The organism is Xanthobacter sp. DMC47, from assembly GCF_056313845.1.
In genome coordinates this window covers 479,645-536,645 of record NZ_JBQUZM010000001.1, presented here as the reverse complement: position 1 = coordinate 536,645, position 57,001 = coordinate 479,645, and the positions used below count along the sequence as shown (strand labels likewise).

Genomic DNA, 57,001 nt, shown 5'->3' with positions numbered 1-57,001 from the left:
GGACGATGACGACGAAGGTGAAGCCGAGCAGCATCACCCAGCGGTCGATCCAGATGGAGGCGAGGTTCTTGAGCAGCACCACCAGCGCCGCGCCGATGAGCGGGCCGGCGAGGGTGCCGGCGCCGCCCGCCACCACCATCAGCAGCACTTCGGCGGAGGCGGTCACCGCCATCATGTGGGGGCTGACGAACTGGTGGTACCAGGCATAGAGCAGGCCGGCGGCGGCGCCCCAGGCGGCGGCGAGCATCCAGGCGACGAAGCGGATGCGCCACACGTCATAGCCCACCGCCCCCATGCGGCGCGGCTGGTCCCGCGTGCCACGCAGGGCGACGCCGAGCGGGCTGTCGAAGAAGCGGCCGAGCTGGATCAGCGCCAGCGCCAGCACGGCGAGGCAGAGCCACAGGAAATATTCCGGCTTCTCCAGCGGCAGCCACGCGCCGCCGGGGCGCGGCACGCCGGAGAGGCCGTTGTCGCCGCCGGTCACCGAGGTCCAGCGATAGGCCGCGCCCCAGACGATCTGGCAGAGCGCCATGGTGATCATCACGAAGCCGAGGCCGGTGGTGCGCAGCGCGACGAGAGCGAACAGCGCGGACACCGCAAGCGTCCCGCCCAGCGCCAGCAGCGCCGCCGCCACCGGATCGATGCCGCCCACGCTGGAGAGCCACGCCACCAGATAAGCGGTAAGGCCGGGGAAGACCGCGAAGCCGAGCGAGTTCAGCCCGGCATGGCCCACCAGCACGTTGAGCCCCAGCGCGCCGATGGCGGCGATGGCCACCTGGCTGGTGAGGTTCACGTAGAAGGGCGAGGAGGAGAACAGCGGCACCATGGCCATGGCGGCCAGCGCCACCGCGAAGGGGAGGGCGCGCGCGCTCATCCGAGCCTCCGGCCGAACAGGCCCTGCGGCGCCACGGAGAGCACCAGGATCATGGGCAGGAAGAGGATCACATAGGCGAGGTCGGGCACGAGCACCTGTCCGAACGTGTAGATGAAGCCGATGGCGTAGGCGCCGACGAACGCCCCGACGAGGCTCCCGGCGCCGCCGAGGATCACGACGAGGAGCGCCAGCGGCAGCATGTCCTGGTCGAGGCTGGGATAGACCGAGAGGATGGGGCCGCCGATGACGCCCCCGAGCCCCGCCAAAGCGGTGCCGAGGCAGAAGACTGCGGTGAACAGGGTGGAGGCGGAGACGCCGATGGCGCGGGCCATGCCCACGTCATCCACCGCCGCGCGGATCATGGCGCCGGCGCGGGTGCGCTCCACCAGCAGCCAAAGCCCCAGCGCCACGGCTGCCGAGGCGCCGATGACGAACAGCCGGTAGCGCGGGAACACCGCATCGCCGACCCGCACCGCGCCGGAGAGTTCCGGCGGCGGCGGCAGGCGCATGGGGTCGCCGCCCCACATCATCAGGCAGGCGTCGGCGATGATGAAGGCGAGGCCCAGCGTCAGCAGCACCTGCGGCAGCGTGCGCCCGGCAAGCCGCCGCAGCAGCGTGCGCTCGAGGATGCCGCCGAGCAGCCCCACGGCCACCGCAGCCGATGCCGCCGCCGCCCAGAAGCCGAAGCCGGCCTTCACGGCGGCAAGGCCCAGATAGGCGCCCAGCATGAACAGCGCGCCGTGGGCGAGGTTCGCCACCCGCATCAGCCCGAAGATGAGGCTGAAGCCCGACGCCAGCATGAACAGCAGCCCGCCGAGCGCGAGGGCATTGAGGCTTTGGCTGACCCAGAAGGTCATGATTGGTCCTCGGATAAGGTGCGGAAAATCGGCTAGGCGGACGCCTCTCCGCCCGTCATCCCCCGGCTCGTCCGGGGGATCCACGGTTTGGCCGGGCTGGCTATCGGCTTCATGCACCCTACGAGCGGCAGGGTGGATGCCCCGGACAAGCCGGGGCATGACGCCTTATTTGGTCGTCACTTCCCGAGGTTTTTGGCCGGCGGGTAGTCGCGGCTGTAGACCGGCTCGGCGAGGAAGGCCTTGGGATCGTAGATCCAGAACTGCGTCACCTTCGGATAGGTCTTGATGACCACGTTCTGCAGCCGCCCGTCCTTCTCCTCGGTCTTGCGGATGGTGACGTTCATGATGGGGTTGCCGTATTCGTCGAGGGTGACCTCGCCATACGGGCCCTTCTCCAGCTTCACGGAGCGGAGCGCCTTCATGAGCGCCTGCTTGTCCTCCACCTTGCCGTCCACGGCCTTTACGGCCGCATCGAGGAAGGCGCAGGCCGCGTAGGCGCCGGCAGTGTAGTAGCCGGGGTCGGCGCCGTATTTGGCGCGGATGCCGGCGGCGAATTCCTTGTTGCCCGGCACGTCCTGGGTCGCCGTGTACCAGCCGGAGGAGATGACGCCGACGGCTTCCTTGCCCATGGACTTGAGGATGCCCTCGTCCACCGTGGTCATCTGCGCGATCACCTTCACCGGCGCGCCGTACTCGGCGTACTGCTGGAGGAAGCGCAGGCCGTTGCCGCCGGCGAAGGCGGCGTAGACGGCATCCACGTCGGTGCGGATCTGGCTGATGTAGCTGCCGTAATCGGCGACGTTCAGCGGCGGCCACAGCTTCTGCACCACCTGACCGCCATTGTCCTCGAAGGCGCGCTGGAAGCCGGCGGTGGCCTCGTGGCCGAAGGCGAAGTCGTCGCCGATGGTGACGACGCGCTTCAGCTTCAGGTCCTTGGCGGCATATTCACCCAGCGCGTGGTTGGCCTGGGCAGAGGTGCCCACGGCGCGCACGAACCATGGGTTCTGCTTGCGCTGGGTGAGGTCTTCTGCCGCCGCCGAGGGCGAGATCACGGGCACGCCCACCTGCCGGATATAGTCGTCGATGGCCAGCGCCTCGAAGGCGGCGAGCGGGCCGATGATGGCGTTGACGCGCTCGCGCTCCACCAGCTCCTGCGCGCGGGTCTTGGTGGTGGCCGGCTGGCCGGCGGTGTCCACGGTGATGAGCTCCACCTTGCGGCCGCCCATCATGCCGTTCCGCTCGGCAAGGCAATATTCCATGCCCTGCTCCATCTGCTTGCCACCGGCCGCCAGCGCGCCGGAGCGCACCGTCATGAAGCCGACCTTGATGGGCGGCTGCTGCGCCGCTGCGGGCACGGCCATCAGCGCAGACAGCGCCGTCGCGGCGAGCCACGAACAGGCCGCGGTGCGCTTGGTGAGTGTGGGCATTTTTGCTCTCCCTGAGATGCTCTTGACGGCAAAATTTTTTGTCGTGATATTTCAGACAGAACCAAATTCCGCCGTCAAGGGCCATTTTTCCGTTGTTCTGTCGTTATCACTCCTCCAAGATGCGGCCAGAATTTCAGGGCATGAAATATGTTGATGGATCAGGACATCGCCTCTGATAAGGCCATCGGCGGCTCCGGCCTGCTGCGGGACGCGGTCTATGCGCGGCTCAAGGAGGAGATTCTCGGCTGCCGCCTCCAGCCCGGCGAGGAGCTGCGCGAGCAGGAGCTGGCCGGCCGCTTCGAGGTGAGCAAGCAGCCCGTGCGCGAGGCCCTGCTGCGGCTGGAGCAGGAGCGCCTCATCACCGTGCTGCCGCGCCAGGGCTACCGGGTGAATCCGGTGTCGCTTGCCGACGCGCGGGACATCTTCCGCTTTCGCGAGGTGATGGAGCCGGCCTGCGCGGCCGATGCCGCCCGCCACGCGACGGACGAGGTGCTGGCCGCTCTCGACGTGTTCCGCACCTTCGATGCGTCGAAGTCGGATTTCATCCGCTACAACCGTGCCTTCCATGTCGCGGTGGCCATGTGCTCGCCCCATCGCCGCATGCGGGAAGAGGTGGTGGATCTCGTCGCGCAGGCGGACCGGCTGGTGCTGGTCAGCATCGGCACCATGCAGGGGCGCGACCCCGACCGGCTCATTGCCGAACACGTCGCCATCATCGAGGCGCTGCAATCCCGCGACGGCCGCAAGGCCGCCCGCCTGCTGCGGGACCATATCGCCGATGCCGAAAAGCGGGTGGTCGCGGCTTTGTCGCGCCACGCTGTCGTCCTTTGAGAAAACTCGGAGAAACGCCATGAACGCCAAAGCCGAGATCGCCATCGCGGCGCGCGGCAATTTCATCGATGGCCGCGAGGTGGAGAGCATCGGCGGCGGCACGGTGGAGGTGAAGAACCCCGCCACCGGCGCCGTCATCGCCACCATTCCCGACAGCACCCGCGAGGACGTGGATGCGGCAGTGAAGAGCGCCCGCGCCGCCTTCAACGGCGATGCCTGGGGCGGCATGGCCATCCGCGAGCGGGTGAAGCTCATCAACCGCATCGCCGATGCGTTCGAGGCGGCGCTGCCGGAGCTGTACCAGCTCGAAACCCAGAACAACGGCCGGCCGGTGAACGAGACCCGCGCCCAGCTCGGCCGCCTGCCGGACTTCCTGCGCTATTTCGGCGGCCTCGCCCTCGCCCGCCGCGACGACGTGATCCCGGTGGAAGGCAATTATCTCAACTACACCCGCCGCACGCCCATCGGCGTGGTGGCCAATTGCACGCCCTTCAACCACCCGCTGATGATCCTGTGCAAGTCCCTGGCGGCGGTGCTCGCCTCCGGCTGCACCACGGTGGTGAAGCCCTCGGAATACACGCCCCTCACCACGCTGCGCCTCGCCAAGCTGATGAGCGACAACGGCCTGCCGCCCGGCGTGTTCAATGTAGTGAACGGCATCGGCGCCAATTCCGGCCGCTTCCTCGCCGAGCATCACGACATCAACAAGCTGGTGCTCACCGGTGGCACCGAGGCCGGGCGCATCGCGGGCTCCGCGGCGGCGAAGGTCTTCGCCCACCAGACGCTCGAACTCGGCGGCAAGACGCCGGTGATGGTGTTCGACGATTACGATGTGGAACAGGCGGTGAACTATGCCGCCTTCGGCGCCTTCGTGGGCGCTGGCCAGACCTGCGTCTGCGCCGCCCGGCACATCGTGCAGAAGACCATCTATGACGAGTTCGTGGAGCGCCTGGCCGCCAAGACCAAGGCCATCCGCATCGGCGATCCGTGCGATCCCGAGACCCAGCTTGGACCGGTGGTCTCCCAGCGCCAGCTCGACCGCGTGCTCTCCTTCGTGCAGGCGGGCCATGACGATGGCGCGCGCCTCGTGGCTGGCGGCCAGCGGCGCATCGTGCCGGGGCACGAGAACGGCTTCTTCGTGGAGCCCACCGTGTTTGCGGACGTGGCGCCCCATATGCGCATCGCCCGCGAGGAGGTGTTCGGCCCCTTCACGGTGGTGATCCCCTTCGAGACGGAGGAAGAGGCCCTCGCCATCGCCAACGACAGCCCCTTCGGGCTCGCCGCCGCCATCCGCACCCGCGACGTGCACCGCGCCCATCGCGTGGCGGCGAAGGTGAAGGCCGGCATCGTCTGGATCAACGATCACCACCGCCTCGACCCGGCGTCGCCGTGGGGCGGCGTGGACGACAGCGGCATCGGTCGCGAGTTCGGCATCGAGAGCTTCAACGACCATTTCGATGTGAAGTCGGTGATGCTCTCCACCGAGGGCAAGGCGTTCGACTGGTACAAGGGCACCTCGCAGCAGCCGCGCCTGAACTGATCTCGCATTTTCAAGGGTTTACGGCGGCCGGGTCGCGTCTTGCGCTCCGGCCGTCGCCGTTTCAGCCCTGCGGCGCCACCGTGGGGCAGGGCTCCGCCTGCATGCGCGCCAGCAGCCGCTCCACCGGGGCGGGGGAGACCTTGATCGGCCCGGTGAAGGGCTGCCCCATTTCCATGACCAGGAAGATGGCTGCAGCGATGCCGACCATGCCCAGCCCGTGGCCGACGAGGACCAGCGCGTTCCGTGGCGCGAAGACGCCGGAATAGAGAAAGATCAGCGCGAACCAGCAGATCACCACGAAGATGAAGGTGACGGGGGTTGCGGTGCGGGCGACGCCCGTGACCTTCCAGCGATACTCCACCAACTGCCGCGACAGGCCGAGGAGCGTGCCCCGTACGTCCTGCTGGTCGGCAGTCCCGGCCTTGAGGTTACGCACCCCGGCATCGAAGCCGAGGAGCGCGGTGAGCGCCGACACCTGCGCGGCGCCGGACGAGGCTTCCTCTTCGCCGGCCGTCCACGTCTCCGCCACGAGCTGGCGGGCATAGGCCTGAAGGTTGCCCCGGAGCGGGCAGGCGGGCGCGCCGAAGCTGAGCAGGTTGAGATCGGTGATCTGAAGAACGGCCGCGTATTTCTGCACGTCGGAATAGGCATCGCTGAAGTTGTAGCGAGCCGAATTCACCATGAGGCCAAGCAACAGCGAAGACATGGTCGCGATGATGGCGACGCTGGTGCGCAAGTTCTTGACCGACCCGTCCTCGTAGCGGGAGTCAGAAAGCCGGCTGCCGATGGCCATGCCGATCCCCATGGCCAGGGCCATCGTCACCACTGCAACTGCGGCTGCAACCCAGGCGTTCATTTTTGCGGCTCTTCATCCGTTCCGTGGCGGGTTCGGTCGGAAGATGCCGAACCTTCGACTGACTCGCCGCCGAAACCCCGCCGAACCATACCGATTCCCCTGGTGAAAGGCACCCGACCCGCACTGTTCAGGGGCGAGTCAGTCGGACGCCGGATGCGGCAAAAGCGCGGTTGCACCTACGTCATGTCCCCGGTATCGATCCGTTGCGCGTTCTGGTCGTCTCAAGGCTGGGGAGCAACCTTTTGGGGGACAAAGTCGCACGCGATCGCCTGTCGGCGCCGGCCCTCGCGGCTGTCCTCCTCGGGGAACCGCAGGGCGGCATCGTCTGCGTGGATGGCGTCGCGCTTTTGGAATTATGCCATCTTTTCAATGAGATGTAGCTTCCGTCCGGCGCGCCGCGGCTGCTCTTTCTCCCCCTCCCTTCGGCCGACACCGCCGAGGCGGTGGCCGAACATCTCCTCACCCGATTGGCCGACATTGCCCTCCGCATGTGGCCCGTCTGGTATGATGACGTGCGCTTCCCCGCCCAGGGGGCGGACACGCTCGCCCGCATGGCCGTCACGGCGGCCGCGCGCCGCACCGCAGCCGGCCACCCCGGCGTCCTGTCCGCCTGGATCGAGGCCGGAGCCTTGCTGGCGCTGGAAAACCGGCCGCCAAAGGTGCCCCGGACACCCGCCGGGACGCAGCTCGACCAATTGTCCCGGGTGATCGGACCGGGTGGTCTGGTGCTGGTCGTGGAGGTGCCGCAACCCCTTCCCGCCGCAAGGGAGGAGGCCTTCGTCGCAGGGCTCGAATGGATCGCACACCATCTCCAGGGGGCGGTGGTGGCGCTGTTTCCCGAGCCGCCCGCCGAGCTCTCGCCTTTCGACCGTATCCGCCACGGGGCCTGGCGCCTTGCCGACGAAGCGGACATCGCCCCGCCGGAAAATCACGTGAACGGACATAAGGTTAGGGCGGAGCCGGAGGGGACGTGGCTGATCCCGTGGCGCGGGCGTCCCCACCCCTTGAGCGCGCTGGAACAGCGTCTCGCCCAGCTCATCGAGGCGGATGCGGAGCTGGCCCCGCTGTTCGGCTTCAACCTTCCCGTTGAAACCGTGCGGGGGTCCCGCCCGAGGGTCGACCTCCTGTGGGCCGAGGGGCGGCTGGTGGTGGAACTGGACGGCTATGCCGACCACGGCACCCGCACGGCCTTCCAGCGCGACCGCCATCGCGATTTCGAGCTGACCCTTTCCGGCTACGCCGTGCTGCGTCTCGCCAACGACGAGATCGCCCAGGACTGCTGGCTGGCGCTGGAAAAGATTCGCGACCTGGTCCGGCACCGCCGGCAGGTCTTGCTTGGGGAGAGATAGGTGGCAACCAAGGCGATGACCAAACCAACGCGATACCCCGAAAGCCGGCTGAAAGAGCGCCAGGGGCTGCTCCTGCTGGCCCTGCTCGCCCACCCGGACGGTGCTGCTGCGCAGAAGGATCTGCGCCCGGTGCCAGACCCCGCGGTGCGCCGTCCGCTGGAGCGCGAGGGCTGGATCCGCACGACGAAACGGGGACGGGCCAATGTGATAGAGGTCACGGACAAGGGCTGGGATGCCGGCGGCGCCGCCCTCCACGCCCTGCTGCCGGAGGACGCGGAAGGCGCCTCGGCGGTGCTGCGCGCGGTGCTGGAGCGCCTTTCCGCCTACATGGCCGCGCGGGAGATTGCGCTCGCGGACCTGCTCGGCCCTCAAGGCGGCCCGCTGCCCACGTCCGGTCCGGCCATCGGGAGCGGACTTGGCGAAGTGGGAGGGGACGAGCCGTCGAACCTTCCTGCGCGCATCCGCACTGCCTATCTCGCGGTGACGGGCGGCCGCCTCAACACGCGGGCGCTCCTGAAGAATCTGCGGCCCCACCTCGCCGACGTGCCCGAAACGGTCCTCGACGCCGCGTTGAAGGCGATGCAGACGGAGGGCGTCGCCCGCCTCTACCGCATCGACAATCGCGCCGAGATCACCGAGGCGGATCGCGCTGCGGCGATCGAGATCGCCGGCGAGCCCCGCCACATCCTGTGGATCGAGCGATGACGCAAGCGAGCGAGAAGCCCGGCGCCCCGGGATTGGCGGCTTTCCGCGCCGCAAGCTTCGACTGGACCCGGCAGTTGCGCAGCGTCTGGCGCGATCCGCCTCACCAGGTCACGGCGCTGCATGAAGGCTGCATCGACGACATCCTGTCCTATTTCGAGGCGCGGACGGCGGAGGAAAAGCCCGAGCCGGAGCCGCTCGGCCGAGTCATCGTGGGGCCGGCTGGCTATGGCAAGACCCATCTGGTCGGCCGGCTGCGGGCCGGGGTCTGGGAGCGCGATGGCTGGTTCGTTCTGCTCGACCTCGTGGGAGTGAAGGATTTCTGGTCCTCCATAGCGCTCGGATTCCTGAACTCGCTTCTGGCCCTGCGCGCGGAAGGCATGACCCAGCACGATCTGCTGATCCTGAAGCTGGCGGACAAATTGGGCATCGCCGGGCAGGTCGGCACCATCGCGCGCCGTCACGATGACGACCCGCGCAAGGCCATGAACGACATATCGGCTCTGTTCCTCAACTCCCTCGCCCGGTATGACCGGCAGGGCACGCTCGAACATCGCTACGTGCTGACCGCCCTCATTCTCCTGACATCCAGCGACCTCGATCAGCAGAGCATCGCGCATGCGTGGCTGCAGGGCATGCCCTCGACGGCGCAGGACGCGGGCCAGTTCGGCTTCGTCGGCCAGAACTCACCCCTTTCCGTCGTAAAAGGCCTGTGCTGGCTCATGAGCCTTGTCGGGCCGACACTGATTGCGGTGGACCAGATCGACGCCATCGTCAGTGCCGCGAACGCCAGTTCAAAGGCGGCGGAAAACCTGTCGGATGGGGAGAAGGCAGAGGCGCGATCGATCCTGGAGGCGCTGGCGCAGGGCCTGATGGACCTCCACGAGGTGAAATATCGGGCGGTGGTCGTCCTGTCGTGTCTTGAGGCCACATGGCAGGTGATCGAGCAAACCTCGAGCGTGCCTGTGGATGCCCGCTTCCGTCCGCCGACGTCTTTGCAGGCCTTGCCCGATTCCGAACGTGCTTCTGCGCTGGTCGGTGCGCGTCTCGCCGCTGCCTATGGCCCGCGCAATTTCACCCCACCTTATCCCACCTGGCCATTCCGGCCCGAGGCTTTCGCCGAGGCGGTCGGTCTCTCGCCGCGCGAACTGCTCCGGCGCTGCGAGGCCCATCGCCTGGCATGCGTCGCCGATGGCGACGTCGAGGAATTGTCCACGTTCACGCGTGGGGGGCAGCCGCCGGCCATCGTCCCCCCGATCTCCGGTCTCGAGGCCGCCTATGTCCAGGCCCGCGCAGAGGCGGACGTGTCCGGCCTTCTCGATCCCGATCGGGAGGACGAGATGCGCGACCTCTTCGCGTACGCGCTGGGCCTTTTCGAGCAACAGCTCGATCTGCCGGAGAACGTGGATGCGGGGGTCCAATTCTACCCGAACCAGAAGACGCCGCCGCTCCACGGCCGGCTGTCCTTCACCTTCCGCGCCCAGGGCGATCTTGAGCAGCATTATTGTTTCCGTTTGCTGCCCCATCCCAACCACCTCGCCTATCAATCCCGCATCAAGGCGGCCATGACGGCTTCGGGAATCGGCTCGAAGCTGAAGGGGCGGCACCTTGTGCTGCTGCGGTCGACTGAACCCCCGCAAGGGCCGAAGTCGCGGCAGCTGACCGAGGAGTTCCAAAAGGCGGGCGGCCGCTTCATCGCACCCGGCGAGGACGACCTGCGGGCCTTCCTTGCCCTGCGCTCGCTCTCTGGCCGTCCAGACTTCGCTGCCTGGCTGAAGCAGAGCAAGCCGCTGTACGACGCGCCTCTGTTCAAGGCCGCTGGCCTCGCGCCACCCGCCTTTCTCGGCGCTGCGCCCGAACCGCCCCCGGCCGGAACGCCTGTCGGCATCCCGTCCGGCAAGGACGCCGCGCCCGACGTCGATCCCCGTCCGGCGCGTCCTGCTGCGGAACCACCTGCGTCGCCCTATGTCGCGGCGAGGCATATCGTGGTCGGCCGCCGGGCTGCTCCGCAAGGCGGGGGAGAAACGGTGGAACTCGCAGCTTCTCTCTTGCCCCGGCATGTGGCGATTTTCGCGGGCTCCGGCTCCGGAAAGACGGTCCTGCTGCGGCGTCTGGTGGAGGAGGCGGCGCTCCTCGGCATTCCCGCCATCGTGCTCGACATCAACAACGACCTCGCCCGCCTCGGCGAGGCGTGGCCCCAGGTGCCGGAATCCTTCTCTTCCGAGGACGTGGTGAAGGCCGAGGCGTACCGCGCTGGCGTGGAGGTGGTGGTCTGGACCCCCGGGGTCTCCAGCGGCAATCCGCTCTCCCTCGCCCTCCTGCCGGACTTCGCCGCCATCGGCAGCGGCCGCGACGCCGAGAGCGAGGACGAGCGTAGCCAGGCGGTGGAAATGGCGCGCGCCACGCTCACCCCCTACCTCGGCGGCGGCGGCCAGAAGGCAAACCTGAAGCAGGGGGTTCTCGCCGACGCTCTGCGCCACTTTGCCTTGGGCGGCGGACGAGAGTTGAAGGACTTCGTTGCCCTACTGTCCGAACTTCCAGAGGGGTTGAGCGAGATCGGCAATGCCGAAAAGCTCGCCCGCGACATGGCCGACCAGTTGCGCGCGGCCATCGCCACCAATCCGTTGCTCCAGTCGAGTGGGCCGAAGCTGGATCCCCGGCGCCTATTTCACGGGCGCGATCCGGGGCGGCCGCGTATCTCCGTCATCAACCTCGCCGGCCTTGCCACCGACGAAGCGAAGCAGGCGTTCGTCAACCAGCTGCAGATGACGCTCTTCACATGGGTAAGGCAGAATCCGAGCCCCTCCGGGCGGCTCTACGTGCTGGACGAGGCACAGAACTTTGCGCCATCCCTGGCCAATACGGCCTGCAAGGCCAGCACCCGCTCGCTGGCGGCGCAGGCGCGCAAGTATGGGCTCGGCATGGTGTTCGCGACCCAGCTGCCGCGGGGCATCGACAGCGGCATCGTTTCCAACTGCACCACCCATATGTACGGCCGCATGAGTTCGCCTGCGACCATCGAGGCGACGCGCGATCTCATGGCCGCCAAGGGTGGTGCGGCCGATGATCTGGCCCGGCTGGGGCGTGGCGTCTTCTACTTCTCCACGGAAGGCGTGCGCCGGCCGGTCAAGATCGAGACCGCCCTCTGTCTGAGCTGGCACCCGGCCAATCCCCCGACAGCCGCCGAGGTGGTGAAGGCGGCGCGCGCCTCCTCACAGCATCCGGAATGAAAGGGAAGGTCAGGATCACCGGCAGGCCGGAAACCACTGGCCGCTCCGCCGGGAGCGCGCGCCCACGGGCGGTGCTTCGGGCGATGGCCGCGGCTCCTCCCTCAGAAGGCAACCGTTGTGCGCAGGCCCACCACCCAGGCGTTCTCGTTGACGGGCGAGGTGTAGCCGCCGGGATCGATGACATATTGCAGTGAGGCCTTCAGGTTCAGCCAGCCCGTGGCCTGGAACCCGTAGTAGGCTTCCAGCACATATTCGTTGTGCTGCACATAGCCCGGGCCGAGCCCCAGCCAATTGGCCTCGGCCTGCGCCGTTGTGAGCCGCGGATTGATCCCGGTCGTTCCGATGGCGAAACCGATGTCGTCATCGGGCCGGCTTGCGAACGTGCCGTGCTGCTGAATGCCCCATGCCACCTGATAGAGCTGCGTGGAGGTCCGCGGGTCGGCATAGGTGAAGTTGAAGAAGCTCCACAATCCCTGTTTCGGGTTCGGGCCCGTGGCATTGCCGGTCAGTTGCTGGATGAAGGAAACGTAGAAGCCGTAGCGCCCATAATCCTGGGCATAGGGAAGCCCCGAGATGAGCTGGGGCTGCCCGTTGATGCTCGTGACGGCGTTATCCACGGTCGCGGTATCGAACCATCCGCCGATCTTGTAGGTGCCCGACAGATTCCAGAGCGTCGGAGTCCATTTCAGCTCCAGGGGCACCAGCGCGCCGTCGGAACCGGACGGCCAGCTGGGCAGCAGCGCCCACTTCGCCTGAACCGACAGGTAGGTCTGGTTTTCGTCATAAACGGCGGCTGAAAAGGTCAGGTCATCGGCGAGGTGGAGCTTCACGACGCCGCCCCACTGGCTCACCGGCCAGTTGAAGATGTAGTTCCCGGCTATATTTCCTGGAACCGAGCCGCAGAAGGTCAGATTAATGAAATCGCAGCGATCGAAGCCGAAATCGGCGCCGACGGCGAGCCGGCCGACCTTGATGTCCACGGCGCCGTCGAACAAGGCCTGATTGTAGTGAAAGTCCACGAGGCGAACGATATTGCCGCGGCCGTAGACTTCGTTCATCAGCATCAGTGCCGGGATGTTGGCGACTTCCGCGAGGTTGTCGCCCCAACGGCCCACGAGCGTGATGCCGAACGTGCCGCCGGTGATGTTGGCCAGCTTCTCCATGTCGAAGATGGCCTGAATGGACGCCTGGCCCGCATTCGCCCCAGTCTGGTGCGTGCCGCCCGAGAGGTTCCCGACCGTTTCGTTGACGAGCCCGCCAGAGATGTCGATGCCCTGTTCCTTCAGCCGGGTCCGTCCCAGATCCCCAAAGAGGTAGGGCCGGGTCCAGAAATCATCCTGAAAGAACGAGGGCGGCGCTCCCATGTCGGCACCCGCCATATCGACCGCAAATACCGGGGCCGTGCCGGCGATCAACATTGCGGCGATGAGGTCGAATCGCACTTTCACCGTTCGGCCGCAGGCGTTGTGACGTCGATCTCCAGATCGCTTCGGCCGACTCATCCGCCCGTTTCCATCCCGAGAGCCCCAAAACCTGATGCGAATCCCGACATTTGATCGCGCGAGAGCTGGCTCTCCGCGGGGCCCATAATTGGGAATCGCACGCGTAGAATGCACGTTTTCGAGGCGTGCAAGTGCAGCAAATCAAAAGAAGAATTGGATACCAGCCAGGTCGTCGTCCCAATACCGCTCGCGCCGCTCGATCATGATCGGCTGCGGGGCCGGGCGGACGCTCGCCCGTGGAGGAGACGGATCATCATCTGCGTCCCCAAAAGCCTCGATCGCGCCGATTGGGGACGGCGGGCTGAGAAGAACCAAAATGGCCTGGGGTTTCCGATGAAACCGGAAGCTGGTGGGCCCGGCAGGACTCGAACCTGCAACCTAACCGTTATGAGCGGTCAGCTCTAACCATTGAGCTACAGGCCCCCGCACGCCTTATGCTTGTTGCTCTAGCAATCCTGCCGCGCGGGAACAACAGATTCCAGCCCTCGCCCGAGGAGGGTGCCGCTAGGGTGGGGATGGCGGCGGCTTCGCCGCAATGGCGCCGCGTTCGCGCGGTCGTCTGCCGTTCCCCCGGGGCATAGCCTGGGCCGAACGAGGATACCTCCATGCGTCATTCGCCGGCCGGCTTCGTTTCCTTCCCGCGTGCCGCGGTCAGCACTGCGGCCGTGATTGCAGCGGCCTTCGCCGCAACGCTGGCTGTGTCGGGCCCTGTGGCCGCGGCGGCGACCATCACGGTGGTGGGAGAGGCAACGCGCGCTGCTCCGCCGGACATGGCGGTGCTTACGACCGGCGTCGTGAGCAATGCGAAGACTGCCGACGATGCGCTCGCCGCCAATTCCAAGGCGGTCGCGGACGTAATCGCGGCGCTGAAGGCGGCGGGCATTGCGCCGAACGATATCTCCACCTCCTCCTTCTCCCTCCAGCCGCAGCAGTCCTTCCCGCAGCCGCCGTCCCGCGAGGCGCCGAAGCTGATCGGCTTCGAGGTGCGCAATTCGGTCCGGATCACGGTGCGTGATCTCGGCAAGCTCGGTGGACTGCTGGACAAGGTGGTGCAGTCGGGTGCCAACCAGGCATCGGGCCTGTCCTTTGCCCTCGCTGATACGGATCGGCTGGAAGGCGAGGCGCGGGCGGCCTCGGTGAAGGACGCCATTGAGCAGGCCAAGGGCGTCGCCGCGGCTGCGGGGCTTCGGCTCACGCGCATCATGTCGATCCAGCCCGAGGGGCAGCACAGCGGTCCGATCATGCCGGCGCCGATGATGATGAAGGCCGATGCAGCTCGCATGGCGGTGCCGGTAGAGGCGGGTGAGATAGAGGTACGGGCGCGCACCGTCGTGGTCTACGAGGCCGAGCCCCAGTGAGGCAGCGGCAGCTGGGGCGATTTCTTCGGGGGAATGCTTTGTGATAGATCAGTCTTGATGACCGATTCTGCCGTCGGCGGGCGGAAGAACGGGTTCTCGGTCACCGGGTTCGTCTTTCACGCTCCGCCGCTCCTGGATCGTCAATGGCGCCTTGGTCGGATTGGCCCCATATTCCGGTTGCTGCGGGCGTCTCGAGCGGGCGCCGAGTGCAATATGCTGCCTTGCCCTACCGCGTGCGGCGCGACGGCGAGGTGCAGATTCGTCTCATCACCTCCCGGGAAACGCGCCGCTGGGTGATTCCAAAGGGATGGCCGATCAAGGGCCTCACCCCGCCCAAGACGGCGGCGCGCGAGTCCTACGAGGAAGCCGGCCTCGTCGGCGTTGTCTCCCGCGAACCGCTCGGCGCCTACACCTATGAAAAGCGCCTCGGCACCCGCTCCGTGCTGTGCGACGTGCTGGTCTTCCCGCTCAAGGTGAAGCGCCTGCTGCAGAAGTGGCCGGAACGGTTCCAGCGCTACGGCTTCTGGTTCTCCATCGAGACCGCCGCTGCGGCGGTTCAGGAGGAAGACCTTTCCCAACTGATCCTGTCCTTCGGGGACATCATGGCCCGGCGCTGGCAGGAGAAGCTCGCTGACGCCGCCGCTGTGGCCGAACCGGTCGTGCTCAAGGCGAAGGCGCCCAAGTCGAAGGCGATCGAGGCCGAGCAGGTTAAAGGCAGCGAAGCCGGTGCCAAGGCGGGCAAGGCGCGGGCTGGCAAGGCCAAGGTCGCGAAGGCCGATGAAAAGCCGGCCAAGGCCAAGGCGGGTAAGGCCAAGACGGAGAAGGGAAAGTCCGCAAAGGTTGGGGCGCGATCTGTCACGGATCAGGAAAGTCTCGCCGCCTCGCTGAATTCGTCCTCATCACGCGGGCATCTCGAGCATGGGGCCGAGGCCGACGATGCGGGCACGGTCGTCGCCCGAGCGAAGATGGCCAAGAATAAAGAAGCCAAGGCACGGGCCGCCAAGGTGAAGGTTCTGGCGTCGCGGGCGCTGATGCCCGACGACGGTGACGCCATTCCGACCACGGGCGAAGCCAAGCCGCCGAAGGTCTTGAAGGCAGCCAAGATCATCAAGCCCGCCAAAGTTTTGAAGCCCAAGGCGGCCAAGGCCAAGTCGGCGCAGAAGTCCGTCGGCAGCGCGGATGGCCCAGGAGTCGCGACCAAAGCCCCAGCCACCAAATCTGCCGGATTCGTGGCTACGGCCAAGACGGCGCGGGTTTCCGATGCGGCAGCGCCCAAGCCGAAACGCAAGGGTAAAGACGCCGACGTCTCCTGACGTCGGCGTCGTCTCTCAGGAGAGCGGTGTCACGGCCCGGCGATAGAGGTGCCACGTGGCATGCCCCAGCACCGGCAGCACGAAGATCAGCCCAAGGAAGGCGGGGGCGGTGCCGATGGCAATCAGCGCCACCACGCAGATACCCCACAGGATCATCGGCCCGGGGCTGGTGAGCACCGCCTGTACGCTCGTTATCATCGCCGTCACCACATCGAGATCCCGGTCCATTAGCAGCGGGAACGAAACGACGGTGATGGAGAACAGGCCCAGCGCCAGCGCTGCCCCGATCACATGGCCTACGGCCAGGAACGCGATGCCATCCGAGGTGGTGAACAGCACCTTGATGAAGTCGTTGAGCGTGGCGAAGGAGGCGAAGCCGAGGAACAGGGCCAGCAGCAGGCGCACCTGGTACATCCAGATGATGAAGGCGAAGATGGTGACGAACGCCATCCACCCGAGTTCCCGCTGGCGCTGGGCAAAGATGGTGGCCATCACGCCGTTCCAGGTGGGTTGACGTCCCGCCTCCAGTTCCCGGCTGACATCGTAGAGGCCGGCCGCCACGAATGGTCCGATCAGCACGGAGCCGGCGAACAGCGGATAGGCGAGATATCCCACATCGAAGAACATGACACAGGCGACAATGGTGAGCCCACCCGCCGCATAAAGTCCGCCGAACACGAGGCCGAAGGCCGGGGCCCGCGCGAAATCGGACAACCCCTCGATGAGCGAGGCCTTCGCGTCCGCGAACGTCACCGCCCGAACCGCCGGCATCGCAGGCACAGCCTGTGGCCGGTTCTCCACCGTATCCACCATCTTCACCTCCCGAATTCTTCTGTTTGGAAGAAGACTGGGAGGGGAACGGAGGGTTGTAAAGGGCTTCGCTCAAGGCTGGCCGAAAGTGCTAGGTCGGCAAATGGAGAGCCGCCTATGAGGCGATCATCCAACCCGATGATGCGAAAGGCCTATCCGGTCAGCATCTCGATGCGGGCGGTGGCCATGCGGATTCGCCCGGCGAGCAGGATGGCGAGATTGCGCATGATCCGGTCGGCGGCGCGGGCATGGGTTTCCTGGAAGGCGCGGAACTGGTCGGCCGTGACCTCCACGCACACCGCCTCCGTATCGGCCCAAACGTCCGTGCTGCGGGGCTGCTCGATGAGCGCCATCTCGCCAAAGACCATGCCGGGGATCATGGTGGAGAGGCGGACGTCGCCCCCGGAGCGGGCGCTCACCATGCCCCGCAGCAGAAAATAGACCCTCGCCGGCGGTTCGTTGGCGGAAATGATCCGCGTGCCGGCAGGGAACACCACGCGAGTGCCGAGACGTGAGAGATCTGCCAGTTCCTGGGGGGAAAGGCCGGCGAGCAGCGCCTGCCGGCTGAGGTCCGCTTCCACCTCGATACGGGAGAAGCCGCCATGGCGGTACACCACCTGGTCCTCGGCCCATTCAACCGCCGCATCGTAGGTGGGGAAGATGCGCACGCGCACGCCCTGTTCCCGCAGCGCCTTCAGCTGCGGTGCAACGGGTGAAGTGGCTTCGACGCCCGCGATCACCGCGGTGGTGGCGGCGGGCAACTGGTTCTTGATGAGGCCGGTGAGGAGTCTGAGGCCCGCATCGGTGATGGTGGCGACGCGGTGCAGGTTGAGGATGAGGAATTCCGGCACGCCCGCGGGGTCCGTCAGCCGCCGGGTCACGTAATCCATGGAGGCGAAGGAGAGCTTGCCGGCCAACTCGATTGCCCGGATGGCGCCGGAGCGGGCGGAGAGGATGTCCTGCTCGTGCGGCTGCCGGCCGGGTTTGGACGGTACGGTCCGGAAATCGTAATCGGCGACGATGCAGGTCCGCACATCGTCCCGTCGCGACAGCATATGCAGGTCGAACGCTTCCGAAATGGCCTCGCAGGTGCGGATGCCGCGCACGCTGTTGCCGTGCATGTCGAGGCGGGGGGAGAAGGTGCCGAGGCCGAGCTGGGACGGCAACGCCGCCAGAATGCCGCCGCCGACGCCGCTCTTCGCCGGTACGCCGACGCGGTAGATCCACTCGCCGGCGAAGTCGTACATGCCGGACGAACTCATCACCGCCAGCGTGCGCGCCACTGCGTAGTTCGAGGCGACCGTGACGCCGGTGAGCGGGTTGACGCCGTGATTGGCAAAGGTCGCCCCCATCACCGCTAGGTCGCGCGCGGTGACGAGCACGGAGCACTGGCGGAAATAGACGTCGAGCAGCCGGTCCACGTCTCCCGCGACGCCGCCATAGGTGCGCAGAAGATAGGCGATGGCGCGGTTGCGGTCGCCGGTGGAGCGCTCGCTCTCGAACACCGCCGCGTCTACGCCGAGGTCGCGCCCGGCGAAGCGGCCGAGGGCCTGGCGGATCAGCTCGAATGCCTCGTCTCCCGCGCTCTCCGCGATAAGGCCGGAACAGGCGATGGCGCCCGCATTCACCATGGCGTTGAACGGCTTGTTGTCGGCCCGCAGACGAATGGAGTTGAACGCCTCGCCGCTCGGCTCGACGCCGATCGCCGCCTCCACCCGCTCCGCCCCCAGAAGATCGAGCGCCAGGGCGAACACCATGGCCTTCGACACGGACTGGATGGTGAAGGGCACCTGCGTGTCGCCCGCCTCGTACACATGCCCGTCGGTGGTGGCGACGGCGATGCCGAAATGGTCGGGATTGGCCTTACCCAGTTCGGGGATGTAGGAGGCGACCTCGCCCTCGTCGATGCGGGAAAATTCCGCGTGGGTCTCCTTGATGAACCGCAGCAGCGGGGTCTCGAGGGTCGGCAGGGGATGGGGCAAGGTCGGGCTCCGGAAATTCCCTCCAGTGAAACGCCACCTGAGCCATGATGCAATGCCGCAAAACATGTTGGCCGGTGGCGGTAAGCCTTACGCGCCGTCGTCCTTCACCGGCTCCATCACCACGTAGGTGGAGGTGCTCGCCACGTGAGGCAGGCTGGAGATCTTCTCCCCCAGCACTTCTCGATAGCGGCGAATATCGCGGGTGCGCACTTTGAGCAGGTAGTCGAACGAGCCTGCGATCATATGGCAGGCCTCCACCTCGCGGATCTTCAGCACCGCCTTGTTGAAGGCGGTGAGCGCCGCCTCCGTCGTCTCGGTGAGCTTCACTTCGGTGAAGGCGATGTGTTCGAGGCCGAGCTTCGCGGGATCGAGCACGGCCCGGAAGCCGCGGATAAAGCCCTCGTCCACCAGCCGCTTCAGCCGCGCCTGACATGGACTGCGCGACAGCCCGACCCGCGCCGCAAGGTCGGTGACGGACATGCGCCCGTCCTCGACCAAGGCGGCGATGATGCGCGCATCGAAGGCGTCAATTTGATCCGAATTACAGTCAATTTGCATAAATTCGATTTTCAATCTGAGCCAATAAAAGTCAATTCCGGGATCATGGAGGCCATCTTCGGTCAGAACGCCTTCCAGCATTAGGGTTAGCATTTAGGCCTGTTCGAGATCGCCCGAAAGACGCGACGAAAGGTGCCTCAGATGCCAGCGCCCGCAGTATTCAGCCCGCTTCGCGAGACGGTCCGCCCGCCCTTGTTCGCGGACTTCGCCCCTCCGCCCGTGCCCCGCAGTGACCTGCGGCAGGCCATCACCGCCATGACGCGGGCGCCTGAAGCGGCATGCGTCGCCGCGCTCCTGCCCCAGGCGCGGCTTTTCCCCGGGCAGTGCGCGCGCGTCGGCGCCCACGCCCGTGCCCTCGTCACCCGTCTGCGGCAGAAGCCGCGCGACTCGATGGTGGAGGAACTGGTGCGCGAGTACGACCTGTCCTCACGCGAGGGTATCGCCCTCATGTGCTTGGCCGAGGCGCTGCTGCGCATTCCCGATGCTGCCACCCGCGATGCGCTGATCCGCGACAAGATCGGTTCCGGCGACTGGCGGGCGCATGTGGGCGGCGGCCAGTCGCTGTTCATGAACGCGGCCAGCTGGGGCCTCCTCGTCACGGGGCACCTCGCCCTGGCGTATGATGCGCACAGTCTTTCCGGGGCGCTGACGCGCCTCGTCGCCCGCTGCGGCGCGCCGGTGATCCGCCGTGCGGTGGATGCGGCCATTGGCATCATGGGCGAGCAGTTCGTCATGGGCCGCAGCATCGAAGAGGCATTGGGCCGCGCCCGCGGGCGAGAGGGGGAGGGCTTCCTCTACTCCTTCGACATGCTGGGCGAGGCGGCCATGACGGGGGCGGATGCCACGCGCTATTTCGAGGCCTACCGCCATGCCATCACCGCCATCGGCGCGGCTTCGGGCGGGCGCGGCATCGTCCGCGGGCCGGGCCTGTCCGTAAAGCTGTCGGCGCTGCATCCGCGCTACGCCCGCGCCAAGGCGGAGCGGGTGATGGGCGAACTGCTGCCGCGCCTCCTCGCGCTCGTCGTCGAGGCGCGGCGCTGGAACATCGGCCTCACCATCGATGCCGAGGAGCAGGACCGGCTCGAACTCTCCGTGGACCTGCTGGAGGCGCTGTGTGCAGCGCCGGAGCTGGCCGGTTGGGACGGCATCGGCTTCGTGGTGCAGGCCTACGGCCGACGTTGCCCGGCGGTGCTGGATTTTGTCATCGACCTCGCCCGGCGGACCGGACGCCGCATTGCGGTGCGCCTCGTGAAGGGCGCCTATTGGGATGCCGAGATCAAGCGTGCGCAGGTGGACGGGATGCCGGATTTCCCCGTCTTCACCCGCAAGGTCCACACCGACCTTTCCTACATCGCCTGCGCCCGCAAACTGCTCGCGGCGAAGGATGCGGTCTTCCCCCAGTTCGCCACCCACAATGCCCAGACGCTCGCCGCAATCCACGACCTGGCTGGCCCGGACTTCCGCATCGGCGACTATGAGTTCCAGTGCCTGCACGGCATGGGCGAACCGCTGTACGAGGAGGTCGTCGGCCCCCTTGGCCGGCCCTGCCGCATCTATGCGCCGGTGGGCACCCACGAGACTCTGCTGGCTTATCTGGTGCGGCGCCTGCTCGAGAACGGCGCCAATTCGTCCTTCGTCAACCGCATCCGTGACCCCGCCGTCCCGGTCGAGGACCTCATCGCCGATCCGGCCGAGGTCGTCGCCTCCATGCCGGTGCCGGGCGCGCCCCATCCGGGCATCGCGGCCCCGCGCGCCCTCTATGGGGAACGGTTGAATTCGGCCGGGCTGGATCTTGCCGACGACGGGACGCTCGGCACGCTTTCGTCGCGCCTCGCCGCTCAGGCGGCCACATGGACGGTGGCCTCGCCCGCATCCGGAGGCGCGGCCCCGCGGCCAGTGCGGAATCCCGGCGACCATCGCGATATTGTGGGCGAGGTGCGCGACGCGACCGTCCCGGATGTTTCGCGCGCCGTCGCCCGCGCGGCTTCGGCCGCGACCGATTGGGCCGCCCTTGCCCCGGCTGAACGAGGAGCGCTGCTTCGGCGCGCGGCAGACGGCATGGAGACGGCAATGATGTGCCTGATGGGCCTCATCATGCGCGAGGCCGGCAAGTCGGCCGCCAACGCGGTGGCGGAGGTTCGCGAGGCGGTGGATTTCCTGCGCTATTATGCCGGTGAAGCGGAGGCGCGCCTTACACCGGCCCATCGCCTGCTCGGCCCTATCGCCTCGATCAGCCCGTGGAATTTCCCCCTTGCCATTTTCACCGGCCAGGTGGCCGCGGCGCTGGCTGCGGGCAATCCCGTGCTTGCGAAGCCGGCGGAGGAAACTCCCCTTGTGGCGGCCGAGGCGGCGCGCATCCTGCACTCGGCCGGCATCCCCGCCGACGTGCTTCAGCTTCTGCCCGGAGATGGCCGCATCGGCGCAGCGCTGGTGTCGGCGCCGCAGGTGGCGGGGGTGATGTTCACCGGCTCGACAGAGGTGGCGCAACTGATCGCCCGTTCGCTGGCCGGGCGGCCGGGACCGGATGGCCGGCCGGTGCCGCTCATTGCCGAGACCGGCGGGCAGAACGCGATGATCGTGGATTCCTCCGCATTACCCGAGCAGGTGGTGGCGGACGTTCTCGCCTCCGCCTTCGACAGTGCGGGCCAGCGATGTTCCGCGTTGCGGGTTCTGTGTCTTCAGGACGAGGTTGCCGATACCCTGCTCGCCATGCTGAAGGGCGCCATGGCGGAACTAGAGATCGGCCGCACGGATCGCCTCTCGGTGGACGTGGGTCCGGTGATCCACGCCGAGGCGCGCCGGGGGATCGAGGCGCACGTCTCGGCAATGGCGGCGAAGGGATGTCCCGTCCATCGCCCGGCACTGCCGCCCGAGACGGCGCAGGGCACCTTCGTGGCCCCGACGCTGATTGAGATTTCGTCCCTGGCCGATCTCGGCCGCGAGGTGTTCGGGCCGGTGCTGCATGTGCTGCGCTGGCGGCGCCGCGATCTCGGCCGGCTGGTCTCGGCCATCAATGCCACGGGCTATGGCCTGACCTTCGGCCTGCACACGCGTCTCGACTCAACCGTGGCTGCGGTGACGGAGCGGATCGAGGCCGGCAATCTCTACGTGAACCGCAACATCATCGGCGCGGTGGTCGGGGTACAGCCGTTTGGGGGGCGCGGCCTTTCCGGCACCGGGCCGAAAGCTGGCGGCCCGCTCTATCTTTCGCGGCTGGTGCGTGGGCCGCAGTTCACCCTGGGGGCGGGGCAACCTGATCCAGCGGCGCTCGCGTTCGTGGGTTGGCTTGAGGGGGCGGGCCGCACGGCGGATGCGGAAGCGATGCGGGCGATCATCGCGCGCAGTCCCCTCGGGATGTCGCTGGAGCTTCCCGGTCCGGTGGGCGAACGCAACATTTACGAGCTGCGCAGCCGCGGCACAGTGCTGCTGATGCCGGAGACGGAAACGGGACTGATCCGGCAATTTGGCACCGCCCTCGCCACCGGAAATCGCGCAATGCTCGACGCCCCGGCGGCCCTGGCCGGCGTGCTTGCGACAGTGCCGGAGCCTGTGGCTGTCCGGCTCGCGCCTGAAGGCGAGGCGGTCGCCGTCGCGCTGGTGGAAGGGGAGGGGGAGCGCCTGCGCTCCGTTGCCCGTGCCATTGCGGAGCGCGACGGACCCATCGTGCCGCTCCATACGGCCTCGGTCGAGGAGATCGCATCCTCTCCCTTCGCTTACCCGGCGAGCCTGCTGCTGGAGGAGCGCTCGGTATCGGTCAACACCGCCGCGGCGGGTGGCAATGCCAGCCTCCTGGCGCTCGCCTGAGACTGGCCTGCCGTCCCTACTTCTTGCCCAGCGCGCCGAGGGCGGCCTGGCAGGGCGGAGTTGTCTGTTCCTTCTTGCTCTGCATGCATTGGACCACGCGCCCGCCGCCGGGCTGCACATCGCCACACAGCTTCTTCACGTCCGCCGAGCAGGCGGTACGCAGGGCCTGGGCTTGCTCGGCGGTGAGGGTGGCTGCGGTCTGGGCCGGAGCAGGGCTGGTGCAGAGGGCCAGAAGAGGGAGCGCGAGGAAGGAGGCGCGCAGGGAGAGGGTCATCGGCTGGATCCTCATTGTGATGCGTCGGGTCGACGCCAGACCCTCGCGGGGCGAGGTTGCTGGGGCGTTCCCCGAACGTAACGAATCGCGACGGAGTGTAACGCCGCTGGCACGGCGAAAAAGCGACACCCGCCGCGCCTCAGCTTTCGTCGCCCGGCAAGCTGGTGCCAGTGATGCGAGCATAGAGGCGGGCGACGGATGCGTCGTCGTCGCGGCCCATGCCGGCGGCGGAGGTGGCGAGGAACATCTGCAGGGCGGCGGCGGAAACCGGCACCGGGAACTTTGCGCTGCGGGCCATGTCCTGGATGATGCCGAGGTCCTTCACGAAAATGTCCACGGCGCTGCGTGGCGTGTAATCGCCGTCCAGCACGTGGGGCATGCGGTTCTCGAACATCCAGCTGTTGCCGGCCGAGGCGGTGATGACGTCGTAGACCTTCTTCAGGTCCAGCCCCTGCCGTGCGGCGAAGGCCATGGCCTCGCTGGCGGCGGCAATGTGGACGCCGGCGAGGAGCTGATTGATCATCTTGAAGGCGGCGCCCTGGCCCGGAGCATCACCCAGCCCGTAGAGCTTGGCGGCCATGGCGTCGAGGGCTGGTTTCGCCTTGGCGAAGGCGGCGGGGCTGCCGGAGGCGAGGATGGTCAGTGCGCCTTCGGCCGCGCGCTGGGCGCCGCCGGAGATGGGGGCATCGAGATAGTGCCGGCCGGTCGCCTCCAGCCGCGCGGCGAGGCCACGGGCGATGTCCGGATCCATGGTGGCGGACGAGATGAAAACCGCGCCCTGAGGCAAGGTCTCGGCGACGCCCGAGGGGCCGAAGAGGATCGCCTCGGTCTGCGCGGCGTTGACTACCACGCTGACCACCATGTCCGCCCCCTCCGCAGCCTTGGCCGGCGATGCTGCGCCGCGCCCGCCCGCGGCGACAAAGCGCTCCACCGCAGCCGGGCCGACATCGCAGCCCGCCACATCAAGCCCCGCCCGTAATAGCGATTGCGCCATGCCGAAGCCCATGGAGCCGAGACCGATCACGCCCGCGCGTCCGACGCCCTGGACGCCCGCTGTTCCTTCCGCCTGCTCGACCATGGCCGTTTCCCCTGTCTCGGCCGCCAGTTGGCCGGGCGGCCTCCGGCGCCTGTTGTAGGAGCCGGGGGACATTGGATCAAATCGTTTTAGCCGCGGTACCGTTCGCGCTTGCCAAGGTGCCTCCGCTTCGCTTTGGTGCGTCGGCGGAGCAAGCGGAGGCCGGCCATGGAAGAGACTAGACTGCGGGAGGAGATCTGCCGCTTCGGGCGGTCCCTGTTCGAGCGCGGCCTCACGCCCGGTTCTTCCGGCAATATCAGCTTGAGGCTCGATGACGGTGGATGGCTGGTGACGCCCACCAACGCGTCCCTCGGCTTCCTTGATCCCGCGCGCATCTCCCGGCTCGATGCGGGCGGGCGGCTCCTCAGCGGCGACAAGCCCACGAAGGAGATTCCGCTGCATTCCGCGCTCTACGAGACTCGTGGCACGGCCCGGGCCATCGTGCATCTGCACTCGACCCACTCGGTGGCGCTCACCATGCTGCCGGAGATCGATCCCCGGGCCGCGCTGCCGCCCATGACGCCCTATTATCTCATGCGGGCCGGGCAGACCGCGCTGCTGCCTTATTATCGGCCGGGTGATCCTGCCGTCGCAGATGCCATCCGGGGGCTCGCGGGGCGCTATTCGTCCGTACTGCTCGCGAACCACGGCCCGGTGGTGGCCGGCGATACGCTGGAGGCGGCGGTGTTCGCCACCGAGGAACTGGAGGAGACTGCGAAGCTCTACCTGCTGCTGCGTGGCCTCAACCCGCGCTATCTGTCGCCGGCCCAGGTGGACGATCTGGTGAAGACCTTCGGCGTGACCCTTCCGGCGCCGGACGCACACCACCACCACGACCATCACGGGCATGGCCACTCGACCGAGGACTGACCGGCCTCCAAACGAAAACGGCGCCCCCGGAACCGGGAGCGCCGTTCGCGTGGAGAGGCTTTCGCGTCAGTAGACGCCCGCGCTCCGAGCCGGAGCAGGCGCCGCAGCCGGCTTCGGTGCCGAAGCGGCGGCCGGCTTGGGCGTGCCGGCAGGCTTCGCCGCATCCGGCTTCGCGCCATTGGGCTTCGGCTTCTTGGCGGCGGTTCCGGGGGCGGCCAGGGCCACCTTGAGCGGCTTATCCATGGCCACCATCTGCGACAGCGTCGCAAACTTGTAGCCCTTGGCGGCCAGTTCATCGAGGATGCGCGGCATGGCATCCACGGTGGTGGCATAGATGTCGTGCGAGAGCACGATGGCGCCCGGCTTCACCTGCGCCATGATGGCGTCATGCACCGCCTGGCTGTTGCGGTTCTTCCAGTCGTTGGGATCCACCGACCAGTTGACGATGGTGAGGCCGTACTTGTCCTCGATATAGCTGCGCAGGGACGGCTTCATGGAGCCGTAGGGCGGGCGCAGGTAGATCGGGCGCTTGCCGGTGACCTGGAAGATCGCTTCCGAGGTGTTGCCAAGTTCCTTGTCGACCGCCGCCTGGCTGATGCGAGTGAGCTGCGGATGGCTCCAGGAATGGCTGCCGATCTCGTGGCCCTCGTCGGCGATCATCTTCAGCACTTCGGGATGCTTGGCGACCATGTTGCCGAGCACGAAGAAGGTCACCTTGATGTTGCGCTGGCGCAGGATCTCAAGCAGCCGCGGCGTCGTTTCCGGGTTCGGACCGTCGTCGAAGGTCAGGGCAATGTAGGAGCCATCCACGTCGAACGACTTGTAGGTGTAGTTCTTGCGCGGGGTCACCGGCGGGGGCGCGGTGGGCTCGGGAGCGGGGGCGGCTACCGGCTGGGCTGCGCCAGCCGCAGTCTTTTGCGCGGCGGTCGCTGGCTTGCCCTGGGCAGCCTGCCCGGAGGCCGGGGTGGCCGGCTGGGAAATGGATTGGGTGGTCGCCGGGCCGTCGTCCTTGGCCGACAGGAGCGGGCTGATGGCCATGCCGGCGCCCACGGCGGCGGCAGCCACAAATCCGGTAACGATGAGGAGCGGCTTCACGGCGACGGTATCCCGGCCTTTGGTTCCATATGCCCTGAAGCCTCACGGGTTTTTGTGGATAAATCGTGAAGCGTCCGGGGCTGTGGTGCCTTTTTTGCCCGAATTACCGTGTTTTCGCCTGCCGCCGCGCGGACTTGGGCTGCTGGATACCTCTTCGCAGCCCGGTTTCGGAGCTCAGTGAAAATCCCGGGACTTAGGCAGTACCCTAACGTCACGTGGATGCTTGCGCGGATGCTGGGGGTGGGCGAACTCGTCGGCCCGCGCGACCTCCATCCGCGGCTGTCGTACCTTGGAGAGCAAGCCGAGGTCGGCGGTGCGGTCGGTGAGCCGCTGGGCCATGAGGTGGACAACGCCCTCCGGGCTCTTCTGGATGCGTCCTTCCACCAGTAGCAGGCGTGCGCCCATCACCTCCCGGCGGAAGCGTTCCAGCGTGCGTTCCCACAGGACGATGTTGGTGATGCCGGTCTCGTCCTCGATGGTGATGAAGATGGCCTTGCCGTTGCCCGGCCGCTGGCGCACCAGCACCACGCCGGCATTGCGGGCAAAGGCGCCGTCCTTCAGCGCAGACGTCTCGGCGCAGGTGAGGATGCGCTCTTTCCGGAAATGGTCGCGCAATTCGTCCATGGGGTGCCCCTTCAGGGAGAGGCGCACCGTCTGGTAGTCGGCGACGATGTGCTCCGAGCGCGCCATGCGCGGCAGCGTCACCTCCTCTTCGACGCCCAGTTCACGGGCGTCCGCCGCCGCGAACAGGGGCAGGGCATCGTCGTCCGGCAGGCGGCGGGCGTGCCAGAGCGCGGCGCGACGGTCGAGGCCCATGGATCGGAATGCATCGGCATCGGCTAGCAGCTTTACTGCGCGGGTAGGCAGGCGGCCGCGGCGGGCGAGATCCTCCATGCTCACGAAGGGAACCGCGCGGGTGGCGGCAAGGCGCTCGCCCCAGTCGGCGTGGAAACCATCCACCTGCCGGAAGCCGAGGCGGAGGGCGAGAGCACCATCCTCCCGCCGTTCCAGCGTGTTGTCGTGATGGCTGAAATTGACGTCCACGGGCCGCACCTCCACCCCATGCTCGCGGGCATCGCGCACGATCTGCGCCGGGGCGTAGAAACCCATGGGCTGGGCGTTGAGCAGGGCGCAGGCAAAGGCGGCCGGGTGGCGGCACTTGATGTAAGAGGAGATGTAGACGAGCTTGGCGAAGGAGGCGGCATGGCTTTCGGGAAAGCCGTAGCTGCCGAAGCCCTTGATCTGCTCGAAGCAGCGCTGGGCGAAGTCGCGCTTGTAGCCGCGCGCTACCATGCGCTCCACCATCATGCTTTCGAATTCCTGGATGGTGCCGAGATTGCGGAAGGTGGCCATGGCCCGGCGCAGGCGGTTCGCCTCCTTGTCGGAGAAGCAGGCGGCGACCATGGCGAGTTTCATGGCCTGCTCCTGGAAAAGCGGTACGCCCATGGTCTTGCCGAGCACCACCCGAAGCTCGTCCTTGTCGCCGAAGTCAGGGGAGGGGGAGGGATAGTCCACCGCCTCCAGCCCGTTGCGGCGCCTGAGATAGGGGTGGACCATGTCGCCCTGGATCGGCCCCGGCCGCACGATGGCGACCTGGATCACGAGATCGTAGAATTCCTTCGGCTTCAGGCGCGGCAGCATGTTGATCTGCGCCCGGCTCTCCACCTGGAAGACTCCGATGGAATCCCCGCGCTGGAGCATGGCGTAGACGTCCTGTTGCTCGCGCGGCACGTCGGCGAGGCCCCAGTCGATGCCCTCGTGCTCGCGCATCAGGTCGAGCGCCTTGCGGATGCAGGTGAGCATGCCGAGCGCCAGCACATCCACCTTCATCAGGCCGAGCATGTCGATGTCGTCCTTGTCCCATTCGATGAAGGTGCGGTCCGCCATGGCCGCATTGCCGATGGGCACGGTGTCGTCCAGCCGCTCACGGGCGAGGACGAAGCCGCCCACATGCTGGGAGAGGTGGCGGGGCGCGCCCATCAGGCGGCCGGCCAGTTCCACAGCACGGCGGATGAAGGGGTTTGACGGGTCGAGCCCCGCCTCGCGGATGTGCGCGTCGGAAATGTCACGGCCCCAGCTGCCCCACTGGGTGGAGGCGAGGCGCGCCGTGACATCCTCGGTGAGGCCGAGGGCCTTGCCTACATCGCGGATGGCGCTGCGCGGGCGGTAGTGGATGACGGTGGCGACGATGCCGGCGCGGTGGCGGCCGTATTTCTCGTAGATGTGCTGGATCACCTCCTCACGCTTCTCGTGCTCGAAATCCACATCGATATCCGGCGGCTCGCGCCGCTCGGCGGAGATGAAACGGGCGAAGAGAAGGTCGTTGTCGTTAGGGTCCACGGCGGTAATGCCGAGCACGTAGCACACTGCGGAATTGGCGGCCGAACCGCGCCCCTGGCAGAGGATGCCTTTGCTCTCGGCGAAGCGCACGATGTCGTGGATGGTGAGGAAATAGGGGGCGTATTCGAGCTGCTGGATGAGGGCCAGCTCGTCCTTGAGCAGCTTTTCCACCTTCTCGGGGATGCCGGCCGGATAGCGCACGGCGGCGCAGCGCCAGGTCAATTCCTCCAGCCACGCCTGCGGCGTCCAGCCGGGGGGCACCGGTTCCTCGGGATAGTCGTATTCCAGCTCCTTGAGAGTGAAATCGATGCGGGCGAGGAGCGACGCGGTCTCCGCCACCGCCTCGGGCGCATCGCGGAACAGGCGGGCCATCTCGGCGGCGGGCTTGAGGTGGCGCTCGGCGTTCGCCAGAAGCCGCCGCCCCGCCTCGGCGATGGTGGTGCCCTCGCGCACGCAGGTGAGGATGTCCTGCAGATCGCGCTCCTCGGGCGTTGCATAAAGCACTTCGTTCACCGCCAGCAGCGGCACGCCGGCCGTACGTGCGCAGATCTTGAGGGAGGCAAGGCGCCGGCGATCGGCACCGGAGAATGGCATGTCGACGCCGAGCCACACCGCGCCGGGGGCGGCCTCCGAGAGGCGGGAGAGGAGGGGCGGAAGCTCGCTTGCCTCTTCGCCGGGCAGCACGATGAGCATCAGGTCGCGGGCGTCGGCGAGGAGGTCGGCGAGGGACAGATGGCAGTCGCCCTTCTTCGCCCGCCGGTTGCCGGTGGTCAGCAGGCGGCAGAGCCGGCCCCAGCCGGCGCGTGTCGAGGGATAGGCGATGATGTCTGCCGTGCCGTCGCAGAAGACGAGTCGCGTTCCCGTCACCAGCCGGAAGGCACGGGCGCGGGCGGCGACGGCGCGCTTGGCATCCGCCTCGGGATCCTCGGCTTCCAGATCCTCGTCGAGGGTACGCAGATCCTCCAGCGCGCTATAGGCCCGCACCACGCCGGCCACTGTGTTGCGGTCGGCGATGCCGAGGCCATCGAGACCGAGGCCGACAGCGGAGCGCACCAGATGGGCCGGCGCGCTCGCCCCCCGCAGGAAGGAGAAATGCGAGGCCGCAGCCAGCTCGGCATAGACGGGCTCGCTCACGGGAACAGGCCGTGCAGGAACCAGCGGGGCGCCGACGTCTCCCGCCCGTAGGTGCCTTCGCGATAGAGCCAGAAGCGCCGACCCTGCGTGTCTTCAACGCGAAAATAATCGCGGGTGAGGCTGCGGCTCCCGGCATCGAGGGCGGTCCACCATTCCGGGGCGATGCGCTCCGGACCCTCGGCTCGCGCCACCTCGTGCAGCACGCGCCGCCAGCGGAAGCGCAGAGGCGGGCCGTCCGGCACCTGGGCCAGCGTCTCCACCGGCTCGGGGGTGGGAAACAGGGCCGGGGGTCGGGCGAGGGGGGCATCGGCGGTGGCCGGCTCGGCCCAGTCGTGCGCGAGCGCTTCCCTGTTGCGCCATGCCTTTTGCGCTGGCACCCGCATGGCGGCGCGCTCGGGAATATGGCTGTCCTGCGCGGCGAGGCAAGTGACGCGGCGCGGCCCGAGCCGGGCGGAGAGGGTATCCACCAACTGGTCCAGCCCCGCGCCCGCGGGCTCGGTGCCAAAGCCGGACTGGGTGGCGGCCAGCGGTTCGGCGGCGGTGACGGACAGGCGGATCACGTCATAGCCGAAGCCGGGATCGAGCGGATCGGCCAGCGCCGCCAGCCGCTCGCGGAACAGGCCGGCAAGGCGGGCGCCATCACGGAGCGGTGCCGCCGTGCCTGCCGCCACCCGCCGCACCGCGCCATCGCTGCGGAAGAAGGCGGCCTCGAAGCGGCGGCCGCCCTCGCCGTGCCGCTCCAGCACACCGGTGATGTCGCGCGCGAGGTCTGCAAGCACGGCGCGGGCGGTCGCTTCGTCGCCCATGGGTTCTGCGAAGCGCCGTTCCGCCACATAGACGGGCAGGGGATTGAGCGGGGAGATGGGCGGGGAAGCCGCGCCGCACAGCTCGTCCAGTCGTTCCACCAGCACGCTGCCGAAGCGGGCGGCGAGCGCCGCGCGGGGCTTGCCGGCGATGTCGCCGATGCGCACCAGCCCGAGATAGGCGAGGCTTCGCCCCGTCTCCGCATCGAGGCCGAGGGCGTCCACCGGCAAAGGGGCGACAGCTTCCCGCTCGCGGCCAGCCGGCACCACCTGCTCCGGCCGCCAGCGGGCGAGGGCGAAGGCGGCCCTCGCAGTCCCGGCCACTGCGCCGCATGCAGCAAGTCCGGTGGCGGCAAGCCGTTCCGTCATGGCGGACAACATGGCCGCTTCGCCGCCGAACAGATGGGCGCAGCCGGTGATGTCGAGGACGATGCCGTCCGGCCCGGATACGGCGACGAAGGGCGTCCAGCGCTCGCACCACGAGGCGATGGCGGCGAGCAACGCCGTATCGGCCGCGGCATCCGCCTCCACCGCTTCGATCTGCGGCACGCGGGCCTGCGCGTCGGCGAGGGTGAGGCCGGGATGGAGACCGAGGCGGGCCGCCGCCGCGTCCACCGCGGCGAGGCGGCGGGCATTGGCTTTCACCTCCACCGTGACCAGCGGCGTCTCAGCCGGTGCGGCGCCAGCCGGAGACCACATGCGAGGCCCCCGCCGGCTGCGGTGCAGCCGGTCGGTCGGCAGGCGCGGCAGGAAGAGCGCGGCGAGGCGCCGGGGTGAAGCGTCGGGCATGGGCATTCCATTCCACGGTGAAGCGGCCGGTGGGTCCGAGGCGGTTGCGCTCGATTTCCAGCGCGAAGGCGGGCGGGCCGAGGCAGAAGGTCGGAACATCCCCCGCCACCCGGGAGGGGGCTGCGGCGACCCGCCAGCGGGTGGCGGCGGCGGAGGGGCCGGGGTCTGCTCCCGGTCGCAGCAGGAGGGCTGGCACGCCGGAGCGCTCGCTGCGCAGGGCGAGGCGGCGGGTGGCGGTGAGGTCGATGAGCCGCGGGGATCCCCAGGGCTCGGCCACTACCAACCCGAGGGCGCCATGGCCAAGGGCTTCCTCTGCGGCGCCCAGCGTGTCGGCAGCATCCGCGGTGGCCACCAGGATCAGGCGGCACGGATCGAGCCCGAAGGCGGCGCAGCCTGGACCGTAGATGTTACCCCCCTCCAGCGCCGCCATGTCCTGCCGCACCCACAGCACCGGCTTGCGGGTGCCGGCCGCGAGGGCAAGAGCGAACCCGAACACGGCGGCGACATTCCCCTTTTCCGCCGGGAACGCCTCGTGCAGCGCATCGCGGGCGAGGCCGCCCCCCAGCACCTCGTCCAACGGCGCCCCGAGCGACAGGCGCGGCCGGGCGGGACCGTCCGGCGAGGCGGACAGCCGTTCCATCTCGACGATGCGGCGGCGCAGGGCTGCCAGATCCTCGCGCCGGGCCTGCTGCGGGTGGGGAAACGAGGGCATGGACGGAGCCAAATGTTCCTATTTTGTTCTCTTTTAAAAGGACTCCGGCAGGGCGGAATGTCAACCGTACGGAGGTCCGGCAGCAGGGATTGCGGGGGCTGGAACGGGTCCGCCGCAGACGGTGGGGCGGTGCGGGCTTGTCCCCATGATTCACAGATAAGGTATCCTGAAACCTTCGTCGCGAGGTGCAAACCTCCCCTTAACGCCCCCGCCCTAGTGTCCTCGAAACGGCGCCGGTGCTGCGGATTTCGGATTCACATGTCTTCCTTCAACCGTCCTCCGAGACCTTTTGCGTATCCTTCCTACGCTCCGGACGACTCGTTCGATCCGCCGGCCGATTCTGCCGCCGAACGTGGGTTGCCCTCGTTCTACGAGCGGATTCCGGAATACGATCCAGCCATCCACGAGGGCGCCTTCGAGGCGGCCGAAACCGCCCACAGCTGGATCGACCTCGAACTGGTCCCGAGTTGGCTGCGGCCGTTCACCCTCGACGCCAACACCCGCTTCACCCGCACTCCGGACCATCTGCTGCGCCCCCGCGAGCCGGGCGCGCCCTCGCTGCCGCCAGTCCTGCCGCAGGTGCCCACCCCGGTCACGACCCAGGGGTCGAGCCGCGGCTGGCACTTCCTGTTCGAGCCGGCGGACGATGCGGTCCAGCCGGTGGCGCAGCAGCCTGTCGCCAAGCTTGCGGATATCCCGACGGAGACCGCCTTCGCCGCGCCCGCCGCGGTGCCGGAAGAGGTGACGGCGGCCCAGGCCGCCCTGCCTCCCGTTGAGGAAGAGGCCGCCATGGCTGTCCCCGCGCCCTCGGTTTCCGATGCCGCGCTTGTAGAGGCTGCCCCCGGCGAGGAGATCCCGGCGGAAGCGTCGGAGCCTGCGCTCCTTGAGCCCGGCATCGCGCCGCAGGCCGTGGCTGAGGCGGCTTCGGAGGTCGACACGGCGGACGTCCCCGATCACCTGTGGAGCCTGCTGCGCCTCGTCGTCCTCGGCCGCGCCGCCACCCCGCCCGCTCCCGCCGGGGAGCAGGATGTCGATCCCGTGGCTGCGGAGCCGGCCGATGTGAAGGACAGCTTGGTGGAGAGCGAGGCCGCGGTGCTGGAGGCGCTGTCCGACGCCGAGGAGATTGCAGAGTTAGACGAAGACGAGATCGACGCTGACGAGAACGAGGTTTCCGAGCCTGAAGCCTCCAAGGACGCTGAACTCGAGGACGCTGAACCCGAGGACGACGCGTTCGAGGAGGAAGACTCCGAGGACGATGAGGTCGCCGAACTGGAGGGCGACACAGACGACTCCGAAGAGATCGACCTTTCCGACGATGACGACGAACTGGACGAGGACGACGCGGCGCTTTCCTCCGAGCTGGAGGACGATGAACTCGATGACGACGAATTCGAAGACGATGTCTTCGAGGACGCGGACCTGACGGACGAGGAAGACGAGGAGGCCGCCGAACGCGACCAGGACGATTCGGAAGACGCTTCCGTGCTTGAAGACGACGATCAAGACGAGGCCGAAGCCGAGGACGCCCCACTGCCCCTCGCAGCCGGGTCGATCCTGTCGGGCGAAGCGTTCGCGTCCTGGCGACCCTACCAGCAGAGCATCAGCGCCCAGTTCTTCGGCGCTCTCCATTCGGCGGTCATGTCCGCTCCTGCGGCCTCGGCAGCAGCGCCTGTGGTGGATGCCGTCGCCGCCGTTCCTGTGGAAACTGTTGTTACCCTCCCGCCCGAGCCCGCGCACGCAGCTGCTGAGGTCACGGAAGGACCCTATTTCCTCCCGCCCCTCGATCTCCTGCGCGAGCCGCCGGTGGTGGAGCCGGACTATGAGCTCTCCGAGGAATTCCTCGACCAGTCCTCCACGATGCTTCAGCAGGTGCTGCGCGACTTCGGCGTGCGCGGCGAGGTGATCGACGCCAATCCCGGCCCCGTCGTCACGCTTTACGAGTTCGAGCCGGCACCGGGGGTGAAGTCTTCCCGCGTCATCGGCCTGTCGCCGGACATCGCCCGCTCCATGAGCGCGGTGTCCGCCCGCGTGGCGGTGGTGGAGGGGCGAAACGTCATCGGCATCGAGCTGCCCAACCGGCGGCGCGAGACCGTGTGGCTGCGCGAGCTTCTGGCGAGTCACGAATTCGCCGAGGCTCACCCCAAGCTCGGCCTGTGCCTGGGCAAGACCATCGGCGGCGTGCCGGTGATCGCCGACCTCGCGCGCATGCCGCATCTGCTCGTCGCCGGTACTACCGGATCGGGTAAGTCGGTGGCCATCAACACCATGATCCTCAGCCTGCTCTACCGGCACACGCCGGAGGCCTGCCGGCTCATCATGATCGACCCCAAGATGCTGGAGCTCTCGGTCTACGAGGGCATCCCGCACCTGCTCACCCCCGTCGTCACCGATCCCAAGAAGGCGATCATCGCGCTGAAATGGGCGGTGAAGGAGATGGAGGAGCGCTATCGCAAGATGAGCCGCCTCGCCGTCCGCAACATCGATGGGTACAACGCCCGCGTCCGCGAGGCTTCGGCGAAGGGCGAGATCATCACCCGCAACGTTCAGGTGGGGTTCGATCGCGAGACCGGGGAGGCCCTGTTCGAGGAACAGGAGATGGATCTCACCGCGCTGCCCTACATCGTCGTCATCGTGGACGAGATGGCCGACCTGATGATGGTAGCGGGCAAGGAGATTGAGGGTGCCATCCAGCGCCTCGCCCAGATGGCGCGAGCCGCCGGCATCCATCTCGTGATGGCGACGCAGCGCCCGTCAGTCGATGTCATCACCGGCACCATCAAGGCCAATTTCCCCACCCGCATCTCCTTCCAGGTGACCAGCAAGATCGACAGCCGCACCATTCTCGGCGAGATGGGCGCGGAGACGCTGCTGGGGCAGGGCGACATGCTGTTCATGGCGGGCGGCGGGCGCATCAACCGCGTCCACGGCCCGTTCGTCTCGGACGGCGAGGTGGAGAAGGTCGTCGCCTTCCTCAAGGCACAGGGCGGACCGGACTATATCGATGAGGTGGTGCTGGACGAGGATGCCGTGGCCGAGGACGATGACGAGGCGGTGTTTGACCGCTCCGGCATCGCCGACGCCGGCGGCGACCTCTACGAGCAGGCGGTAGCCATCGTGATGCGCGACCGCAAGGCCTCCACCTCCTACATCCAGCGCCGCTTGCAGGTGGGCTACAACAAGGCCGCGAGCCTGATGGAGCGCATGGAGAACGAGGGCATCGTCGGCCCGGCCAACCACGCCGGCAAGCGGGAGATCCTGACCTTTTCCCGTCCGGGGTGAGGGCGATCCCCGCCCTTGCCTCCGGCGCGCCCTCGGCTACCTTGTCCCGATGATCCGGGCCAACCGGACGCGCGGTCGGGGCGCGGGATCGGGAGACGTTCAGTGGTGCAACCCTTCAGCGTGGTCCAGGGAGGCCGCATGGCTCAGGCATGCGCGGTCGGGCTGCGCGACATCTCCATCGCCTTTCCCGGCGCCAGCCGTGCGGCTTCACCATTCGTCGCTGTACAGGGCGTCAATCTCGAGGTGGCGGACGGCGAGTTCGTCGCCATCGTCGGCCCTACCGGCTGCGGCAAGTCCACCCTTCTCAACGCGACGGCCGGTCTGCTGAAGCCGGCATCCGGGACGGTGACGATCCACGGAACGCCGCTCTCCGGCCTCAACCGCGCGGCCGGGTATCTCTTCCAGGCCGAAGCCCTGTTTCCGTGGAAGACGGCGCTCGACAACGTGGCCATCGGCCTCGAGGTGGCCGGCACCGAGACGGAGGAAGCGCGCAGCCGCGCCCGCAAGTGGCTGGCCCGCGTGGGCCTTGCCGCTTTCGCGGATCGCTATCCCCACCAATTGTCCGGCGGGCAAAGAAAGCGTGTCGGCCTCGCCCAGGTGCTGATCCGCGACCCCAAGATCCTGCTCATGGACGAGCCGTTCGGCCCGCTCGACGCCCAGACCCGCCAGATCATGGGCAACCTGCTGCTCGACCTATGGAGCCAGGACCGCAAGGCGGTGATGTTCGTGACCCACGACCTGGAGGAGGCGATTTCGCTGGCAGACCGGGTGGTTATCATGGGTGCGGGGCCGGCCTCGCGCATCATCGGCCAGTGGCGGGTGCCCATTGCCCGCCCGCGCGACATCGACGTGCGGCTGGAGCCCGCCTTCCACCACCTTCACCGCGAGATCTGGGCGGCACTGAAGGACGAGGTGGTGAAGGGTTATCGCCAGTCCGAGGTCGCGAGCTGAACCATGCGCAACCGTTTCACGCTGTTCACTTTGCAGGTGCTGGTGGCGGTGGTGCTGATCGCCATCTGGCATTTCGGCTCCACCGTGAAGGTTTCGATCGCGGCGCTCTCGCCGAAGCCCTTCTATCCGCTCGACCCCTTCTTCTTCTCGACGCCCTTGGCGGTTTTTGAGAGGACCTTCAAGGACTTCTACACCGGGGTGATCTGGTATCACCTCGGCATCACGCTGCTTGAGACCATGCTCGCCTTCGCCATCGGCGCGTTGGGCGGCGTGCTGGTGGGCTTCTGGTTCGCGCGCAAGGCCATGATCGCGGCGGTCTTCGATCCCTATGTGAAGATGGCCAATGCTTTGCCGCGCGTGGTGCTGGCGCCCATCTTCGCCTTGTGGCTGGGGCTCGGCATCTGGTCCAAGGTGGCGCTGGGTGTCACGCTGGTGTTCTTCATCGTTTTCTTCAATGTCTATCAGGGTGTTAAGGAAGTCAGCCCGACGCTGCTCGCCAACGCCCGGATGCTGGGCATGAGCGAGCGCCAGCTGATGCGGAACGTGTTCTGGCCCTCGGCGCTGACCTGGATGTTCTCCTCGCTCCATACCGCCGTTGGCTTTGCGCTGGTGGGGGCGGTAGTGGGGGAATATCTCGGTTCGGCGGCTGGGCTGGGCTATCGCATCCACCAGGCGGAGGGGGTGTTCGATGTCACCGGGGTGTTCTCGGGCATGCTGGTGCTGTCCATCTTCGTCATCATCATCGACACGGTGGTGAGCGCCATCGAGAACCGCCTGCTCGTCTGGCGCCCTGCGCCGGCGACGCAGGCGTAAAGAAAAACGGGAGGAAAATCATGAAGATGCTCAAGCTCGCGGTGGCCGCGCTCGCGCTCGCCCTGGCCGTGCCGGCCAGCGCCCAGCCGGCGGCGAAGGCAGAGAAGCCGAAGCTTACGCTGGGGGTCGGCGGCAAGCCGCTGCTGTATTATCTGCCGCTGACCATCGCCGAGCGGAAGGGCTTCTTCAAGGACGAGGGGCTGGATGTCGCGATCAATGATTTCGGCGGCGGAGCCAAGTCTTTGCAAGCACTTATCGGCGGCTCCATCGATGTGGTGACGGGCGCCTACGAGCACACCATCCGCATGCAGGCCAAGGGCCAGGACATTGTTTCCGTTATCGAATTGGGCCGCTTCCCGGGGATCGTCCTGGTGGCGCGGAAGGATCGGCCGATCAAGTCGGTGAAAGATCTGAAAGGCGCGAAGATCGGCGTGACGGCGCCGGGATCTTCGACGAATTTCTTCGTCAATTTCCTGATGGCGAAAGATGGTCTGAAGCCGGATGACGCTTCCTACGTAGGTGTCGGCGGTGGAGCCTCTGCCGTGGCGCAGATGAAGCGTGGCGAGATCGATGCCATGTCCAATCTCGACCCCGTGATTACAAAGCTGGAAGACGACGGAGACGTCATTGTTCTCGCCGACAGCCGCACGGAAGCTGGAAACGACAAGATCTTCGGCGGCGAGAATCCCGCGGCCGTCCTCTACATGAAGCGCGACTTCGTGGAGCAGAATCCGGTCACCACGCAGAAGCTGGTGAATGCATTCTACAAGGCTCTTCAATGGCTTAAGACGGCCACCCCCGAGGATGTGGCGGCGGTGGTGCCGGAGGAATATCTGCTCGGGGACAAGACCTTGTACCTCAACGCGGTCAAGAACTCGCTGCCGATCTATTCGCGCACCGGCCTGATCCCCGAAGCGGGCATGAAGAATGCCCTCAACATGTTGGTGGAGTTCGATTCCGAGCTGAAGGCGGCCAAGATCGACCTCGCCAAGACCTTCGACGGCACCTTCGTGGCGAAGGCCGCGGCGGGCAAGTGATCTGGCGCCGGTTCGGGTGACTTTCACCACGTTGCCGAGCGGTGTTCACCCCCGGTATCGATGGGGTTCGGCAGAGGTTCGGGACCAGGTTCGGTGGCGGCGGGCGAAAATCTTCCCCGCCGCCCTTGAACCGCCGCGATTGATCCCTATCTTCCCATCAACCCCAGCCGATGGATGCGGCGCGCTTCGAGCGCAGACGCTTCCGGGAGACGGACGGATGTACTCCGATCCCGATCGAGCAACTCGCAGCTGAGCAGCTCCCATCACGAGCAGTTCGTTTCCGAGCAGATCGCGCCACGGCACGGGGTGTTCGTTCCTCCGCGTTCCATTTTGATGGGATAGCGGAGGGGCGAGCCGAGCGGACAAGTTCGTCGACGGCCTCTTCTTCGTTTCCTTCGGGCCGCGACGCAAAAGCCTTCCCCAAGCACGAACCTGTCCTGAACTGCGTCCCGTTGCGCCGCGACCTTTATCTGTCGCGTGTCGCCGGGACGATCGGCGCCTTTCGGGACACTCCCGGAAAGCGTTTCTACAGGAGGCCTCCATGGCCACGGGTACTGTCAAGTTTTTCAACGCCCAGAAGGGCTTCGGCTTCATCGTGCAGGATGAGGGCGGCCCCGACGTGTTCGTCCACATCTCCGACGTGGAGCGCTCCGGCATGTACGGCCTGAACGACGGCCAGAAGGTCTCGTTCGATGTCGTCCCGGACAACCGCGGAAAGAGCAAGGCTGCGAACCTCGCCGCCCTCTGACGCATCACGGCGTTGACATGAAAAGGCCCGGTCGTCGCGAGACGGCCGGGCCTTTTTCATTCCGGGTGCGGAAATCACTTGAGGACGTAGACCGTCGCGCCCACGCGCACGCGGTTGTAGAGGTCCACCACGTCGTCATTGGTCATGCGGAAGCAGCCCGACGACACCGCCTGCCCGATGGTCTCCGGCTCATTGGAGCCGTGGATGCGGTAGAGGCTGGAGCCGAGATACATGGCGCGGGCGCCGAGCGGGTTGTCGATGCCGCCGGGCATGTAGCGCGGCAGATCGGGACGGCGCTTCAGCATCTGGGAGGGGGGCGTCCAGGAGGGCCATTCCTTCTTCGCGCTCACCGTCTTGACGCCGGACCAGCGGAAGCCGTCGCGGCCGACGCCGATGCCGTAGCGGATGGCCTGGCCCCGCGACGTCACGTAATAAAGGCGGCGCTCGGACGTGATGATGACGATGTTGCCCGGGGCATATTTCGGGTCGATGGAGACCATCTGCCGGCCGATGGGCGAGGTGCTGCCCACGACGCCGACATTGCCGCCGCCGAAGAACTTGTTGAAATTGAAGATGTCATAGCGATCGTCGGCCTTGGCCGAGCCCGTCGCCACCAGCGCGGCGATGCCTGCGAAAACAAGCGATTTCAGCTTCATCATGGCTCTGCGTCTCGGATGGACCGGAGCGCGAACGACCATCGAGCACGCCCGGACACGTCGGCAACACCGCTTTGTCGCCACAAAACGGACAAGACTGCAACCGCTTTGTGGCGCGCGGGTTCCCGGCCCACGGGAGTGTGAAGCTTTTCTCCGGTTGTTGCGCGGCCCTGTCCTAACGCCTTGACGCTGCGGCAGCAAAGGCGGCGAGCGTGGCGTTGAAGCGGTCCGCGGCCTCGATGAAGGGGGCGTGGCCGACGCCCGCATAGAGGTCCAGCCGGGCGCCGGGAATGGTTGCGGCGATATGCTCCGCCATGGCCGGGGCGACCACCTCGTCCAGCGCGCCCTGCGCCACCAGCACCGGCACGTCGAGGCCCTTCAGCAGCGCCTCATAATCCGCCGTGCGGCCGAACAAGGCGGAGCGCACCTCCGGCGGCACCATCATGTTCACCGCCAGCAATTGCTCGAACAGCGGCTGGGGGATGGGAGCGGCGAAACAGCGGCGCAGGAAGGTGCGGGTGGCGGCGATGTTCTCCTCCACGTCCGTGCTGCACATGAGGCGCATCAGCCGGTTGCAGGTGCCGTAGAAGCGGCGCTCGTTGGCGGTCACCGCATCGACGAAGACGATGCCGCCGATGCCCGCGGTGCCGTGGACGGCCAGATAGTCGCCGATGATGCGCCCGGCATAGGACCAGCCCACCAGAACCGGCCGCTCCAGCCCCCAGCCGCGGATCACCGCATCAAGCTCCCCCGCCCACACCTCGGCTGACTGGTAGGCGGCGGGATCGGCCGGCCGGTCTGAGGCGCCGTGGCCGCGGAAATCGTAGGTGACGAGCCGGCAGCCGGCCAGCGCCGGGCTCGCCGTCTGCCGGCTCCAGCACAGGCCGGATTGGGAGAAACCATGGATGAACACCACCGGCGCGCCCTCGGCCGGCCCGAAGGCGGCGCTGGCGATGCCGACGCCATCCGGCGTGAGGATGCGGCGGACCGCGCGGTCGGCGGGGGGAGGGGTGGGGGCGTTCATGGTCGGGTTCCGGCTGACGGGTCGAGGGCCGCTTTAGCATCGCGAGGGCGTGCGCTTAAGGGGGGCCGTTCGTGCCCCGGACCAGCGACGGCGCAGCCGGAGCGCCGAGCCGGGGTCCAGGGGAAAGGTCGGCGAGGCCGGCAATGCTTCCGACACCCTTTCCGCTTGAGCCGCCTGCGGCGGTCCCTTGCGCTGGGCCCCGGATCAGCGCTCCGGCGACGCCGTCGCTTGTCCGGGGCGCGATGGCTGTTCCCGTGCCACTCCCCCGCCTCCCATCCCCCCGCCTTTGGGGCGCCATGGGGCAGTGCTATAGATCGGCTCGCACAGCACAGCTCGAATCGAAGCCATCATCGCAAAGAGAGGCGACGGAATGCGCACCTCATCCGTGACACGCACCGCCCACCGCCGGACGGTTCTTTCCGCTTTGTCCGCCGTCGCCCTCGTGCCTGCGCTGCTGGCGCCCACGGTGGCCGACGCCGCCACCGAGCGCTTCATGGTGCTGGGGCTGCCCTTCTTCAAGCCGTACCGCGTGGCCATCGCCACGCTCGACGTGGACAGCGCCGGCAAGGTCACCGGCTCGGTCGCGCCGCCGGCCGGCGATGCGCGCCCGCCGTTGCCGGTATCCGGCTCGCTGGCCGGCGGGGCGCTGAAGCTCACCATCGGCCAGGGAGACGAGAGCTATGCCCTCGCCTTCACCGAGAACCAGCGCGGCCTGCACCACATCTATGAGGAGACGGCGGTGGTTCCCGGCCTCTCCGCGGTGACGGTGTTCCGTCCCGAAGGCGGCTTCTCCGAGCCGGCGCTAGTGCTCCAGCACGACGAGGACAATTGGTGCGGCCTCGTCACCGGTGGGCTCACCGTGGACCTCAAGGCCGCCGATCTCGGCCGCACGCCGGTGGCGCCCGCCGGCCTCGCCGAGATCGACCTCGTGGTCACGCCCCAGCAGGGCGGCACCGCGAAGGTGAAGATGAAGGATGCCTGGAGCCGCCTGCGCCTCGCCGCCCGCGACGGCGACGACGTGTCCGTGGACGTGGCGGTGCCGCTCGGCGCCGAGGCGAAGATCGCGCAGGAGCTGCGCAAGGTGCCGCTGGTGGCCACCGTCACGCTGCCGTCCCTGTGCGGGGAGATGGCCCTCGCCGTCATTCCGCGCGCCAAGGTGATGGACGCCGGCGCGGTCTCCGAGGCGAAGCTCAAGGCCTATGGCGACACCGTGCTGGCGCGCGTCCTCTCCGGCGCGGCGCCCGAGGGCGGGACCGGCAACCGCAAGTTCAAGATCGCCGGCGCCGTGGTGCCGGGCGAGGCGGGGCCGGCCTACAAGGCCACCGTGTCCGCCGAATCCGAGGCGAGCCGCCTCGCCAAGGGCAATTGGGACCAGTTCACCGTGCTGCTCCAGCCGGTGGTGACGCCGGCCGATACGGCCGCCTCGGTGTCGCTGGTGCCCCTCGTCACCGATCTCAAGGTGGCGAAGAAGACCGGCCCGCAGGCGCCGGCCGATGCTGCCTTCAAGCCGGCGGACGATTCCGCGCAGGTGGCGGCCATCGGCCACCGCCTCGTTTCCTACATCGCCGCCGTCGAGGGCACCCGGTGCAGCTTCCTGACCCAGACGGCCTTCGACGAGCCCGACGGCAGCCTCTCCTGCACCAACCTTGCCCTCGACGACGTGAGCCCCGCCGACGACAACTGAGGCCTCCGGCCCCGGTCTCGACCGGGCCGCGCGGGATTTATATGAGCCGGAACGGGCAGCGGAAGCTGTGCTGATCTGTGCCTCTGCAGGATGCCCGGCCATGTGCCGGGCATTTTTGTTCGCGGCAGGCAGTCAAGCTTGAGAGCGGCAATGTTCCGGTCAAGATATCGATGGCGATCCTGCACATTCTGCCCGAAACATTACTTAGAGGAACGTGCTGAACCAGCGCTCAAGCTGCATAGTTCGGCCATGACTGCTTCGGTTTTGTAATGCTGTCTGCCGGAACCATCCTCCCTGCCTCCCGTTCTCTGACCGGGGGGCACAAGAGAGGATACCAACCGATGAACAATCGTCAGCAGGGCGGATCCGGAAACTTCGAGAACGATCGCGAGCGCGCCTCCGAGGCCGGCCGCAAGGGCGGCGAGCAGAGCGCCGAGAACCGCCAGCAGGGCGGCCAGGGCGGCGACAACCGCCAGCAGAGCCAGCAGGACCATGGCGGCCAGCGGGGCGGCTCGGGCAACTTCGCTCAGGACCGCGAGCGCGCCTCCGAGGCCGGCCGCAAGGGCGGGGAGAGCGTGCCGGACGAGAAGCGCTCCTTCTCCAAGGACCACGACCTCGCCTCCGAAGCCGGCCGCAAGGGCGGCCAGCGCTGAGGCTGAAACGGGGCGCGGCCTGAAGGGTCGCGCCCCTTCTCCATTCCAATTTCCGGGAGGTGCCAGATGGGCTTTTTCTCCAAGGACATCCAATCCATGGACGACCTTTTCGTCCACACGCTGCGCGACATCTATTATGCCGAGAAGCGCATCCTGAAAGCGCTGCCGACCATGATCGAGAAGGCGCAGAATTCCACCCTCCGCCAGGCCTTCCAGACCCATCTCGGCGAGACCGAGGGGCATGTGAAGCGGGTGGAGGAAGTGTTCCGCATGCACGGCGTCGAGGCCAGCACGGTGAAATGCCCGGCCATCGACGGCATCATCGAGGAGGCTGAGGACGTCGCCTCCGAGGTCGCCGATCCCGAGGTTCTGGATGCGGCGCTCGCTGCCGCCGCGCAGGCGGTGGAGCATTACGAGATCACCCGCTACGGCACCCTCATCGCCTGGGCCAAGCAGCTCGGCCGCAGCGACTGTGCCTCCGTGCTCCAGCGCAACCTGGACGAGGAGAAGGCCGCCGACGCCAAGCTCACCGGCCTCGCCGAGGCGAAGCTCAACATGCGCGCCGCCGAATAGGGCCGGTCCGCCCCATGAACAAAACCCCGCCGGGCCACCGGCGGGGTTTTTTATGGGCCAGATCAGGCGGATGCGATTGCCCACGGCCAAGCCTGGTGCAGGATGCCGGTGCCCCGGCGGGAAGGTCGGGCGATCCACTGGGCGCACGATGAAAATCCTGCAGGCGTGCACGCGCCCGGCAGCCAGGTTACGCAGGACAAATTCTACATCTGCTCCGCCAACACGAGCGGCTTCCGCCCCGGCTACAGTCTCAAGCCCCAAATGGGCCAACGCCGGCTATGGCGGCATGCAAGTGGCGGCTAAGGATACGCGTGCGGCTCTCTCTGACGTAGCGGGCGCTGTGAGGACTGCGCGGCGCCAGTTGGCGTGATATTTGCTTGGTTGCTTTGGGCGCAGTTGCGTTATAGAGCGCGGCGGCAGGCTGGCATTGCAGCTTCTCCGACGTTCCTGCTGTGGAATGGGGTTACGATGATCAACGGACGATACGAGGCGCTCGATGGTCTCCGTGGAATCGCAGCACTAATTGTCGTATTCCATCACCTTCAGATAAACAGCATTTTCCGCCATCTTGATTTCGTTCTGTATGGCGAACTGTTCGTCGATGTTTTTTTTGTGATGTCGGGCTTTGTGATCGCGGCGAGCTACCTGGATAGAATCGGAAATTTCGATCAAGTGAAGCGTTTTTTGACGCTTAGATTCTTTCGAATTTATCCGCTGCATATTTTTGCTCTCTCATTTTTTGTCATTCAAGAAGTTGTCCGGTATGTGTTCTGGAAATCCGGAGGTGTGATTAATTCTTCTGCGCCTTTCACCGGGACGCGGAGTTTGGATTTGCTCGGGGCGACAACGTTCCTCATCCAGTCCTGGGGGCCATTCGGCAGGAATTCCTGGAACGGGCCGAGCTGGAGCATCAGCTCCGAAGCGCTTGCCTATATTGTGTTCGCCTTGGCCGTAATGTGGCGGCCTTTCCATTCAAGGCTGGCCAATCCGGTTCTGATTGTCGGGGCAGTGATCGCCTACATTTACGCTTCGGTCGCACGTGACGGGCTCGCGGAGGCCACTTACGGCATCCCGGCGGTTGCCCGCGGATTGGCGGGCTTTTTCCTTGGCGTCGTCTGTTTCAGGATCGTCAGGGCGCCCAAGGTTGCGGATTGGATCCGGTCGACGCCTACTTATCGATTCAGCCTTATGCAGCTCGTTGCGGTGGCGACATTTGTCGTGCTGCTTCGTTTCTTGGACGGCCCCGACATCGTCGTCACTGTGGTTCCGCTCGTATTCCTGGTGATGGCATTGCATGTCGATCGCGGAATAGTCTGCATGGTCTTGAACACACGGCCGATGCAATATTTGGGAAAAATATCCTATTCTATTTATCTCATGCACGCGTCCGTAATTTTTATAGCCGATGGAATATTCAGGCGCCTGATTGCGTCGTGGGATAATATGCCGCTGCTTTCCGGTACTGCGGTGTCCATTGGAATCGTATGCAGCGTTGTTTTCCTCGCTGAGTTTACTTACCGTTTTATCGAGCAGCCGGGTCGAGAGTACGGCAGGCGGCTCTTTCGGCGTCCGCAGGGCGACGTCGTGAGCCCGCGGGTCCCGGCCGAGTAGCCTCGCGTCTACCCAAAAGGATCGATCAGCCGCGTCTGGCGTCGCGGCGCGTCGCCTGCTGGACGGTTTCGGTCTTTACAGAACCGCGAACAGCACGATGCCTGTGTCCGGTGGCTTGTTCTCTATCGTTCTCATGAAATCCACAGGCGCAGATCAGCGCCAGAGATGACCCTGTCGAGCGAGGCCCAGCCCGCCGGACGAACCCCTTTTGGCGTCAGCGATGCGATGATCGAGGCGGCCTTGGCGGCCTGTGACGGCGATCCATGCGCTCGACAACGCCGGCGTTCTTCGTCGGTCGCCGATGGCGAGAAGGTGGATGCAGAAGAGCGGGCCCGGTCAATCTGAAGCGCAATGAGCGCAGATGGGCCGAATGCGGAACGCGCTCCCGGATTTCCCCGAATTTGTGCGCCATGTGCCGCAAGTGTTCGCCAGCCTGTGCCGGATCTTGCAGGGAGCGCGATGTGCGGAATGTGTTGCGGGGACTTCAGTCGGAATGGTGGGCGATGCAGGGATTGAACCTGCGACCCCTCCCGTGTGAAGGGAGTGCTCTCCCGCTGAGCTAATCGCCCGCGCCATTGCGAGGAGGGCCGTTTAGAGCCGCAGGGCCTCCCCTGTCAAGGGCGGACGCGACCAGGGCCGCGTCTGCCTGTGGATCATTTCGGCGGCGAGGCCGCCCCGGCCAGAGGCCCGACCTAGGCGGAAGCGTTGGCCAGCAAGGCGTCGACGGCTTCTTCCAGCTGGTCGAAATGGTGGATCAGAAGGTCGGCGCCGAGGTCGCCGGGCGGCGTCTCGGTATAGCCGAAGGAGACGGCCACCACCGGCACGCCGGTGGCGCGGGCGGTGAGCACGTCGGTGATGCTGTCGCCCACCATGATGGAGCGGGCCACGTCCGCCCCCGCCGCCGAAATGGTGGAGAGGAGGGGCAGCGGATCGGGCTTGGAGCGGGGATAGGTGTCGGCGCCGGTGATGACGGCGAAGCGCGGCGTCAGCTCCAGCGCATCGAGCAGCAGGCGGGCGAGGTGCTCCAGCTTGTTGGTGCAGACCGCCAGCGCCACGCCCTTCGCCTCCAGCCGGTCCAGCGCCTCCAGAAGGCCGGGGAAGGGGCGGGAGCCCACGGCGATGTTCTCGGCATAATGGGCGATGAAGCGCTGCGTCATGGCGGCGATCTCGTCGTCCGGCAGGTCGATGCCCTCGCTCTTCAGCGCCCGTACGATGAGGAGACGCGCCCCGCCGCCGATCATGTTGCGCGCCTCGGCGCGGTCCACGGGCGGGATCTTGTGGGCGGAGAGCACGAGGTCGAGGGCGTCGAGCAGATCGGGCGCGGTGTCCACCAGCGTCCCGTCAAGATCGAACGCGACGAGCGGGCGGGAGGCGGGCTGTGCGAATTGGGTCATCGGGCGCAGTCCTTCAGCGTGGCGGTATCGGAGCAGACGATCTCCGCCGGGGTCCGTCGGTTGCCCTTTCCGTTGCGCTGGCGCCGGCAGCGGGGAAAGGGACGGCGAGGAGGATATCCTCGCCTTCTGCCTTAAATCCTGCCGCTTTTTCGCGCCAGCGTCGCGGGGATTCGAGGGCTGCGGCCCTGGCGCGCACTTCGCGGTCGCGTCCGAGCTCGCAGCAGATCGGCACTCAGGAGGCATGAATGCGGACCACTCCCCTTCGCACGCTGCGCGCGGCGCGCCGCAACCCGGCGGTGCTGCTCGCGGTGGCCGTCGCAGCCGCGGGTCTCGGCGGGATCGGAGCCGTCGCCGCCCAGCCTGCGGCCGCGCCGGGGGCGAGCGGACCCGGATTCGAGTTCGCCGCGCCGCCCTCCGCCCAGGCCAACCGCGTCTATGGCATCAACCGCCAGACCGGCGAGATGAACGTCTGCCAGTTCGAGCGGCCCAACGCGGCCGGCGTGGGCGTCACCTTCTGCTTCGCCCAGGGCGAGGGCGCGGGGCCGCAGAAGGCCGGCAATTACGCGCTGATGCCCACCCATTACGAAGGGGAAACCGGCATCTTCCGCGTCAATCGCGACACCGGCGAGATGAGCATCTGCTACGTGCGCGAGACCGCGCGCGCCGCGGGCGGCACGGATTCAAGCCTCGTCTGCACCCCGGCGGCGCGCTGAGGCGTCGCGCCGGCTTGTCGGCGGCGCCGATCGGGGCTAGAGCCGGAACATGGCGGTGCGAGCCGTTCCGCCAGAAAAGAAGCGCCGCTGCGGCAGGGCCCATCCGGGCCGGCGCGCGGCGACGTTTCAAGGACATCGAGGCAGGAAACAAAATGGTCCACGCCGAAGACCTGAAGCGCCGCGCCGCCGCCCATGCCCTCACCTATGTCACCGACGGCATGCGCCTCGGCCTCGGCACCGGCTCCACGGCCCGGCATTTCGTCGAGCTTCTGGCCGAGAAGGTCCATGGCGGCCTCAACGTGCTGGGCGTGCCCACCTCCGAGCAGACTTTAGCCCAGGCGGTGTCCCTCGGCGTGCCGATCGCCACGCTGGACGAGGCCGGCCCGCTCGACCTGTGCATCGACGGCGCTGACGAGATCGGCCCCGGCCTCGCCCTCATCAAGGGCGGCGGCGGTGCGCTGCTGCGCGAGAAGATCGTCGCCAGCGCCGCGCGCGAAATGATCGTCATCGCCGATGCCACCAAGAAGGTGGACGTGCTCGGCCGCTTCCCGCTGCCCATCGAGGTGGTGGACTTCGGCGTTAACGCCATCACCCGCCAGGTGGCGGAGGCGATCCGCAGCGCCGGCTGCGCCGGCGAGATCACCGTGCGCCGCGATGGCGACGGTCATCCTTTCGTCACCGATCAGGGGCACCTGATCCTCGACGCCCATCTCGGCCGCATCCCCGACCCCGCCGCGCTGGCCGCAGCGGTGGCGCAGGTGGCCGGTGTCGTCGAGCACGGCCTGTTCATCGGCCTCGCCCGGCGCGCCGTGCTCGCGGGCAAGGACGGCATCACCGAGCTGGAGCCCGGCAGCTTCTAGCTTTTCCCCTTTCCGGAGACTTCCATGCGTCACCCCCTTTCCGGCCGCCTTGTCCGGCAGCTGTTCCTCGCTGCAGCCCTGTCGGTTCCGGCCGCCGCGCTCCTCGCGCCGGTGGCCGAGGCCCAGACCCGTCCGGTTCCCCCCGCCGCCGCCCCGGCCGCAAAGCCCTCGCCGGCGCTGCTCCAGCTCGCCCGCGATCTGGTGGCCGCCAATGGCGAGGCCCGCGCCTTCGACGGCGTGATCCCCAACATCGTGGACGGCGCGGCGCTGTCCTTCCTCCAGACCAACCCCGACCTCGCCAAGCAGCTCCGCGAAGTGGCGGTGCTGGTGCGGCCGGAGTTCGAGAAGCGTCAGGCCGAGGTCCTCGACATCCTCGCCAATTCCTACGCCACCCGCTTCACCGAGGCGGAGCTGAAGGAGGCCATCGCCTTCTTCCGCAGCCCCACCGGCATCAAGCTGGTGCAGGACCGTCCGGTGATCGTGCAGGAAGCGGTGCAGGGCATCCAGGCCTGGGGCGCGCAGATCAACGCCCAGGCCGTGGAGCGCGTGCGCGCCGAGATGAAGAAGCGCGGCGTCGATCTCTGATCGCTCGGCGGGTTTGCAGATACGAGAAAGGCCGGTCCCCCTGGGGCCGGCCTTTTTCTTTTCCCGCACAGTCCTGTTTCTGCGCTGTCATGCCCCGGCTCGTCCGGGGCATCCACACTGCCGCTGGAGCGATGTGCGATAACGCAAAGCCGGCCCGGCCACCCCGTGGATCCCCCGGACAAGCCGGGGGATGACGGCCCGCTCTGCGGACACTCGCTCCCGGCCTTTCGCCGCCGTCCCTACACCCCGCTCGTGCGCGGCGCGCGCGGGTCTTCCGGGGCCTCGGCCTGGGCGGCGAACAGGCTCTTGCGGTCGAGGTTCGGGCTGTAGTGCGGGTCCACCAGCGTGGAGGTGTGCCAGATGGCCTCCATGCGCGCCCGCTGCGCCTTCAGCCGCGCCCGGTGCTCGCGCGAGCGCTTCTTGCCGCGCGAGGCGGATTCGTAATGGAGGAGGGTGGCGAAGGGCGTCCACGCCACCTCAAAGCCCGCCCGCCGCGCGCGCAGGCACAAGTCGATGTCGTTGCAATCCTCGGCGAAGCGCACGGCGTCCAGCGGCCCGATGGCGTCCCACACGTCGCGGCGGATGAGCAGGCAGGCAGCAGTGACGGCGGACAGGTTCTGCCGCACCAGAAGGCGGTCCTCGTAGCCCGGCGCGTCGGCGGCGCTGTGGGCGAACCAGTGGTCGGCGTAGCGGAACAGCCCGGCGATGACACCCGCATGCTGCACCGTGCGATCCGGAAACAGCAGCTTCGCCCCCACGACGCCCGCGCCGGGCAGCGAGGCGAGGGCCACCATCTCGTCCAGCCAGCCCGCCTCGATCACCTCCACGTCGTTGTTGAGGAGAAGGATCATCTCGCCCCGCGCCGCATCGACGCCGAGATTGCAGATGCGGGGGAAGTTGAAGTCGCCGTCGTCCCGCACCACGCGCGTCGCCGGCCACAGGGCCTTGATCTCGTCGAACAGAGCGAAGGTCGCCGGCTCCACCGAGCCGTTGTCCACGACGATGATCTCGAACGCCCGGTACGCCGTGCGCGCGATGAGCGAGCGCAGCGCCACGGCGAGCAGCGCCGCACGGTCGCGGGTGGGCACGACGATGGAGACGAGCGGGGCTGGCGTGGGCGTGGGATAGAGCGGGCGCAGGTGGCGGCCGATGGTTTCGACCTCGACACCGCGCAGCCGCGCGAGGGCATCGGCGGCCGGCGCGATCTCCTCCGGCGCGAAGCCGGGCGGATGGCCTTTCAGCCCCACCGCCACGCGCGGCACATGGCGAATGCCGCTTTCGGGCAGGGTCGAAGCATGGCGCAGCAGCAGGTCGAACACGGCGGCTGGCCCTGCGGCTGCATCAAGGCCGAGGCGCAGCGCGTCGGCGCGGGGCAGGGCGGCAAAGCGCCGGAGATAGCCGGACGCCTCCATCAGGTGCCGGTTGAAGGCGGGATGGTAGACGCCATGGAGCGGCGCGCCGTCGTCGTCCAGCCGCTCCTCGTCGGCATAGGCGAGGGCGCAATCGGGGTGCCGCGCAAAGGCATCGCGAATGAGCGCAACGGCATCGCGGGTGGGCTGCGCTGCGGCGTCGAGGAACAGCACCAGCCCGCCCTCGGCAGCGGTGAGCGCGGCGGCGAGGCGATGGGCGGGGCCGCCCTCTGCCGTCACCACGCGCGCGCCGGTGGCGGCCTTGGCGAGGGCGGGCGGCGCGTCCGGCGGCAGGGCCACCACCCACTCGAAGGTCCGGTCGGTCTGTGCTGCGAGCGCGGCGGCGCAGGCGGCAAGATCGCCCGCGCCGGCTCCGCCGCCATCGGTGAGTAGGCTCAGCCGGGGCGCGGCACCGGGCGCGGGCACCTCGGCGAAATCGCCGACGAAGCGGGCGCGGAAGGCGCGATAGCGCGCCGCCTCGGCCCGGCGGCGGGCCGGCGAAGCGGAGACGAGGGCATGGAGCGCCCCGCGCAGGGTGCGGGCAGCGGCCCCGGCCGCCTTCCAGCGGCGCGGCAGGCCGAGATTTTCAAAGCGGCCGTTGGCGAAGGCGTGCAGCTTCAAAGCCACCTTGTGGACCGGATAATAGCCGAGCCGGAACCCGGGCGGCGCCCCCGCGACCTCGATCCGCGTGGCCCCGGCCGGCACCAGCGCCACCGTCGGCACGCCGGGCAGCAGGGTCTCGCCCGCCATCGCACCTGTGTCGGTGGCGAAGGTGAAGGGCAGGGGCCCGTCCGCCCCCTCGCCCGCCAGCACGATGGCGAGGGCCCCGCGCCGGGCGCGCAGCCGCAGCACGGCGGGCAAGGCGAAGCCCGCGCGGCCCGCCGCAACGGGGGCGCGCTTCAGCCAGAGCGGAGGAATCTCGGTTTCGTGCATGGCGTCCGTATTCAATGCCGCGTTGAAGCACCTATGTGCAGAGGCGGCAAGCGGCCACCCCACGCCGACTTTGCTTGACGCCCCGGCGCGGCTCCTTCAAGCCACGGCCACGCATCGGGATCTGGCGGGAGCCATTACATGACACAGCGCGAGGTGGACCTGTTCGTGATCGGCGGCGGCTCGGGGGGCGTGCGCGCCGGCCGCATCGCCGCCCAGCATGGCGCGAAGGTGATGATGGCGGAGGAATACCGCATGGGCGGCACCTGCGTCATCCGTGGCTGTGTGCCCAAGAAGCTGTTCGTCTATGCCGGCCGCTATGCCCACGACATCGACGACATGGCCGGCTTCGGCTGGCGGGTGAGCGCGCCCGAATTCGACTGGCTGACCCTCGTCGCCAACAAGGACAAGGAAATCGCCCGGCTCGAAGCCATCTACAAGCGCAATGCCGAGGCCGCCGGGGTGGAGATCGTCGCCTCCCGCGCGGTGGTGGCGGGGCCGAATCTGGTGCGCATCCTCGCCACCGGGGAGGAGGTGGCGGCGCGCCACATCCTGCTCGCCACCGGCGCCCATCCCGCGCTGGGGCCGCAGATTCCCGGCTGCGATCTCGCCATCACCTCCAACGAGGCGTTCAACCTCAGGAGCTTCCCCGACCGCATCCTGATCCAGGGCGCGGGCTACATCGCGGTGGAGTTCGCCGGCCTGTTCCGGTCGCTGGGTGCCGAGGTGACGCTGGTCTATCGCGGCGACAAGGTGCTGCGGGGCTTCGACATGGAGGTGCGCGAGCATCTGGAGATGGAGATGACCCGCGCCGGCATCAAGCTGGTCAGCGGCAAGACGCTCGCCTCCATCGAGGCCGTCTCCGGCGGCAAGCGCGTGGTGCTCTCCGACGGCGCGGAGCTGGAGGTGGACGAGGTGATGCTCGCCATCGGCCGCATTCCCAGCACCCGCAATCTGGGCCTTGAGGCGGTGGGCGTCGCCCTCGACCCGCTGGGCGCGGTGATCGTGGACGCGCAGGGCCGGACCAACGTGCCCTCCATCTATGCGGTGGGCGACATCACCAACCGCATCAACCTGACCCCCGTCGCCATCCGCGAGGGCCACGCCTTCGCCGATACGGTGTTCGGCAACAAGCCGTGGACGGTGGACCATTCGCTGGTGGCGACCGCCGTCTTCTCCGAGCCGGAGATCGGCACGGTGGGCTGCACGGAAGAGGCGGCGCGGGCCGCCGGCCGGCCGGTGGACATCTACAAGACCAGCTTCCGCCCGCTGAAGGCGACCCTCTCGGGCCGCGAGACGCGCGATTTCATGAAGCTGGTGGTGGACGCGGAAACCGACCAGGTGCTCGGCGTCCACATCATGGGCGATGCGGCGTCCGAGATGATCCAGCTCGCCGCCGTGGCGCTGGGGCTGAAGGCGACCAAGGCCGATTTCGACCGCACCATCGCCGTGCATCCCACCGCCGCCGAAGAGCTGGTGACGCTGCGCACGAAGGCGTCGTGAGGGGCGCACCCGCCATGAGGCGGGGTGTCCGGGCTTCACGCATGGCGGGCGGCCTGTGTCCTGTCGCTGCGGGGCTCGATTGAAGGAGGACGGCGGGCTTCGGCGCGCCGATCCTCGTCCTAAGATGTTGTCGGGAGCGCCACGGACGCCGTAGCCCAGAGGGACACCACCCCATGTATCTCGCCGCCATCCTCGTGCTGATGCTGATCGCCCCGCTCGCCAGCGTGCTGATCGAGGCGCTGGTGGCGGGCGGGCCGGTGGCGGCGCTGGTGCTGAAGTGGTTCGTGGTCTGGGGCGTCGGCGCGCGGCTCGGCCTTGCCGGGCTGAAGCAGGTGACGCAGCCGGCCTTTACCGCGCAGACCATTTTCGAGATCGCCGATCCCAAGGCGCAGGTGATCGTGCAGGAGCTGGGCTTCGCCAACCTCGCCTTCGGCCTCCTCGGCCTCCTCTCCCTCGTCTTCCCGGCCTTCCTCGTGCCGGCGGCGGTGGGCGGCGGGCTGTTTTATTTCCTCGCCGGGGTGAAGCACGCGCTGCGGCCGGAGAAGAACCGCACCGAGACCATCGCCATGGTCTCCGACCTCGCCATGGCCGCGGTGCTCGCGGGGGCGGTGGGGCTGGCGCGGTGAGGTGGCTCCCCTTGCAACAGTTCGGCCGAAAACCGGCCTGACCTGTTGATGTCCCTGGCCAGAAACAAAAAAAGCCGGCGCCGCCCTCGCGAGGCGGCGCCGGCCCTTTAAGCGCTGCGGCTTACTTCACCAGCGGGCAGCCACCGTCCTTGAGGGGGCGGAAGGCCTCGTTGGCGGGGATGGTGGAGACGACCTCGAACAGGTCCCACTCGCCCTTGCTGTCGGCGGGCTTCTTCACCTTCAGGAGGTACATGGGGTGGATGGCGCGGCCGTCGATGCGGATCTCGCCCTTGCCGAACAGCGGATCATTGATCGGCGTGGCGCGCATCTGCTCCATCACCTTGGGCGCGTCCTTGGTCTTGGCGTCCTTGATGGCGTTCAGATAGTGCATGGCGCTGGAATAGACGCCGGCCTGGGCGCTGGTGGGCATCTTGCCGTTGAACTTGGCCCCGAAGCGCTTGGAGAAGGCGCGGGTGTCGTCGTTCAGGTCCCAGTAGAAGGCGTCGGTGAGCACGAGGCCCTGCGCCGCCTGCAGGCCGAGGGCCTTCACGTCGGACGAGAAGATGAGCAGGCCGGCGAGCTGCTGGCCGCCCTGGGTGATGCCGAACTCGGACGCCTGCTTCACCGCGGTGATGAGGTCGTTGCCGGCATTGGCGAGGCCGATGACCTTGGCGCCGGAGGACTGCGCCTGCAGCAGGAAGGAGGAGAAGTCGGTGTTGGAGAGCGGGTGCTTCACGCTGCCCGCCACCTTGCCGCCGGCCGCCTTCACCGCCGCCGAGGCGTCGCGCTCCAGCGCCGCGCCGAAGGCGTAGTCGGCGGTGATGAAGAACCACGGCGAGCCGCCCTGTTTGGTGAGGGCCGATCCGGTGCCGTTGGCCAGCGCCCAGGTGTCGTAGGTCCAGTGGACCGTGTTGGGCGAGCACTTGGCGCCGGTGAGGTCGGAGGTGCCGCCGCCCGAGACGAGGAAGATCTTGTTCTTCTCCTTGGTGATGTCGCTCACCGCCAGCGCCACCGAGGAGGTGGTGACGTCCATGACGGCGTCCACATTCTCCTGGTCGTACCACTTGCGGGCGATGGAGGCGCCCACGTCCGGCTTGTTCTGGTGGTCGGCGCCCACGACCTCGACCTTGAAGCCCTTGTTCTTGGCCATGAAGTCGTCGGCCGCCATCTGCGCCGCGACCACCGAGCCGGGCCCGGAGATGTCGGCGTAGACGCCGGACATGTCGTTGAGCACGCCGAGCTTCACCGAGGTGTCTTCGGCCCGGGCCGCGCCCGCCAGAAGCGCGCCGATCGCCGCCGCCGCCAACAGGGCGCGCGAGTGCCGCATGATCCCAGACGTCATCATCCTTCCTCCCTCTTCCATCGCGGATGCGGTGCGCGGGAACGCCTTTGGCGGCACCGTGGCGGCGCCGTCCTCCCCGGTTCGTCAGCGCATTGCTGAACCGTTTCGCATCTCGATACCACGCTAACGGAGCGCGAGCCGCCCCGCCAGTTGTGCCTTAGACCAAGGGCGTAACCGATGCGTGTCAGCGGCTGCCGCTGACCATGCCGGAGACGCCGGCAAAGGCGCCGTCGCTGAGTTCGGCGACGAGAAGGCGGCCGGGGTCCACCGGGCCGGGCAGCGTCACCTGCCCGAAGGGCACGCGGCGGAAGCCGAAGCGGGCGTAATAGGGTTCGTCCCCCACCAGCACGACGAGCCGGTGGCCCTGCTGCCGCGCCACGTCGAGGGCGTGCTCCATCAGCCGCGCGCCGATGCCCACCGACTGGAACGGCGGCTCCACCGTGAGCGGGCCGAGGAGCAGCGCGGGCGTGGTGCCGATGCTGATCCGCGTCAGCCGCACCGATCCCACCAGCATGGTGCCGACCCGCGCGGTGAAGGAAAGGGCGCGCTCGTGCCCCGTCTGCTCCCGGATGCGGAAGGCGGTGCGGGCGAACCGGCCGGGGCCGAAGGTGCGCTCATGCAGCCGGTCGATGGCCGCGTCGTCGGCCGCCGTCTCGACGGCGATGGTCAGGGGAAGCTCGGTCATGGGGGAAACTCGCAGGGCAGGGCAGATGGCCCGCAAGTTCGGCGGGCCGGCTTCAGGCAGGCGTGACGGCGCGCGCACGGAGGCGCACGGTGTCCTGTCGTCGTCGCTGAAGCCGAAGGCCCATAAGTCCCTCACGAGAAAGGCGGGCGGATAGCATGGCCCGCGCGGAAGGTCCAGCGGGGGGCTGAGAGCCAGTGCCGCCGCAGGGTCTCCCCTCTCCCCCTACGGGAGAGGGGTTGGGGGTGAGGGGGAGGTCCCTCAATTTGTCCCGGCGCTGGTTTGGCGGCCCGATACCCCTCACCCCAGCCCTCTCCCGCAAGGGGAGAGGGGGCGCGGGCGGTTCGAGGCGATGACACCCGAGATCAACGGAGGCGTGGACGGCGCGGAACAACCCAGCCGTCTGCCCTCACACCTTATAAATCCACCCATACCGATCCAGCAGCGCGGCGCCTTGCCGGCGCAGCACCAGGTCGCGGGCGAGGCGGGGGGCGCCGGAGAGGTGGTAGACCATGCCGTTGCGCCGCGCCTCGGACTGGATGCGCGCGGTGCGGCCGAGGCGCTCGGCCTCGTAGGCCTTGAGGGCGGTGGCGGCGTCGGTTTCTTTCTGGAGGGCGCGGGCAAGGGCCGCCGCATCCTCGATGCCCTGCGCCGCGCCCTGGGCGAGGAAGGGCAGCATGGCGTGGGCGGCATCGCCCAGCAGCGTCACGCGCCCGGTGCTCCAGCGGGGCAGGGGATCGATGTCGTAGAGGCCCCAGCACAGGAAATGCGGCGCCGCCTTCAAAAGCTCGCGCACCTCCGGCGCCCAGTCGGCGAAGGCGGCGTGGACGGCAGCACCATCACCCGGCGCGCTCCAGCGGGCAACCGGCTCGGTATGCTTGACGATGGCGACGAGGTTCAGCGTCGCCCCGCCCTTGACCGGATAGACCACGAGATGGGCATCGCGCCCCATGTAGAGCCGCACGTCCGGCGGATGGCGGGCCGGAACGGGGATGGTGGCGCGATAGGCAAGGCGCTGGGCGAACACCGGTGGCCTGGCGACGCCGAGATGCGCCCGCACCGCCGATCGCACGCCATCGGCACCGACGAGGATGTCCGCCCCGTGGGCAATGAGGTTCTCGCCCTGCTTCACCACCGCCCGCACGCCGCCGAAGGCCGGCTCCACGGCGGTGAGTTCGGAATTGAGCGCGATCAACACGCCCTCCGCCTCCGCCGCCTCGGCGAGGAGATTCTGCAGGTCGGCGCGGTGGACCACGAGGAAAGGCGCGCCATAGCGCGAGGCGGCCGGGCCGTAATGGGCGCGGGTAATGGTGGCGCCGCTGGCGCCGCTGCGCACATCGAGGGAGCGCGGCGTGACCGCCACCTGTTCGAGGCGCGGCAGCAGGCCGAAGTCGCGGAGGATGCGGGTGGCGTTGGGGGTCAGCTGGAGCCCCGCGCCCACCTCGCGCAGCTTGCGCGCCTGTTCCACCACCTGGACGGTGAGGCCGGCGCGGCGCAGGGCGATGGCGCAGGCGAGCCCGCCGATGCCCGCTCCGACCACCACGGCGCTGCGCGCGGCGGTGCGGGGTTTCGCCCGGAAAGGGATGGGATCGGCCATGGCAGGACCCGGCTCCGTGAAGGAGCCGGCCGGATAGTCTTTCATTGCGGCGGCGATCAGGCCGCCTCGGTCAGGCCCGAAGAGCGGGGCGTAGGGCCAGAGGGATTTTATGCTGCGATTAGACCGACTCAGGCGGCGGTTTTGGCCACTGGCTCGTCGTGCCACACCGCCGCTTCCGGCTTCGCCTCGCCGGCGCCGAGGGCCGGGGTGTAGCGGTAGAGCGTGGAGCAGTAGGGGCAGACGTGC

The 57,001-nt window shown here is 67.8% G+C and carries 46 protein-coding genes and 2 tRNA genes (2 of these 48 cut by a window edge); 24 read left to right on the top strand and 24 right to left on the bottom strand.

The genetic code is table 11. The annotated features are described in order from the left end of the window. The 3 genes from ACT54R_RS02545 to ACT54R_RS02535 all read right to left on the bottom strand — a co-directional run. On the bottom strand, positions 1-874 hold the 5' portion of the coding sequence (locus tag ACT54R_RS02545; RefSeq protein WP_476323192.1) for a branched-chain amino acid ABC transporter permease. The gene continues 113 nt to the left of window position 1, outside the view; only the first 874 of its 987 coding nucleotides appear in the window; it begins with the start codon at positions 872-874; its stop codon lies beyond the left edge, outside the window. Further along, on the bottom strand, positions 871-1,731 hold the full coding sequence (locus tag ACT54R_RS02540) for a branched-chain amino acid ABC transporter permease (RefSeq protein ID WP_476323189.1): 861 nt from the start codon (positions 1,729-1,731) through the stop codon (positions 871-873). Before ACT54R_RS02540 ends, ACT54R_RS02545 begins: the two co-directional genes overlap by 4 nt. Positions 1,732-1,907: 176 nt before the next feature. Then, complete coding sequence (locus tag ACT54R_RS02535; RefSeq protein ID WP_168460763.1) at positions 1,908-3,158, bottom strand: ABC transporter substrate-binding protein; 1,251 nt, start codon at positions 3,156-3,158, stop codon at positions 1,908-1,910. 153 nt (positions 3,159-3,311) lie between these two features. Here ACT54R_RS02535 and ACT54R_RS02530 point away from each other — a divergent pair, with 153 nt between their 5' ends. Next, entirely contained in the window at positions 3,312-3,989 is a 678-nt protein-coding gene (locus tag ACT54R_RS02530) for a GntR family transcriptional regulator (RefSeq protein ID WP_168460761.1), read from the top strand. Between the two features lie 19 nt (positions 3,990-4,008). Continuing rightward, on the top strand, positions 4,009-5,529 hold the full coding sequence (locus ACT54R_RS02525; protein WP_476323185.1) for an aldehyde dehydrogenase: 1,521 nt from the start codon (positions 4,009-4,011) through the stop codon (positions 5,527-5,529). Positions 5,530-5,590: 61 nt separating this feature from the next. On the opposite strand, the gene ACT54R_RS02520 is transcribed toward ACT54R_RS02525, so the two are convergent. Further along, the gene (locus ACT54R_RS02520; RefSeq protein ID WP_476323182.1) at positions 5,591-6,385 is read right to left on the bottom strand and encodes a bestrophin-like domain; all 795 of its coding nucleotides are present in this window, start codon (positions 6,383-6,385) and stop codon (positions 5,591-5,593) included. Positions 6,386-6,828: 443 nt separating this feature from the next. Between ACT54R_RS02520 and ACT54R_RS02515 the strand changes: the two genes are divergently transcribed. The 3 genes from ACT54R_RS02515 to ACT54R_RS02505 are packed head-to-tail and all read left to right on the top strand — an operon-like array spanning position 6,829 to position 11,666. Further along, positions 6,829-7,734 carry an endonuclease domain-containing protein gene (locus tag ACT54R_RS02515; protein WP_476323179.1) on the top strand — a complete coding sequence of 302 codons (906 nt, stop codon included), beginning with the start codon at positions 6,829-6,831 and terminating at the stop codon, positions 7,732-7,734. After that, complete coding sequence (locus tag ACT54R_RS02510; RefSeq protein WP_476323176.1) at positions 7,735-8,439, top strand: hypothetical protein; 705 nt, start codon at positions 7,735-7,737, stop codon at positions 8,437-8,439. Then, positions 8,436-11,666 carry a helicase HerA domain-containing protein gene (locus tag ACT54R_RS02505; protein WP_476323173.1) on the top strand — a complete coding sequence of 1,077 codons (3,231 nt, stop codon included), beginning with the start codon at positions 8,436-8,438 and terminating at the stop codon, positions 11,664-11,666. Before ACT54R_RS02510 ends, ACT54R_RS02505 begins: the two co-directional genes overlap by 4 nt. A 101-nt stretch (positions 11,667-11,767) precedes the next feature. Here ACT54R_RS02505 and ACT54R_RS02500 read toward each other — a convergent pair whose 3' ends face one another. Beyond that, positions 11,768-13,108, bottom strand: a complete 1,341-nt coding sequence (locus ACT54R_RS02500; RefSeq protein WP_476323170.1) for a carbohydrate porin — start codon at positions 13,106-13,108, stop codon at positions 11,768-11,770. A gap of 407 nt (positions 13,109-13,515) precedes the next feature. Beyond that, a tRNA-Ile gene (locus ACT54R_RS02495) sits at positions 13,516-13,591 on the bottom strand. A gap of 182 nt (positions 13,592-13,773) precedes the next feature. On the opposite strand from ACT54R_RS02495, the gene ACT54R_RS02490 reads away from it, so the two are divergent. After that, positions 13,774-14,526: an SIMPL domain-containing protein gene (locus ACT54R_RS02490; RefSeq protein ID WP_476323167.1), complete on the top strand. Its 753-nt coding sequence runs from the start codon at positions 13,774-13,776 to the stop codon at positions 14,524-14,526. Positions 14,527-14,669: 143 nt separating this feature from the next. Beyond that, the gene (locus ACT54R_RS02485; protein WP_476323164.1) at positions 14,670-15,839 is read left to right on the top strand and encodes an NUDIX hydrolase; all 1,170 of its coding nucleotides are present in this window, start codon (positions 14,670-14,672) and stop codon (positions 15,837-15,839) included. Positions 15,840-15,854: 15 nt separating this feature from the next. On the opposite strand, the gene ACT54R_RS02480 is transcribed toward ACT54R_RS02485, so the two are convergent. The 3 genes from ACT54R_RS02480 to ACT54R_RS02470 all read right to left on the bottom strand — a co-directional run bounded on the left by ACT54R_RS02480 (position 15,855) and on the right by ACT54R_RS02470 (position 19,189). Beyond that, entirely contained in the window at positions 15,855-16,652 is a 798-nt protein-coding gene (locus ACT54R_RS02480; protein WP_476323161.1) for a DUF2189 domain-containing protein, read from the bottom strand. Between the two features lie 149 nt (positions 16,653-16,801). Further along, complete coding sequence (gene glsA, locus ACT54R_RS02475) at positions 16,802-18,631, bottom strand: glutaminase A (protein ID WP_476323158.1); 1,830 nt, start codon at positions 18,629-18,631, stop codon at positions 16,802-16,804. 87 nt (positions 18,632-18,718) lie between these two features. Continuing rightward, positions 18,719-19,189, bottom strand: coding sequence for an Lrp/AsnC family transcriptional regulator (locus ACT54R_RS02470; protein WP_476326350.1), 471 nt, complete (start codon positions 19,187-19,189; stop codon positions 18,719-18,721). Positions 19,190-19,330: 141 nt separating this feature from the next. Here ACT54R_RS02470 and putA point away from each other — a divergent pair, with 141 nt between their 5' ends. Next, a complete protein-coding gene (putA, locus tag ACT54R_RS02465; protein WP_476323155.1) occupies positions 19,331-22,993 on the top strand; it encodes a bifunctional proline dehydrogenase/L-glutamate gamma-semialdehyde dehydrogenase PutA in 3,663 nt (1,220 codons plus the stop codon). A 16-nt stretch (positions 22,994-23,009) separates the two neighbouring features. Here the strand turns inward: putA and ACT54R_RS02460 are convergent, their stop codons facing one another. Together ACT54R_RS02460 and ltnD are read right to left on the bottom strand one after the other, a co-directional pair. After that, complete coding sequence (locus ACT54R_RS02460; RefSeq protein WP_476323153.1) at positions 23,010-23,267, bottom strand: cysteine rich repeat-containing protein; 258 nt, start codon at positions 23,265-23,267, stop codon at positions 23,010-23,012. A gap of 139 nt (positions 23,268-23,406) precedes the next feature. Beyond that, positions 23,407-24,345: an L-threonate dehydrogenase gene (ltnD, locus tag ACT54R_RS02455; protein ID WP_476323150.1), complete on the bottom strand. Its 939-nt coding sequence runs from the start codon at positions 24,343-24,345 to the stop codon at positions 23,407-23,409. A gap of 165 nt (positions 24,346-24,510) precedes the next feature. On the opposite strand from ltnD, the gene otnC reads away from it, so the two are divergent. Next, entirely contained in the window at positions 24,511-25,212 is a 702-nt protein-coding gene (gene otnC, locus ACT54R_RS02450; protein WP_476323147.1) for a 3-oxo-tetronate 4-phosphate decarboxylase, read from the top strand. A 66-nt stretch (positions 25,213-25,278) separates the two neighbouring features. Here the strand turns inward: otnC and ACT54R_RS02445 are convergent, their stop codons facing one another. The 4 genes from ACT54R_RS02445 to ACT54R_RS02430 all read right to left on the bottom strand — a co-directional run bounded on the left by ACT54R_RS02445 (position 25,279) and on the right by ACT54R_RS02430 (position 32,085). Beyond that, positions 25,279-26,307 carry a polysaccharide deacetylase family protein gene (locus ACT54R_RS02445; protein ID WP_476323144.1) on the bottom strand — a complete coding sequence of 343 codons (1,029 nt, stop codon included), beginning with the start codon at positions 26,305-26,307 and terminating at the stop codon, positions 25,279-25,281. A gap of 174 nt (positions 26,308-26,481) precedes the next feature. Beyond that, entirely contained in the window at positions 26,482-29,781 is a 3,300-nt protein-coding gene (locus tag ACT54R_RS02440) for an error-prone DNA polymerase (RefSeq protein ID WP_476323141.1), read from the bottom strand. Continuing rightward, a complete protein-coding gene (locus ACT54R_RS02435; protein WP_476326348.1) occupies positions 29,778-31,283 on the bottom strand; it encodes a DUF6504 family protein in 1,506 nt (501 codons plus the stop codon). The genes ACT54R_RS02440 and ACT54R_RS02435 overlap by 4 nt, the downstream gene beginning before the upstream one ends. After that, positions 31,252-32,085 carry an ImuA family protein gene (locus tag ACT54R_RS02430; protein WP_476323138.1) on the bottom strand — a complete coding sequence of 278 codons (834 nt, stop codon included), beginning with the start codon at positions 32,083-32,085 and terminating at the stop codon, positions 31,252-31,254. Before ACT54R_RS02430 ends, ACT54R_RS02435 begins: the two co-directional genes overlap by 32 nt. Before the next feature lie 357 nt (positions 32,086-32,442). On the opposite strand from ACT54R_RS02430, the gene ACT54R_RS02425 reads away from it, so the two are divergent. From ACT54R_RS02425 to ACT54R_RS02405, 5 genes are all read left to right on the top strand, one after another. Next, on the top strand, positions 32,443-35,364 hold the full coding sequence (locus ACT54R_RS02425) for a DNA translocase FtsK (protein WP_476323135.1): 2,922 nt from the start codon (positions 32,443-32,445) through the stop codon (positions 35,362-35,364). Positions 35,365-35,502: 138 nt separating this feature from the next. Next, positions 35,503-36,315 carry an ABC transporter ATP-binding protein gene (locus tag ACT54R_RS02420; protein WP_476323132.1) on the top strand — a complete coding sequence of 271 codons (813 nt, stop codon included), beginning with the start codon at positions 35,503-35,505 and terminating at the stop codon, positions 36,313-36,315. A 3-nt stretch (positions 36,316-36,318) separates the two neighbouring features. Continuing rightward, positions 36,319-37,128, top strand: coding sequence for an ABC transporter permease (locus ACT54R_RS02415; protein WP_168460709.1), 810 nt, complete (start codon positions 36,319-36,321; stop codon positions 37,126-37,128). 20 nt (positions 37,129-37,148) lie between these two features. Then, positions 37,149-38,165 carry an ABC transporter substrate-binding protein gene (locus ACT54R_RS02410; protein ID WP_476323128.1) on the top strand — a complete coding sequence of 339 codons (1,017 nt, stop codon included), beginning with the start codon at positions 37,149-37,151 and terminating at the stop codon, positions 38,163-38,165. Positions 38,166-38,706: 541 nt separating this feature from the next. Further along, positions 38,707-38,913: a cold-shock protein gene (locus tag ACT54R_RS02405; protein ID WP_168460707.1), complete on the top strand. Its 207-nt coding sequence runs from the start codon at positions 38,707-38,709 to the stop codon at positions 38,911-38,913. Between the two features lie 74 nt (positions 38,914-38,987). Here the strand turns inward: ACT54R_RS02405 and ACT54R_RS02400 are convergent, their stop codons facing one another. Beyond that, the gene (locus tag ACT54R_RS02400; RefSeq protein ID WP_168460705.1) at positions 38,988-39,572 is read right to left on the bottom strand and encodes a L,D-transpeptidase; all 585 of its coding nucleotides are present in this window, start codon (positions 39,570-39,572) and stop codon (positions 38,988-38,990) included. A 172-nt stretch (positions 39,573-39,744) separates the two neighbouring features. Next, positions 39,745-40,593 (bottom strand): alpha/beta fold hydrolase, encoded by an 849-nt coding sequence (locus tag ACT54R_RS02395; RefSeq protein ID WP_476323123.1) that lies wholly within the window; start codon positions 40,591-40,593, stop codon positions 39,745-39,747. A 370-nt stretch (positions 40,594-40,963) separates the two neighbouring features. On the opposite strand from ACT54R_RS02395, the gene ACT54R_RS02390 reads away from it, so the two are divergent. The 5 genes from ACT54R_RS02390 to ACT54R_RS02370 all read left to right on the top strand — a co-directional run bounded on the left by ACT54R_RS02390 (position 40,964) and on the right by ACT54R_RS02370 (position 45,459). Next, positions 40,964-42,277, top strand: coding sequence for a hypothetical protein (locus ACT54R_RS02390; protein ID WP_476323120.1), 1,314 nt, complete (start codon positions 40,964-40,966; stop codon positions 42,275-42,277). Positions 42,278-42,618: 341 nt separating this feature from the next. After that, on the top strand, positions 42,619-42,930 hold the full coding sequence (locus ACT54R_RS02385) for a con-10 family general stress protein (RefSeq protein WP_476323118.1): 312 nt from the start codon (positions 42,619-42,621) through the stop codon (positions 42,928-42,930). Positions 42,931-42,996: 66 nt separating this feature from the next. Next, positions 42,997-43,503, top strand: coding sequence for a ferritin-like domain-containing protein (locus ACT54R_RS02380; protein WP_168460697.1), 507 nt, complete (start codon positions 42,997-42,999; stop codon positions 43,501-43,503). A gap of 468 nt (positions 43,504-43,971) precedes the next feature. Further along, positions 43,972-45,114 carry an acyltransferase family protein gene (locus ACT54R_RS02375; RefSeq protein ID WP_476323114.1) on the top strand — a complete coding sequence of 381 codons (1,143 nt, stop codon included), beginning with the start codon at positions 43,972-43,974 and terminating at the stop codon, positions 45,112-45,114. Between the two features lie 165 nt (positions 45,115-45,279). Further along, entirely contained in the window at positions 45,280-45,459 is a 180-nt protein-coding gene (locus ACT54R_RS02370) for a hypothetical protein (RefSeq protein ID WP_476323111.1), read from the top strand. A 149-nt stretch (positions 45,460-45,608) separates the two neighbouring features. Here the strand turns inward: ACT54R_RS02370 and ACT54R_RS02365 are convergent. Further along, positions 45,609-45,683: transfer RNA gene (locus tag ACT54R_RS02365), tRNA-Val, on the bottom strand. A gap of 123 nt (positions 45,684-45,806) precedes the next feature. Then, positions 45,807-46,508 (bottom strand): phosphoglycolate phosphatase, encoded by a 702-nt coding sequence (gene gph / locus ACT54R_RS02360; RefSeq protein ID WP_476323108.1) that lies wholly within the window; start codon positions 46,506-46,508, stop codon positions 45,807-45,809. Positions 46,509-46,753: 245 nt separating this feature from the next. Between gph and ACT54R_RS02355 the strand changes: the two genes are divergently transcribed. From ACT54R_RS02355 to ACT54R_RS02345, 3 genes are all read left to right on the top strand, one after another. Next, positions 46,754-47,221, top strand: coding sequence for a hypothetical protein (locus ACT54R_RS02355; protein WP_168460682.1), 468 nt, complete (start codon positions 46,754-46,756; stop codon positions 47,219-47,221). Positions 47,222-47,373: 152 nt separating this feature from the next. Then, a complete protein-coding gene (gene rpiA / locus ACT54R_RS02350) occupies positions 47,374-48,081 on the top strand; it encodes a ribose-5-phosphate isomerase RpiA (protein ID WP_476323104.1) in 708 nt (235 codons plus the stop codon). Positions 48,082-48,105: 24 nt separating this feature from the next. Next, positions 48,106-48,666 carry a DUF2059 domain-containing protein gene (locus tag ACT54R_RS02345; RefSeq protein ID WP_168460669.1) on the top strand — a complete coding sequence of 187 codons (561 nt, stop codon included), beginning with the start codon at positions 48,106-48,108 and terminating at the stop codon, positions 48,664-48,666. A 239-nt stretch (positions 48,667-48,905) separates the two neighbouring features. Here ACT54R_RS02345 and ACT54R_RS02340 read toward each other — a convergent pair whose 3' ends face one another. Continuing rightward, positions 48,906-51,008 carry a glycosyltransferase family 2 protein gene (locus ACT54R_RS02340; protein WP_476323100.1) on the bottom strand — a complete coding sequence of 701 codons (2,103 nt, stop codon included), beginning with the start codon at positions 51,006-51,008 and terminating at the stop codon, positions 48,906-48,908. A gap of 138 nt (positions 51,009-51,146) precedes the next feature. On the opposite strand from ACT54R_RS02340, the gene gor reads away from it, so the two are divergent. After that, a complete protein-coding gene (gor, locus tag ACT54R_RS02335) occupies positions 51,147-52,508 on the top strand; it encodes a glutathione-disulfide reductase (protein ID WP_476323097.1) in 1,362 nt (453 codons plus the stop codon). 173 nt (positions 52,509-52,681) lie between these two features. Next, positions 52,682-53,134: a DUF6790 family protein gene (locus ACT54R_RS02330; protein WP_476323094.1), complete on the top strand. Its 453-nt coding sequence runs from the start codon at positions 52,682-52,684 to the stop codon at positions 53,132-53,134. A 121-nt stretch (positions 53,135-53,255) separates the two neighbouring features. On the opposite strand, the gene ACT54R_RS02325 is transcribed toward ACT54R_RS02330, so the two are convergent. The 4 genes from ACT54R_RS02325 to ACT54R_RS02310 all read right to left on the bottom strand — a co-directional run. Further along, positions 53,256-54,479, bottom strand: a complete 1,224-nt coding sequence (locus ACT54R_RS02325) for an ABC transporter substrate-binding protein (protein ID WP_476323091.1) — start codon at positions 54,477-54,479, stop codon at positions 53,256-53,258. Between the two features lie 181 nt (positions 54,480-54,660). Continuing rightward, a complete protein-coding gene (locus ACT54R_RS02320; RefSeq protein ID WP_476323088.1) occupies positions 54,661-55,161 on the bottom strand; it encodes a GNAT family N-acetyltransferase in 501 nt (166 codons plus the stop codon). A 406-nt stretch (positions 55,162-55,567) separates the two neighbouring features. Beyond that, on the bottom strand, positions 55,568-56,755 hold the full coding sequence (locus ACT54R_RS02315; RefSeq protein WP_168460641.1) for an FAD-dependent monooxygenase: 1,188 nt from the start codon (positions 56,753-56,755) through the stop codon (positions 55,568-55,570). Between the two features lie 128 nt (positions 56,756-56,883). Further along, positions 56,884-57,001, bottom strand: the 3' portion of a protein-coding gene (locus tag ACT54R_RS02310) for a zinc-finger domain-containing protein (RefSeq protein WP_476326346.1). The gene runs 143 nt beyond the window's last position; the window shows 118 of its 261 coding nt (coding positions 144-261); its start codon lies beyond the right edge, outside the window; the stop codon is at positions 56,884-56,886.

What these genes read in the sequence shown, in the direction of transcription:
- ACT54R_RS02540 (WP_476323189.1), bottom strand. Translation starts at nt 1,731, where the DNA reads ATGACCTTCTGGGTCAGCCAAAGCCTCAATGCCCTCGCGCTCGGCGGG.
- ACT54R_RS02535 (WP_168460763.1), bottom strand. Translation starts at nt 3,158, where the DNA reads ATGCCCACACTCACCAAGCGCACCGCGGCCTGTTCGTGGCTCGCCGCG.
- ACT54R_RS02530 (WP_168460761.1), top strand. Translation starts at nt 3,312, where the DNA reads ATGGATCAGGACATCGCCTCTGATAAGGCCATCGGCGGCTCCGGCCTG.
- ACT54R_RS02525 (WP_476323185.1), top strand. Translation starts at nt 4,009, where the DNA reads ATGAACGCCAAAGCCGAGATCGCCATCGCGGCGCGCGGCAATTTCATC.
- ACT54R_RS02520 (WP_476323182.1), bottom strand. Translation starts at nt 6,385, where the DNA reads ATGAACGCCTGGGTTGCAGCCGCAGTTGCAGTGGTGACGATGGCCCTG.
- ACT54R_RS02505 (WP_476323173.1), top strand. Translation starts at nt 8,436, where the DNA reads ATGACGCAAGCGAGCGAGAAGCCCGGCGCCCCGGGATTGGCGGCTTTC.
- ACT54R_RS02490 (WP_476323167.1), top strand. Translation starts at nt 13,774, where the DNA reads ATGCGTCATTCGCCGGCCGGCTTCGTTTCCTTCCCGCGTGCCGCGGTC.
- ACT54R_RS02485 (WP_476323164.1), top strand. Translation starts at nt 14,670, where the DNA reads ATGGCGCCTTGGTCGGATTGGCCCCATATTCCGGTTGCTGCGGGCGTC.
- ACT54R_RS02480 (WP_476323161.1), bottom strand. Translation starts at nt 16,652, where the DNA reads ATGGTGGATACGGTGGAGAACCGGCCACAGGCTGTGCCTGCGATGCCG.
- ACT54R_RS02470 (WP_476326350.1), bottom strand. Translation starts at nt 19,189, where the DNA reads ATGCAAATTGACTGTAATTCGGATCAAATTGACGCCTTCGATGCGCGC.
- putA (WP_476323155.1), top strand. Translation starts at nt 19,331, where the DNA reads ATGCCAGCGCCCGCAGTATTCAGCCCGCTTCGCGAGACGGTCCGCCCG.
- ACT54R_RS02460 (WP_476323153.1), bottom strand. Translation starts at nt 23,267, where the DNA reads ATGACCCTCTCCCTGCGCGCCTCCTTCCTCGCGCTCCCTCTTCTGGCC.
- ltnD (WP_476323150.1), bottom strand. Translation starts at nt 24,345, where the DNA reads ATGGTCGAGCAGGCGGAAGGAACAGCGGGCGTCCAGGGCGTCGGACGC.
- otnC (WP_476323147.1), top strand. Translation starts at nt 24,511, where the DNA reads ATGGAAGAGACTAGACTGCGGGAGGAGATCTGCCGCTTCGGGCGGTCC.
- ACT54R_RS02435 (WP_476326348.1), bottom strand. Translation starts at nt 31,283, where the DNA reads ATGTGGTCTCCGGCTGGCGCCGCACCGGCTGAGACGCCGCTGGTCACG.
- ACT54R_RS02430 (WP_476323138.1), bottom strand. Translation starts at nt 32,085, where the DNA reads ATGCCCTCGTTTCCCCACCCGCAGCAGGCCCGGCGCGAGGATCTGGCA.
- ACT54R_RS02420 (WP_476323132.1), top strand. Translation starts at nt 35,503, where the DNA reads ATGGCTCAGGCATGCGCGGTCGGGCTGCGCGACATCTCCATCGCCTTT.
- ACT54R_RS02415 (WP_168460709.1), top strand. Translation starts at nt 36,319, where the DNA reads ATGCGCAACCGTTTCACGCTGTTCACTTTGCAGGTGCTGGTGGCGGTG.
- ACT54R_RS02410 (WP_476323128.1), top strand. Translation starts at nt 37,149, where the DNA reads ATGAAGATGCTCAAGCTCGCGGTGGCCGCGCTCGCGCTCGCCCTGGCC.
- ACT54R_RS02405 (WP_168460707.1), top strand. Translation starts at nt 38,707, where the DNA reads ATGGCCACGGGTACTGTCAAGTTTTTCAACGCCCAGAAGGGCTTCGGC.
- ACT54R_RS02400 (WP_168460705.1), bottom strand. Translation starts at nt 39,572, where the DNA reads ATGATGAAGCTGAAATCGCTTGTTTTCGCAGGCATCGCCGCGCTGGTG.
- ACT54R_RS02395 (WP_476323123.1), bottom strand. Translation starts at nt 40,593, where the DNA reads ATGAACGCCCCCACCCCTCCCCCCGCCGACCGCGCGGTCCGCCGCATC.
- ACT54R_RS02390 (WP_476323120.1), top strand. Translation starts at nt 40,964, where the DNA reads ATGCGCACCTCATCCGTGACACGCACCGCCCACCGCCGGACGGTTCTT.
- ACT54R_RS02385 (WP_476323118.1), top strand. Translation starts at nt 42,619, where the DNA reads ATGAACAATCGTCAGCAGGGCGGATCCGGAAACTTCGAGAACGATCGC.
- ACT54R_RS02380 (WP_168460697.1), top strand. Translation starts at nt 42,997, where the DNA reads ATGGGCTTTTTCTCCAAGGACATCCAATCCATGGACGACCTTTTCGTC.
- ACT54R_RS02375 (WP_476323114.1), top strand. Translation starts at nt 43,972, where the DNA reads ATGATCAACGGACGATACGAGGCGCTCGATGGTCTCCGTGGAATCGCA.
- ACT54R_RS02370 (WP_476323111.1), top strand. Translation starts at nt 45,280, where the DNA reads ATGACCCTGTCGAGCGAGGCCCAGCCCGCCGGACGAACCCCTTTTGGC.
- gph (WP_476323108.1), bottom strand. Translation starts at nt 46,508, where the DNA reads ATGACCCAATTCGCACAGCCCGCCTCCCGCCCGCTCGTCGCGTTCGAT.
- ACT54R_RS02355 (WP_168460682.1), top strand. Translation starts at nt 46,754, where the DNA reads ATGCGGACCACTCCCCTTCGCACGCTGCGCGCGGCGCGCCGCAACCCG.
- rpiA (WP_476323104.1), top strand. Translation starts at nt 47,374, where the DNA reads ATGGTCCACGCCGAAGACCTGAAGCGCCGCGCCGCCGCCCATGCCCTC.
- ACT54R_RS02345 (WP_168460669.1), top strand. Translation starts at nt 48,106, where the DNA reads ATGCGTCACCCCCTTTCCGGCCGCCTTGTCCGGCAGCTGTTCCTCGCT.
- ACT54R_RS02340 (WP_476323100.1), bottom strand. Translation starts at nt 51,008, where the DNA reads ATGCACGAAACCGAGATTCCTCCGCTCTGGCTGAAGCGCGCCCCCGTT.
- gor (WP_476323097.1), top strand. Translation starts at nt 51,147, where the DNA reads ATGACACAGCGCGAGGTGGACCTGTTCGTGATCGGCGGCGGCTCGGGG.
- ACT54R_RS02330 (WP_476323094.1), top strand. Translation starts at nt 52,682, where the DNA reads ATGTATCTCGCCGCCATCCTCGTGCTGATGCTGATCGCCCCGCTCGCC.
- ACT54R_RS02325 (WP_476323091.1), bottom strand. Translation starts at nt 54,479, where the DNA reads ATGATGACGTCTGGGATCATGCGGCACTCGCGCGCCCTGTTGGCGGCG.
- ACT54R_RS02320 (WP_476323088.1), bottom strand. Translation starts at nt 55,161, where the DNA reads ATGACCGAGCTTCCCCTGACCATCGCCGTCGAGACGGCGGCCGACGAC.
- ACT54R_RS02315 (WP_168460641.1), bottom strand. Translation starts at nt 56,755, where the DNA reads ATGGCCGATCCCATCCCTTTCCGGGCGAAACCCCGCACCGCCGCGCGC.